We start from the raw sequence: 54,340 nt of genomic DNA, 5'->3' as shown, positions 1-54,340 counted from the left end.
CCTCATGCTCGCATCGCGGCAGTCTGTGCGCCTACGGCCTCGGCGGGGCCTTTGTCGTGACCGCGCTTAACCAACCCACTCAGAGTGGGTCAGTCGACCTGCGCTTGCTTGCCCTACCGCTCTCCGAGGCCGAGCAGGAAGCGGACCGGGCCGCTGTGCTGGCCATCCTCCGCAGCGTCGCCTCTCAGCTCGAACAGAGCGCCGCCAGCGCCGGCAACATACGCCGCCGCCTGGGCGCCGTCATTGAGGGGCTGATAGCGGCTGCTGACGCGATCGACGGGGACGCCGATCTTGAGGAAACTTGCGAAGACGAGGGCTCGCAGTGCGAGGACGAGGGCGTCCCCGACGACAACGGGATGGCTGACGGCGACGGGGCTGCTGAGCAGGGCTTTATCGGCTGCGGTGCCTTTGCAGGGAGATCCATCGCATGAATGTCGGGGACATCACGCAAGCTATAGGAGCAGGCGACTTAAAGGCGATGCGGCACGGTTTCCGCGCCCTGGTCGATCCGAGCGAAGACAGGGTGCGAGCAACAGCGCCTGGCTTTCTCATCGTTGCTCTGAACCGGCTCTGCGCAGCGCTGAAGGATGATGCGTCCGTGATGCCTACCGAAACTTGCGCGGCGCTCGACCTTCCGGCCGGCGGCTCTTATGCCGAGGGTGTCGCCAAGGCGAAGCGAGACAGCGCGCGACTGGCACGTCGTCTATTAGAGATGACGTAATTCTTTGAGGGATTTTTTCAGGGACCCGAAACTGTTTTTGTCACCCGATATTTCGGCGCAAATCAATTATGGGCCGTCGGGCACCGTCTATGCTTAGACGCGAATTTGTACGAAATTGTACCGATGCCATGTTCATAGATGTCGAGCCAGGAACTCAATCTGCGACATCGCGTTGCGCAGCCAACGGCTAGCTAGACCGCGCGGAGAATTTCCATGGACAATGAACCCAACGGCTTCAAAAAACTTTCGGAAGCGGCCGATGATATGTCTGTCGGAGAAGGCAAGGGCAACATTGCCGATGGCGTTGAAGGCGCGGCTGAGCAGGTGGACCATCAGTTACGGTCTGTCGGGATCGATGCGGGTGACAGCATCGAGATTGCCAAACAGCGCGCGGATGATTTTCAGAAAATGGTGACCGACGAGATTCGCGAGCGTCCGTTACGGGCACTTGGCTGGGCAGCTGCCGCAGGCTTCGTTCTTGGCATCATGTCGGCTCGATAGGCGATGATTGGCGCCGCTTTTAGTTACCTGTTGGACCAGGTAAAGGCCTTCCTGCAAAGGCAGGCGGTCATCTACGGGTTGATGGCAGCTGCCGGGTTCATTTTTATTTTCGCGGCCGGATACGGACTCGATGCAGTTCGTGGCATGCTCATGATCCGCGTCGGAGGGGTTTATGCAAGCCTCATAGTTGGGGGCGGCCTGCTCGTGTGCGCGCTTATGTTACTTGGAACGGCGCTATATCTCCGCCGCGCCCCCAGCGCTGGTGCAATCGTCAGCAAGGCCTCGTCGAGCCTTCCCAGACTACCACAGATGCCACATGGCTCAGCAATGCTCGTAGGCGGCGCGGTTACGGGCCTCGTAGCCGGGATTCTTGTGGCGAAAAGGTCGCGACCATTAGCCGTCCGATCAAGGGCGCCGGACGACGAAAAGCGGTTTTACGAGAACCGCTTTGATGACAGCGAGAGATGACTATGAAGCGTCGGCATCAGTCATGCGACTGAAGACAATTGCACTCGACCTCGCCATGGCTTTCTCTGTCGGTATCGCATCCGTCCTAGCGGTCTCTGCCTTACAGCGTGGTTCTATAAGCCCGCGAGACGCCGATCAGAAGCAAAAATCTGCTCATCAAACTCAGCAGGGTGCAAGCGCAGAGAAGCCTCAGGATATCCCTGCTAGAGGATGGTGGGACATTGCCCGCCGTACTTATCATCAGGTCGATCAGGATCGAGTCCGCGCAGTTGCTGCGGGCGTTACATTCTATGCCTTGTTGGCGTTGTTTCCAGCATTGACGGCGCTCGTCTCGGTCTACGGCCTCATTGCCGAACCTGCCACCATCTCTGAGCATGTTGCCAGCGTGGAAGGCATGTTACCGTCAGGCGCAGGCAGTTTTCTTCAAGATCAGATTGGCCGCATTGTTCAAGGTGGTGAAAGCAAGCTCGGTATCGCATTTTTGATCAGTTTGGGTGTCGCGGTTTGGAGTGCCAACGCTGGCGTCAAAGCTGTCTTCGATGCGCTCAATGTGGCTTATGGCGAGAATGAAAAGCGGGGCTTCATCAAGCTCAACCTGATCTCGCTTGCTTTCACGGTCGGAATCTTATCGTTCGTCATTCTTGCCATCGTTAGCGTCGCAGCCGTCCCGGTTGTGCTGAATTACCTCTATTTGGGAAACGCAGCCGAGTGGCTGATCTGGATCGGTCGATGGCCGCTCTTGATCATCGTCCTGATGGGTGGCCTGTCGGCCCTTTACCGGTTTGGCCCTAGCCGGGATGAGGCGCAATGGAAATGGGTCAGCCCCGGCGCCATTTTCGCGAGCTTAGCTTGGTTAGTCGGATCTCTCTTATTCTCCTGGTACGTCGCTAATTTCGAAGATTACAACAAGACATATGGAACGATCGGAGCGGTGATCGGCCTTCTGTCTTGGATGTGGCTGTCGGCGACAATCGTGCTGATCGGTGCCGAACTGAATTCCGAGACCGAACGGCAGACCGACAAGGACACGACCAAAGGCCCGGCAATGCCGATGGGCATGCGCGGCGCAGACGCTGCCGATCGGAAGGAATAGGCTAAAACGGTGTGACGCGCGTCTTCAAGAATTAGGCGGTCACACGGTTTGAAAGCCAAGTCGCCTGAAAATCGGTAGAGGGCACTGGTTTGCCAAAAAGATAGCCCTGAACTTCGCGGCAGCCGTTTCGACGCAGAAACTGAAGTTGAGCTTCTGTCTCGACGCCTTCGGCTATGACATCCATGTCGAAGCTTTTGCCTAGATACAGGATTGCTTTCACAACAGCCGCGTCACCGTTGTCGCTGTTGATCTCCTGAATAAATGATCGATCGATTTTCAGCCGTGAAACGGGATAGTTCTTCAAAAGGCTGAGTGAGGCAAACCCAGTCCCATAGTCATCAAATGCAAGGCCGACCCCCATTTCTCTGATGCCATGCAGTAAGGGCAGGATGCTCCTATCATTCCGCAGGAGGATGTTTTCAACAATTTCAAGTTCAAGCGCTTCTGGCGGAAGTTCACTTTCCTCGAGCGCATCACGAACGACAGTCAGAAACTGATCAGACCTAAACTGTGCTTCGAATAGATTCACGCCCACTCTGAAATCGGGCACCAACGCCCGCCATTGCGCAGCCTGAGCGCAAGCGGCACGCAAGGTCCACTCTCCCACCGCTGCAGCTGAGGGCTTTTCGCTGAGGACTTCGATAAACGAAGCGGGTGATAGCAAGCCCCGCTCTGGATGTTTCCAGCGGATAAGGGCTTCCGCGCCTTTAATGACCCGGGACGACGTATCGACCTGGGGCTGATAAAACATTTCGAACTGATTGGTTTCAAAGGCCGCGCGAAGTTCTTGGGCCAACGCCCGCCGGGCTATTGCCATTTGCCGTAATGCGGGCGCGAACATCTCAACTCGTCCGTGCCCCTTTGATTTAGCGCGATACATCGCCAGATCGGCAGCGCCTAAAATGTCCTCTGCCCGCGTGCCGTGGCCGGGGGATAATGCAATTCCGACGCTAAGATCGACGTCAAAGACATGGTCTGCGACCACGTAAGAACCAGCCACGCTTGCCTTGACGGCATCTCCTGCCGCCTTAGCCCTGACTGCGTCGTCGCCACTGATAAGCGCGACGAACTCATCGCCGCCAAGACGCGCGATGCAAACGGCGTCGGGGCACGCGAGCCGGAATCGCTCGGCGACCATTTTTAGCACCGTGTCACCTGCGAAATGGCCCGAAGTATCATTGATGTCCTTGAAACCATCCAGATCGAGCAAGAGAACGGTAGCTGGATGTCTGGCGAACAGCATTTCATTCAGACGCGCACGCCAAGCGCTCCGGTTTGGCAGCTGCGTTAGTGCATCAAGGGAAGCCAGGCGAAACAGCCGCTCCTCGTTGGCGCGCCGATCGGAAACATCCCGAACGATGGCGCCGACATTTTTGATTCCCCCTTGAGACCACGTCGAGAGAGAGAATTCGGCCGGGAACTCTGTGCCATCTTTACGGCGAGCCGGGAGTTCGAGCGTGCGCTTGGCAAGCTCCATTGGCTCGCCTCTATCGAGGCGGCGAAGCTCGGCGTTATATCGATCAAGCCAACTATCCGCCACGATGGCGTCGCCACATAGGTGGGAAACTTCTTCTACAGAATAGCCAAACAGCTTATGCGCAGCCGCGTTCCAAAACGTGATCTGCCCGCGAGTATCGGAGCAAATGATTGCATCTGGCGACGTAGCAGCGATGTTTTCAAAACGGGCTTGATTGCTCTTGCGAAGTGATTCCAGGCGCCGAAGTTCAAGCCGGTCCATCACAAGCGCGGCGATGTCAGCTAAAGCGGCCCGTTCCTGGGAGGTCAAGATGCCCCGAGGCTTGGTATCTATTAGGCATAGCGTTCCGAGTCGCTCTCCTGTCGGAGTGATGAGCGGCTTGCCCGCGTAGAAGCGGATATGAGGCTCACCTGTCACAAGGCGGTTCGCCCAAAATCGCGGATCAAGGGACGCATCAGGTATGAAAAGAATGTCTTCGCTAGCAATTGCATGAGCACAGAACGAGACGTCACGGCTGGTTTGGCATACGTCCAGACCTATGTTCGCTTTGAAGAACTGTCGGTCCCGATCGACTAAGGAGACGAGCACGATCGGCACGCTGAACAGCTTAGCCGCCAATCCCACCAATCGATCGAATTCCACCTCCGGCGACGTGTCCAGAATCCCGTATTCGGCCAGGATTTGGAGGCGCCGAGACTCCAGTTGGTTTGCAGCAGCTCCAGTTTGGAGTTCGGCCTGAGCGAGTAAAACGTCGGTAGTATCTTTCCGCATGTTCTTGATCCGGTTACTGTAATCCCCATCCACAGCATGCGATATGTTCCGATTGAAACCCTAAATGAGGAGTTTGAGATTGATAAATTGGTTTATGTTTTTCTAATTTCCGGCAGGGTTTTCGCCTCAGTTAGCCACTTGGCGCCGTTGCTGTGGCCATAACTGCACTCAGCGCATAATCCGTGATCTGTCTGAGAACCAGGCGCGTATATCCCCAGTGCGAAGGATCAGATTCCGGCGATCATGTCGCTTATCAAAAAATTTCAAGTAGTTGAAATATAAGCGCTTTATTTGGGAACTTACTCCCGTTCAGCTTGGTTCATCGATTTCCTATAACAAAGGAGATGTCCGATGAAGCAGGTTGCCAGAAGCGAAGATGCGTGTACCGCCCGTCGAAATTTTCTGAAGTGGTCCGGCGCCGCAGCTGTGGCGGCAGTGGCGTTCGGCGTCGATGTGCCGGGTCTCAAGCTTGGTGAGGCATTTGCTCAGTCCCGCGCTGTCGATCTCGGCGGCGGCGACCTCGGCGTCCTCAACTACGCCTATGCTCTGGAGCAGTTGGAAGCGGCCTTTTACACCCAGGTTATCGCGACGCCGTATGCGGGAATGAGTGCCTACGAGCGGACGCTACTGACCGATATCCGCAATCACGAAATCGCTCACCGTGCGTTCTTCAAGAAAGCGCTTGGCACCAATAGGATTCCTGATTTGCAGGTCAACTTTTCGGCCGTCAATTTCGGTGACCGCAGCAGCGTTTTGAAGACGGCGATGACCTTCGAGGATCTGGGCGTGTCCGCCTACAATGGCGGCGGAGCGGCCATCCAGACTCCGGCCTATCTGGCGGCGGCTGGATCGATCGTCTCAGTTGAAGCTCGCCACGCCGCCACGATCCGCGACATGCTGGCGCCCTTCACGTCCTCTTTCGCAGGCGACGATGTGGTGACGCGCGGCGGCGTCGATGTCGCCAATCCGCCTTCGACGGTGCTGCGCGCGGCTGCCCCTTTCATCGCGACACCGGTCAGCGCTTCGCAGCTCCCATGAGCCGAAGCGCGTCTGACTCTCATTTCAAGGACATAACCATGACAGACCATAATCATCTGCTCTCGACGATCGATGCTGATCTCGCCGGAGTCATTGCCTCCCGACGGGACCTGTTTCGCTCTGCAGGCCTCAAGCTGGGAGCTGCTGCGTCCGCGCCTGTCGTATTGGCTGCCGTCTCAAGCCAAGCCTTCGGTCAAGGCATGCCGAGCCAAGTGTCCGAGGTGCTGAACTTCGCGCTGACGCTCGAATATCTGGAAGACGAATTTTATCGCGAGGGCCTAAAAGCCGGCATCGTGCCTGATCAGTTTTCTGCTATTTTCCGGCAGATCAGCCAGCACGAGACCGCTCACGTGACCTTACTGCAATCGACATTGGGATTTGGCGCTGTTGCGAAGCCCCGCTTCGATTTCACGGCTGGCGGCAAGTACGCGAATGTGTTCCGTGACTTCAAGACGTTCGCAACGGTGGCGCAAACGTTCGAAGACACGGGCGTCGCCGCGTATGCGGGCCAGGCCCCAGCCTTGATGGGATCCGGGGCCGCGTTGACCACCGCGCTTCGCATCCATTCCGTCGAGGCGCGACATGCTGCTGAGGTTCGCATTGTTCGAGGCGTGCGGCCATGGAAGGGCGCGACCGATAAGCCGATGACAAAAGCGCAGGTGCTGGCAGCTGTCAGGCCGTTTATCATCGGATGATAGATTCGCATGAGGCGTCCGTCGGGGCGCCTCATGCCCTCTTACGCGGCAACGTCTATCGTGCGAGCCAGCTAGCGTAAATGTGCCGATTTTCGCTGATCGCGTAACTCAGCTCTGTTGCCAGGAAGGGTCTGAGAGCACTGCGATGTCCGCGCGTAGCAAACGTGCTTCTCCGCATTGCTAATGTTGGCAGAACCATGTGTACCAGGATGAAAAAGGGACGCGCGTCATTTAGGGGGCGCTTTATTCCGCCTTCCTCGTGCATGATAGACGGTGGATCCCACGTGGAACCCCGAGGCGTATCCCATGGGTATATAGGACCTGTTCGTCATGCTGGATTTCGGCCCGGTTCAGCAATTTCCTTGATCAGGGCAACGACGTCTGCTGGTCGGATACGGCCAATATCGCCATCGAGGATGCCATACCTTTTCAAGATGTCTTGCTCACGTTGTCGTCCCAGGTGGCCTTCCATACTCCAATCAGGAAAGTCGCGTTCGATCGTGATGCGTGTCGCGAGAATATTGACGTCGCGATGGCGGGGATCTCGGCCGATGCGTGCGTAAGTTGCCCGTACGTTTTCTTCCGACCCTTCTAACGTCTGAAGGAAGCTTATCCCATCGAACAGCATGAAGCCTGTCACTCCGGCTTGCTCGTTTCGAATGCGCGATTCCTTGACAATTTCGCGCAGCATCGCGAGAGGGCTGTCAATACGACCGCGTTGAAACGTCGATCGGTAAATGAGCTGGAAAATGCGCGGCCGGGCCAAATACGTTTCTCCTCAGCCGCTCACAGCGACAAGCAAGTCCTGTGTTCGGACGATCAGATGCGCAATGTCTTTTGATCTATGGCCCAGGCAAAATGCCTATCGGCTGACGCCGCTGTCCGGCGCGTCATTTGGCGTCCTTAGACCACGTCGCCTCGCTGGAACCCCAGCCATGCCGTCAGGATAGTTTTGCGTTACTGAGCGCTCCAGCGCATAGTTGCAGCAGGGGATATAAATGCCGTTTACATCACTGACCGGCCCGTTGGCGCGGGCACGAGCCCAAAGAGCGCTCGATAAAGCCTGGATTGAGGTCGGCCCAGGCGTGGATATCGACCGCCAAGACGCAGAGAGATCAAGATTGGCATCCATCGTCGCAGTGATGGCGAGTATGCCTTGCACCGAAGAGACGTTAGTCATGCAGACTATAGAGCGCTTTCAATTAAATCGGTGAGCGTCACGGAAAAAAATTCGATCCGTTCACGCAAACGCCTGCACTTATTAGAAATATAGCGGCGACCATTAGCCACAACCAAAATTCAACAGGGGACGATTTCCGCTGGTCCATTACCCAGCAACCTTAGGGCTCCGACTGTGTTCCATTCTAAAGTCAGCGATAATTGATCAACGGCCAAATCCTGTGGCGTTAAACGATAATGTCGGAGGACAGGCCGATTTTAGTTTCCATTAACCGCACAGCAGCTCCCACCACCATTTAGGGAACAACAATGCTTGATACTGGTTCGTCTGATCAGCAACCCCACTGAAATGGCGATATCAATGGAAGCTTTGTTTGTTACGGTAGGGATGAAGACAATAGCGGGCGCCGCCTGGGTGATCTCAATTATTTACGAGATCTAACATGACTGGGGGCATGGAGCGCCGCGCATGCACCGATGAGGTGATTGCTCAAATTGCGCAGGTGATTTTCACCGGTCTAGAAACCCTCCCATCCTATGAGGCTTTCATGAGCGCAATCATGAAGCGGCAGCATAAACGGCACCGTATGGTGGAGCCGGTGAAACTATGGCTTGCATCGAGCACCGACGCTATTCACTGCATGTTGATGGACATATCGCAGGGCGGAGCGCATCTGCGAACCCCGGTTGGATTCCAAGAGCATGGAGAGGTATTGCTATCGTCGCATGCCCTCGGTCATAAGCAACCCGCCCGAATTGTATGGCGCGATGCGACTTCCATAGGCGTATCGTTCACCTGACGGTGACACCACGGCAAATCTCATATTACAGATTCGCTCGTGCGGAGCTTTTTTGTCTAGTCGGACAGGTAGGCAAATAACTCGCGGATATAGGGCGATAGCGATAATCATACCGCGCTCGATCGTTAAAGGTTCTGCAGGTCTACTCCCTCTGAAGGTGCCGCACTTCCCTACGACGAGAAATTCTCGGGGAGGCAAATGACCTTTCCGGTACGGCCGCAAGTCGGACACCGCACGTTCGCAAGATCCCAGTTGTCAACCGTCCCACTGAACCCTTCTAGCTTATGAGTAACCCAATGGCTGCTGAAGGGGTGATCATTCTCGGCGGACCGCAAAACGCCATCGTGACCACATTCGCATCTCAGCATATCAGTGGTCCGCAAGGTCACCGTTTTCTCCCTTATCTGAGACCCATCTCGCTTTTACGAAGCGGGGGATTCCAACGTGAGCGATGCACGCGTAGGATGGGATAAATAAGCGCAGCGAGGCCACTAATCGGCCGAGCAAGCTGGATATTGCGTACGTATGTCGTCACTGATCAGGAGCACGAGCAGTCTAAAACAATCCTTGTGAACAGCATGTCTTATTGCGCTGATCCACTGTAGGATTATCCCCCCTGGGGAGGCGAGCCATGAACCTATTACTAAGTTTTGCTCCGTTCATCGTCTTCGCATTGATCGACCGAACGATCGGGCATTTAGAGGCGTTGATCGCCGGTGCCTTGGTTGCAGCCGCTCTTATGATACGCGAGGCGCTCGCCGGCCGCAGCCTAAAAAGCCTAGAGGTCGGAACCGCTATTCTGTTCGGCATAATGGCTATCTATTCGGTTGCGGCTAAGCCAAGTTGGTCGATCATGGACGTCCGACTTCGGGTCGATGCTGGCCTTATGACCATTGTGGTAGTTTCCCTCCTAATGGGGAAGCCGTTCACAGGCCAGTACGCTCGCGAAGCAGTCGATGCAACTCTCTGGGAAACGCCGGCATTTCAAAAAACAAATAATGTCATAACCGCCGTCTGGGCATTGGCTTTTGCCATCCTAGTCGTGGCCGATCTAATTCTTATCTATCGCCCTGATATACCTCAGCATGTTGGCATTTGGGCCACTATTGCTGCTCTCGTAGGGGCTTTCAAATTCACCAAATGGTATCCGCAACGGGTACAATCCCAAAGCCGATTTTGACTGCTCGGCAGCTGGCGTGTTGGCGTAAACACCACCTCTCTGCTGACTGCTGACTGGCTCGCCATCGTCCGTGTGAGCGCTTTTCCGGTCCTCGCCGACTGTAGCGCCCTGGCCACGCGGTTTGAGGTCTGCACCAGCCGTTTGTCTTGGTGGGCAGTGTCGGGACCGGGTTGTGGGAAGTCACCGCGACCGCGTTGCAGAAGTGGATGGACACCCTCGTAGTCGACAAGCCGGCAATCGCTACGCCTGAGCGCAAGCGCAGCCTTCGCTGGCTTACCCCTGCTCTTGTCGCTGAGGTCGCATTTCGCGCGTGGACAGATGACGGCAGCCTGCGACATGCGTCATTCAAAGGGCTGCGCGAAGACGCGGACGAGGCGTCGGTTTTTCAATTGAACCAGGCGTGACCTCAAGCCGTTGAGGCTTTCAGGAGGAACGCCGATGACTAGATGGCTCTGTACCGGTTTGGTCTTTCTCGGGCTGTGCAGCTCTGCGCAAGCTCAGGTTTCGCCAAGCGGCCCACCTCAGAACGCTCCGATGCCGGACAGTGCGCAGCCCCAGCCAACTCAGTCAGAAAATGAAGCAAGACAAAAGTTCGCGGGAGGCGGCTACCCCAACGTGCGCGAGCTCAAGTCCACTTCGGATGGCGGCTGGACGGCCACAGCCGATGTAAATGGGCGGAACGTCAAAATCCGCATCACGCCTGCCGGCGAGATTGATAAAGGCGGGTGAGCTGCCCGTCAGATCCCAATGCCAGCGGCTCTCCGCCGTCTACGGCCGCTGCAGGAACCTGATAGCCGGCTGCCCGCCGTTATCGCGCTTCTCAGATCTATGCGAAGCTTTTCCTGGCCCTCGGCAAGTTCTGGCGCACCCACCGCGACGGACTCCGATGTACAGTTAGTCGTTGGGGGCGAACCGCATACTCGGCCGAGTTGATCCCAGCCGACGCATCGACCGTTCGGGCCTCGGTAGCCAGGGCCGCCACGAGAGCCACAGCCTGAAGCGGCTTCGGCGGAATACCCTGACAGGGTAAGGACGCTGGCGAGAAGTCCTAGCCGCGCCAGCCAGCACATTTGCCGTTGGCTTTCCGATAACCAGGGCCGCCTTTGAAACCGCATCGGCTCATTCCAGCCCGAACCGAACTGCGCCACAAGTTGGGGAAGAAGTTGGGGAACAACCCTATTGCCCGGGAGAAAAGGCAAGCAGTTCAACAACGTATGAAAAGGCCTTGGTGGAGCTGAGGGGAATCGAACCCCTGACCTCTGCAGTGCGATTGCAGCGCTCTCCCATCTGAGCTACAGCCCCAAGGCGCTGGCCTTCTAGGCCGTGCGTCGCGTGGATGTCAATCGGGTCCGTCGCCTCTTTCGACGCGAGCCGCGATATTGCGCGTCCCTGGCGACCGGCCCAAAAGGAAATCCGATGCGTTCCGTTCTCGACGTAGTTCTGCTCGCCTTGCAGATCTATGTGTGGATCCTGATCGTTTCGGCGATTCTGAGCTGGCTGATCGCCTTCAACGTCATCAACACGCGCAACCAGTTCGTCTCCACGGTCTGGGACATGATCTACCGGCTGACCGAGCCGGCCCTGCGGCCCATCCGACAGCGGCTCCCCAATCTCGGCGGCATCGACATCTCGCCGATCATTCTGCTGCTGATCATTTATTTCATCCAGAGCGTGATCCTCCGCTACATCTACCCCAACGTTTTCTAAAACAGACGCGCCCTGCGCGGGAAGCGCGCCGGGCAGCGTCCGCGCGCATTCGACCTTGCCGGACACGACAGGCAGTATGGCCTCCGAAACCTCTCGGAGACGCCGTTCATGTTCGCGCCCACCACGCCCTATCGCAGCCAGAACTGGGCCCTGACCAAGCCGGCCGCGCGCGGTCGCCGCGGCATCGTCGTGTCGCAAAGCCGCGAGGCGGCTGAGGCCGGAACGGCGATCCTCGAAGCCGGCGGCAACGCGGCGGACGCAGCCGTCGCCGCCTGCTTCGCGCTGGCCGCGCTAGAGCCCTGGAACAGCGGGCTTGGCGGCATCGGCTTTGCTATCGTGCTGAAGGCCGGCGAAACACAGGCGCAGGTCTTGGATTTCGGACCCATCGCTCCGCACCGGGCCGACCCCGCCGACTACCCCTTGACCGGGGAGATGAAAAACGACCTCTTCACCTGGCCGGAGGTCGTCGGCGATCGCAACATCCACGGCCCGCTCTCCTTCGTGACGCCCTCCTCCGTCGCCGGCTATGCCAAGCTGAAGGAGGCGTTCGGATCGAACCTGCCGCTGAGGGATTTGATGGCGCCAGCCATCGCCCTGGCCAAGCGAGGCCTACCGGCCGACTGGTACACGACGCTGAAGATCGCATCCTCAGCCGCCGTGCTGCGGCTTTATCAAGAGAGCGCGCGGATTTATCTGCCTAACGGCTTACCGCCGGTACCGCCCTATCAGGGCTCGCCCGGGTTCATGGTGCTCGGCCAACTCGGGGGCACGCTGGAACGGCTGGCTCAGGCCGGGCTGGACGATTTCTATCGCGGCGACATCGCCCGGCAGCTCGCGGCAGATATCGCGGCAGTCGGCGGGGTCGTCGATGCGCAGGATCTGGCGAATTGCCGGGCGGAGCTTCGGCCGGCACCGACCATCGACTGGCGCGGCACCCACCTGATACACACCGCCGGCGGGTTGACGGCCGCGCCGACGCTTGAAGCTGTCGTCGACGGCATGGCTGAGGCGCCGGTCGACGGGGATGGGCCTTCGCCCGCCTGGTTCGCACAATTGTCGCGCGTGATGCGGCAGGCCTATCGCGACCGGCTCGAAGGACTGGGTGCCGCGACCGCAGCCAAGGAGCCCGGCGACACCTGCACGACCCATCTCACCGTGGTCGATGGCGAAGGCACGCTCGTCACGGTCACCACGACCCTGCTCTCCTCGATGGGCAGCCGCGTCGTGCTGCCCTCGACCGGCGTCCTGATGAACAACGGCATGATGTGGTTCGATCCGCGCCCCGGCAGCGCCAACGCGATCGCGCCCGGCGCTCGCCCGCTCTGCAACATGTGCCCGGTCATCGCGACGCCGAAGGATGGCGGCTGGCCGCGTCTCGCGGCGGGAGCGTCGGGCGGCCGGCGCATCCTCGCCAGCGTTTACCAGACCCTGGCCTGGCAGCTGGATTTCGGCATGGACACAGAAAAGACCGCGCACCAGCCGCGCATCGACGTCTCCGGACCGGACAGCGCCAGCGCCAACCTGACGCTGCCGCCCGAAACCATCGCCGCCTTGCAGGATGCCGGCCCGACGACGCTGGTCGAGCATTCCGTCCTGCCGATCAATTTCGCCTGCCCGAACTTCATCCGCGTCGATCGCGAGGGCGCGGAGGGCTCCAGCGATGCCGCCTCGCCTTGGTCGGCGGCGGTGGCGGCGACGCGTTGACCGATGTCGAACGGCCCGGCTGATCGCCGGGCCGTCATTCTCGGGCTTGTCGCCGGGGCGAAGCAGGGGCAGAGGGTCTGCGATCAGCCGCGCTTCACGCCCCATGGGTAGGGTACCGATCCCGCCAGCATCCCCGTGATGCTCTTGCGATAGGCGGTGCGGCTCAGGAACTGGCCGAGCGGGATCGTCGCCACCTCTTCCATCGCCAGGCGATTGAGCTCCTTGGCCTTCTCCTTCTGCGTCGCCTCGTCGGGAGCGTAGAGCCAGGCCTCGGCCAGCTCCTCCGCCTTGTCGCTCTTCCACCAGCCGAACCAGCCCTTTTCGCCCTGGCCGCGGATGATCGTCGACTGGGCCGGGTCCCCCCAGCTGATCGCGGAGCCGGTGGTGTGGAAGATGCTCCAGCCGCCCTTCTCGACGGATTCGCGGCTGCTGCGACGCTGCACGACTGTGCCCCAATCGCTCGCCGCCATCTCGACATTCATGCCGAGCTGCTTGAGCAATTCGAACGTCACCTCGCCGAGCGGGCCGATATCCGGGAAGTCGGTCGGGCTGATGATGACGACCTTCTCGCCCTTGTAGCCGGACTCCTTCAACGCTGCCTTCGCCTTGTCGAGGCTCTGCGGCATCAGATCTTCCATCTCGCCGCTATAATAGGGCGTTCCCCGGAACCACAGGCTGCGGCAGGTCTGCCAGAGCGAGGTGTCGTCGCCCTGCGTCGCGCGCATGTAGTCTTCCTGCTTCACCGCCATCCGAACGGCCGCACGCACCTTCGGATTGTTGAACGGGGCCTGGAGATGGTTGAGGCGCATGATCGCGCCCCGCCCCGACTTGTCGATGACCTCCTGCTTGATGTCCTGGCTGCCGGCCAGCATCGGCTGCAGATCGGCGAGCGGACGCTCCCACCAGTCGATCTCGCCCGTCGTCAGGGCGGCGGCGGCAGTTGCGGGGTCAGGCAGAATGGTCCATTCGATACGCCTGAAATGCGCGACCTTGCCGCCGGCATTCCGGCTAGGCGGCTCGGCACGCGGCTTGTAGCCGTCGAATTTCTCGTAGGCGACGCGGCTGCCGGAGACATAATCGGCTGCGACGAATTTATACGGTCCCGAGCCCATCATCTCGGTGACCTGCGTGTTGGCGTCGGTCTTGGCGAGACGCTCGGGCATCATCACCGGCGGCTGATCGGTCTTGGCCAGGCACTCCAGCAGCCGCGGGAAGGGCTGCTTGAGCTTGATCTCGATGGTGCGGTCGTCGGCCGCGCCGAAGCTCTCGGTGGCCCGGCCCAGAAGCTGCCCGTAAGAGTCGCGCTGGGTCCAGCGCTTGATGCTGGCCGCGCAATCGGCCGCCTTCACCGGCGTGCCGTCATGGAAGGTCAGCCCCTCGCGCAGCTTGATGCGCCAGGTCTTGCCGTCGGCCGAAACCTCGTGCCCCTCGGCCATCTGCGGCTGGGGTTTCAGGTTCTCGTCAGCCCCGTAGAGCATATCGAAGATGTAATAGGCGTGGTTGTTGGTCACCGTCGCGGTCGTCCAGATCGGATCGAGCGCGGAGAGGTTGGCCTGCGGCGCGAACTTCATCAGCGTGGCCGAGGCCTGCTGCGCGGCCGCCATCTGCGGCAGCAGCGGGCCTGCGGCACCGAGCGCGGCCGCCCCCATCAGGAATTCACGACGTCTCATCTGGCTTCTCCCCGTTATCGTTGGTCGTTGGTGGTTTTCAGCAGCTTCGCAGATCGATCAGTCGAAGCCCAGGAAGTTCGGGCTTTCGCTGATCGGCCGCGCCTTCATCAGCCCGGCGATGTCCGGCACCGGCCGGGCCGTCAGCGGGTCGCCCGCGAGAACAGCCTCCAGCGCCGCCGCGACCGCCAGCACCTTGGCGTCGCCGCCGCGCGGCCCGACGATCTGAAGCCCGAAGGGCATCCCGTTGCGATCCAGCCCGACCGGCAGCGAGATCGCCGGATGCCCGACGATCGTCACCGCATAGGCCATGGCGAGCCAGTGAAAGTAAGTCCGCGTCGGCTTGCCGTCGATCTGCGCCGGATAAAGTTCGCTCCAGGGACGCGGGCTCAACGTGATCGCCGGCGCGAGGATGACATCGTAACCGGCTGCGAAGAAATCCTGCCAGTGCTGATAGATCACCGTCTGCTTCTTCATCGCCCGCGTCACGTCGAGGGCGGAGTAGCCGAGCCCTTCCTCGACGTTGGCGCGGACGTTCGGGCCGACCTGCTCGGGCGTGTCACGGACCCGCTCGTGATGTCCGGCGAGGAACGCCACCGCGCGCAGGATCTCGAAGACCTCATCGGTCCCTTCGCAATTAGGCGTCGCCTCCTCGGCCGCATGGAACAGTTGCGAAAACGCGCCGACCTTGTCGGAGAAGGTCTCGCGGATCAGTTTTTCGGTCGGCGCGAAGCCGAAATCGGGCGTGATCGCCACCTTGAGCGAAGCGAGATCGATCGCCTCCGGCCTCGCGAAATCCTCCGCCCGGCGCACCGTCTTTCCGTGGATGGTCGTCGCCAGCGGGTCCGACGCATCGTCGGAGACCATGGTCGAGAGCAGCAGGCAGAGATCCGGCACATTGCGCGCCATCGGCCCCAGCACGGGAAGAGGCGACCAGCCGATCGCGCGCTTGTCGCTCGGCACCAGCCCCGGGCTCGGCCGGAAGCCGACGATTCCGTTGAACGCAGCCGGGTTGCGCAGGGAACCGCCGGTGTCGGAACCGGTCGCCAGCGGCACCATATTGGTCGCCAGCACCACGCCAGAGCCGCCCGACGAGCCGGCCGCGCTCTTGCTCGGGTCGAACGGATTTCCCGTGACGCCGTAGACGGAGTTGCGGGTGTTGGCGCCGGCGCCCCATTCCGGCGTATTGGTCTTGCCGGCGATGATCGCGCCGGCCTTGCGCACGGAGGCGACAATGAGCTGGTCTTCCGTTGGCACGAAATCGCGATAAAGCGGGCTGCCATAGGTGGTGCGCAGGCCCTTGACGTTCTCCAGATCCTTGATGCCGATCGGCAGGCCGTGCAGGGCACCGAGCGCGTCGCCCCGGGCCGTCGCCTCGTCGGCCGCGGCCGCAGCCTTGCGGGCCGCCTCATCGTCGCGGGCCACCATGGCGTTCACCGCCGGATCGACCGCATCCATCCGGCGGATGCAGCTTTCGAGCAGTTCGCGGGCCGAGAGTTTCTTCGTGCCGATCAGGGCGCGGGCGGTCGTGGCGGTGAGATCGCAGGGTTCGGTCAAGGCTTCGCTCCATTGCGCCCGTGCCCCAGCAAACGCTATGCCGGGCCGGCCGAACCGCAGCCTAGGAAAAAGGCGGGCGCCATGTCCATGACAGATGAACGCATGGCCGATCCCCGAAGCGGCATGGCGCGATGACGCTCCCCGCAAATGCGTTCTGGCGCGAGACCGGCGACGGGGTGCTGATCGCGGTGCGCCTGACCCCGCGCGGCGGCCGTGATAGCCTCGAAGGCAGTGAGACGCTCGCCGATGGTCGTATCGTCTTGAAAGCTCGCGTGCGCGTCGCACCGACGGAGGGCGAGGCGAATACGGCCCTGATCGCCCTGCTGGCGGCGACGCTTGCGCTGCCCCGCTCCCGGCTCCGCATCGCTTCGGGCGCAACAATGCGGCTGAAAACCATCGCCGTGCAGGGCGAGCCCGCCGATATCGTTCCTCGCCTGATGGCTCTTCAACCGAAGCGCGCTTGACGACATCCGCCGTTTCCTGTTCGAGAAGCACATGGACAAGCTTGCGCACACGTTTCCGCAGCGCCTGACGGAGGGCTACAGCTCCTTCCTCGACGATCGTTTCGTCCGCGAAAAGGACCGTTACGAAGAACTCGGCGAGAACGGCCAGACCCCGAAGATCATGCTGATCGGCTGTTGCGATTCACGCGTCTCGCCGGAGGTCATCTTCGATGCGCGGCCGGGCGAGATGTTCGTCGCCCGCAACATCGCCAATCTGATCCCGATCTATCAGCCAGACGACCAGCTCCACGGCACCTCGGCGGCGCTGGAATATGCCGTGCAGGCGCTCAAGGTCGAACACATCGTCATCCTCGGCCATGGCCGCTGCGGCGGCATTCGCGCCTTTGCCGACGACAGCCAGACCGCGCTCTCGCCAGGCGACTTCATCGGCAAGTGGATCACGCTGATCGGCCCGGCCGCCCAGCGTACCGGCGGGCGCGGGCGCAACGAGAGCTTCGACGACTACCTGCACCGGCTGGAGCTGGCCTCGATCCAGCAATCGCTGGACAACCTGCGCACCTTCCCATGCGTGAAGATTCTCGAGGACAAGGGCCGGCTCCATCTGCACGGTGCCTTCTTCGCCGTGCACACCGGCGTGCTGATGATCCTCGACCCCGTAACGGGCCAGTTCATCCCCGCCGTCGGCGACATGCCCAAGCGCGTCCAGCAGATCCGCTGCGTCGAAGGCTGAGCGCTCCCGTCATTGCGAGCGCAGCGAAGCAATCCAGGAAGACTGGGTAAAACGCTGTGTCCGGTCTTCCTGGATTGCTTCGTCGCTGATGCTCCTCGCAATGACGGGGCAGGCGTATCACTCCCCGTCCGACAGCGGGTGCAGGTCGCGCACCATGCTCTTCAGCCGTTCGTCGAGGATGTGGGTGTAGATCTGCGTCGTCGCGATGTCGGCATGCCCCAGCAGCTCCTGCACCACCCTGAGATCGGCGCCGTTCTGCAGCAGATGGCTGGCGAAGGCGTGGCGCAGCACATGCGGGCTGAGTGAGGCCGCCGACATCCCGGCCGCTCCGCCCAGCACTTTGAGGTCGCGAGCGAAAGCCTGACGGGTGAGATGCCCGCTTTCGCCATCGGACGGGAACAGCCAGCGGCTCTCCGCCTGCCCGGCTTCGCGCAAGGCCTCCAGCCAATCCCGTGCCGCGCTCCGCGCGGCCTCGTTCAAGGGCACGAGCCGCTCCTTGTCGCCCTTGCCGCGCACGATCAGGAAGCGCTCCCGCGTCGTCGCGGCCGAAAGCGGCAGAGCGATCAGCTCGGAAACGCGAAGGCCCGTCGCGTAGAGCATCTCGACAAGGCAGCGCATCCGCAGCGCCTTCAGCCGTGCGGCCGGAGTCAGGCCATCGCGCTCGCAGCCCTCCCGCGCCACCGCCAACAGGCGGTCGACCGAGCCGACCGAAACCACCTTCGGCAACGGGCGGCCCTGTCGCGGCCCCTGGATCGCGGCGGCTGGATCGTTCGGGCTCAAGCCCTCGGTGTAGAGGAAACGGTGGAACTGCCGAACGGCCGATAGTCGCCGCGCCGCCGACGAAGCCTTGAGCCCACGCGCGGCAACATCGGCGAGCCAACCGCGGATGTCGTTGGCGCTCACCGCCTCGAGCGCCGTCCCCGCGATGAAGCCGAGATAGTCGTCAATGTCGCGCTCATAGGCATCGAGCGTGTTGCGGGCTGCGCCGCGCTCGGCGGCCAGCATGTCGAGAAAGGCATTGAGCCTTTGCCGCGATAGCCGGCTCATTTCGGCAGCAGTTTGGCCGGCGGTACGATCTCGATGATCTCGCGCGGCTCGGGCTTCACGAAGGCGACGAGCGCCAGCATCCCGCCGAAGACGAGCCCCGCGATGACGGCGATGACGAACAGGAAGCGGAACAGCGTCGGCACGTCTGGCGAGTATCCCCTGCCGCCGCTGCACTCTGCGGCACGCTGCCTTTTATCCCGGCGTCCGGAGGGCGCGGCAAGGGCCGCAGCGACACAGCCTCCCCCAAACCGCGTCCCGCGCCGAAATCCGGTGATGACGAAGGCATGACGGCAGGGCAGGCGCATGCTACATCGCCGCGAAACACGAAACGCCACGATGACCGCTGCCGCCCTCTCAGTTCCTGACACCGCCGATCTGCGCGGCGCGCTTGGCCGGCGCGCGCTCGTGCTCGTCGGCATGATGGGGTCGGGTAAGAGTTCGGTCGGGCGCCGGCTCGCCACCCGCCTCGGCCTGACCTTCATCGATGCCGATGTCGAGATCGAGACCGCCGCCGGCATGTCGATCCCGGAGATCTTCGCTCAGCGCGGCGAGGCCGAGTTCCGCGATGGCGAGCGCCGCGTCATCGCCCGCATCCTGGCGACGCAGCCCACATTGGTGCTGGCGACCGGCGGCGGCGCCTTCATGAACGCCGAAACCCGCCAGCGCGTGAAGGACCTCGCCGTCTCGATCTGGCTGAAGGCCGAGCCGGACGTACTGATGCGCCGCGTGCGCAAGCGCTCGAACCGCCCGCTGCTGCAGACAGCGGACCCGGAAGGCACGCTGCGCGCGATGCTGGCCCAGCGCGAACCGGTCTACGCACTGGCCGATCTCACCATCGAGTCGCGTGACGTGCCGCATGATTCGGTCGTCGACGACATCGTCTCGGCACTGGAGCGCCACCTCGGCGATGGCGGAGTGACCTTCTGATGAACACCGGTTCCGCTGGCGCCTCGCCGGAACGCATCACCGTGCCCGTGGCTCTGGAGGGTCGCGCCTACGACATCCATATCGGGCGCGATCGGCTGGACGAGGCCGCGCAGCTCGTCGCAAGCATTGCGCCGGGCGCGCGCGCCGCCATCGTCACCGACGACACGGTGGCTGGCCTTTATGCTGGCCGGCTCGAAGCCCGTCTCGCGGAAGCGGGCATCGCCGCCACCCGCATCACCATCCCGCCGGGCGAAGCCTCGAAATCCTACGCCCGCTTCGCCATGCTTTGCGACGCGCTGCTGGACGCCAAGATCGAGCGCAACGATCTCGTCATCGCGCTCGGCGGTGGCGTCGTAGGCGATCTCGCGGGCTTTGCCGCTTCGGTGCTGCGGCGCGGCGTCCGCCTCGTTCAGATTCCGACGACGCTGCTGGCTCAGGTCGATTCGTCGGTCGGCGGCAAGACCGGCATCAACTCGCCCCACGGCAAGAACCTCGTCGGCGCCTTCCATCAGCCGGTGCTGGTCGTCGCCGACACTGCCTTGCTCGACACGCTGAGCCAGCGCGAGTTCAAGGCCGGCTATGCCGAAGTGGTGAAATACGGCCTGATCGACGACCCCGCCTTCTTCGACTGGTGCGAGGCGAATTGGAGCCGGGTGATCGCGGGGGGGCCGGAGCGAGACCATGCGGTCGCCGTCGCCTGCCGGGCCAAGGCCGCGATCGTGACACGCGACGAGCGCGAGGACGGCGACCGCGCGTTGCTCAACCTCGGCCATACCTTTGCCCACGCGCTGGAACGGCTGACCCGGTACGATTCGAGCCGGCTGGTGCATGGCGAGGCGGTCGCGATCGGGCTGGCACTCGCCTTCCGCTTCTCGCAGCGGCTCGGGCTTTGCTCCGGTCAGGATGCGCTGCGCGTCACGCGCCATCTCGACCATGTCGGTCTGCCGACCCGCATTCAACAGGTGCCCGGTGGCGTTGGCCCTGCAGCCGAAATCGTCGCCGCCATGGCGCAGGATAAAAAGGTGAAGCGCGGCGCGCTCACCTTCATCCTCGCGCGTGGGATCGGGCAGAGTTTCATCGCCCACGGGGTCGCGACCGAGGAGGTGACGGCGTTCATCGAGGCGGAGTTGGCGGAGGAGGCCCCGGCGCGCTGACCGGACGGCGCCGGTCTGCTTCAGGACGCCGAGCCCGAACCCTGCCGATAGGCTGCGGACGGCGTGGCCAACGCTTCGAATGCGGGCCGCGCCAGGAAATAGCCCTGCATCAGATTCACGCCGATATCGCGCAGCGCTTCGAATTCGCCGGCTGTCTCGATCCCCTCGCAGAGCGGGGTGACGCCCAGATCGTCGAGCATCACGACCAGATGTTTCACGATCTTGCGTTTGGCTTCATCGGTGTCGATGCCGCGGATCAGAGCCATGTCGATCTTGACGATATCCGGCTGAAAGGCGGCCAGCAGAGCCAAACCGGCATGTCCCGCCCCGAAATCGTCGATCGCCGTTCGAAACCCGATCTCGCGATAGGCTCGCAGGATGTTGAACAGATGGGCGGTGTCGAGTTCCTCGCCTTCGGTGAACTCGAAGATGATTTTCGCGGCAGGGAACTGGGCGCGGCTCGCCGCCGCCAGCGTTTGGCGAATGCAGGCGCGCGGTTCGTAGACGGCGTTGGGCATGAAATTGATGGAAAGACCGACATCGCTGACCGGATCGAAGAGCTCCGAGGCCAGCTCGATAGCCTTGACCCGACATTGCTGGTCAAAGGCATAGCGGTTGTCGGCATCGACCGACGCCAGCACGGAAGCGGCGCCCTCGCCAGCCGTTCCCCGCACCAGTGCCTCATGCGCGAACACCCGGTTCGTGGAGACATCGATGATCGGCTGAAAGGCCATGGTGAACGGCAGCGCGAAATGCTCGCCGTTTCGGCACTGAAGACAGGTCTTGACCATACGCTGCTTTCCAAAGCCCCCCAATCGGCAATACCCGCGATTGATAAAAAGACCTTGCTCGTTTGCGGTACGGTAGCGGACCCTGGTGGATATCCTTCAGGGGCTGAACACCAGCACCACGAAGACGAAGAAGACCGCCAGATGCACGGCGCCTTCCAGCATCGTGGTGCGCGTGCCCGTGAAGGTCAGCGTCGAGAGCAGCAGCGTCATCGCCGCGATCACCATGTTGGTCGCCGAAAGGCCCAACACCACCGCTTGCCCGGTAAACACTCCGATCAGCAGGATCGCAGGCACGGTCATGCCGAGCGTCGAGGCCGCCGCGCCCAGGCACAGATTGACGGCGCGCTGCAGCTGGTTGCCGTTGATCGCGCGCAGCGCCGCGATGCATTCCGGCGTGAACACCACCATCGCGATCAGGATGCCGCCAAGCGCCGGCGGTGCGCCAAGCTTGGCAATGCCGAAATCGAGCACCGCGGCGAGGCTCTTGGACAGGATCACGATCGGCAGGATGTTGGCCAGCAGCAGGCCGAGATGCGGCAGCATCGAGCCGGTGGAAGACGGCTTGTCAGTGTTATCGTGCGGGGCAGCGGCGACCTTCCCGCCCTCCGGCTCCGGCTCGTGGAAGAAGGCGCGATGGCGCCCGGTCTGGAGGATGAGGAAGGCGCCATACAATGCGACGGTGAAGATCGAAAAGGCGATGGCCTGGAAGGGCGTCAGCGTGCCGTCGGTGGTCGAGGTCGTGAAGTTCGGCAAAAACAGCGGGATCACGGTCAGCGGAATGATCACCGCCAGATAGGACGACGCACCCTTGAGGTTGTAGCGCTGCTGGAAATGCCGCAGGCCGCCCAGCAGCAGGCCGATGCCGACCACGCCGTTGAGCACGATCATCAGCACCGCGAACATCGTATCACGGCCGAGCGTCGGCGCTCCCTTGGCACCCAGCATCACCGCGCCGACCAGCGCGACCTCGATGATCACGATCGACAGCGTCAGGATCAGCGTGCCGTAGGGCTCCCCCAACCGTTCCGCCAGATCCTCCGCCTCGTGCACGACGCCGAAGGCGGCCCAGATGATGACGCCGAGCAGCCAGCCGAAGACCAGCAGCGACGGCAACGGCGCGCCCAATTGGCCGAGCAGCGTGTCGCCGAACATCAGGAAAATGGCAACGGAAGCCCATGCACAGGCAAGGCGGAGTATCATCATCACGCGGTCAGACTCGTTATTTTGGCGGACGGTAAAAGCGAAACCTCCATAAGCGGGAAAGGTGCCCGCAGCGCAACGCCGAGATCGCGTAACGCCGGAGATCGCCCAACCCCGGAGATCACCTCTCCCTGCGACCGTCCGCCGCTCAGGCCGGGCTGATCTTCTGCGCCAGCGGGCTGGCCTCGGCCGCCGCAAGCGGTGCCGGCTTGTCGCTGACGAGATACTGCGCCCGCGCCAGCGCTTCGAAACGCCCGCCCTTGGCCACCAGTTCGTCGAAAGTGCCCATCTCCTCGACCTGGCCCTGCTCGAACACCAGAATGCGGTCGGCGTTGCGGATCGTGGCGAGCCGATGGGCGATGACGAAGGTGGTGCGATCCTTCATCACCTCATCCAGTGCCTTTTGCAGCTTGACCTCGGTGGCGGCATCGAGCGCCGATGTCGCCTCGTCCAGGATCAGGATCGGCGGGTTCTTGAGCAGCGCGCGCGCGATCGAGAGCCGCTGGCGCTCGCCGCCCGACAGCGTCCGCCCGCGCTCGCCGACGAGCGTGTCGAGGCCGTCGGTCTGGCGCGCCATGACTTCGCTCGCCTGCGCACGCTCGAGCGCCGCCATCATCTCCGCATCCGTCGCGTCCGGCTTGCCGACGAGCAGGTTCTCGCGGATCGAACGCGCGAACAGCATCGGCTCCTGAAAGACGACGCCGATATTGCGCCGAAGCGACAGCAGCGAGATCTCGCGGATGTCGCTGCCATCGACGGTAATCCGACCCGATTGCGGATCGAAGGCGCGGTGTAGCAGGCCGAGCGTCGTCGATTTGCCGGAGCCGGTCGAGCCGACGACGGCGATGGTCTCGCCCGGCTTGACCGCGAAGGAGACGTCCCGCACCGCCGAGCGCTTGCCGTCATAGGAGAACGTCACGTCCTCGAACGCCACGGCGCCTTCGAGGCGCCCGGCATCGCGGGCATCGGCCGGGTCGCGCACGGTCGGCAACGTATCGAGCACCTCGAAGAAATCTCGCATCTTCGGGCCCTGCATGAAGATGAAGTTCACGAAGGAGACGATCTGCTCGAGACGCCCGACCAGCATGGTGGCAAAGCCCATGAAGGTGACGATCTCGCCGACGGTGGTCTGGCCCTGCATCAAAAGCCAGGTGCCGACGACGAAGATCGAGAGGACCGTCAGCGTCGCCGAGGCCCGCGTCGCCACCGTCGCCACCGCCCACCAGAACAGCACCGGCAGTTGCGCGTCGAGCAGGCTCCGGATCGTGCTGTGCAGCCCGCGCACCTCGGCCTCGATGCGGGTGAAGCTCTGGATCACCGGCACGTTGCCGAGCGCGTCCGACGCCCGTTCGGCCAGGTTCGAATGATAGGCCTCGACATTGCCCTGCAACTGGTCGGTCTTGCGCAGCACAAAGGCCGTCAGCGTGCCAAAAAGCAGCACGAGGAAGATCAGCAGCAAGCCGAGCTGCCAGTTCTTCCACAGCGTGAACGGCAACAGCACGAACAGCGCGACGATCGAGGCGCAATGCTCGCGGAAGAACGAGAGCCACAGCGCCCACATCGCATTCGTGCCGTCGAGCATCACCTTGAGCACGCGCCCGGAATGGGTCTGCGTGTGATAGGCCAGCGGCAACGTCAGCGCGTGCTCGAAATACCGCGCCATCATCGCCAGCCGCGAGCGATGCGCGAGCTTGTCGGCCTGCAGCGCGACGAAGACGCCGACGATGATATTGGCAAGACCGAAGCAGACCCAGGCGAAGATCAGCAGGTTGACGCTGCTCCACGTCAAAGGGCCGCCGGATGACTGGATCGTCGTCAGGCGGTCGATCAGCGTGCCGAACAGCAGCGGCTCGGCAAAGGCCACGCCCGCGAGGACGACGTTGGCGAGACCGAGCACGACGCCGAGGCAACGCTCGGGACCGAGTTCCGACAAGACGCGGGTATAGAGCGAGAACAGCGACATCGCCGATGAGCTTTAGCCGAATGGAAGCGCCCCGCAAGCGGCAGCGTTCGACAGGCCTGGATTGCGTTGCTGCGCTCGTAATGACGATAAATATCCGCACGCGATCGAAGCCGCGTTCAGCGTTCGCCGAGCACCTCCGCCAACCCCGTCTCGGTCACGTCGGCCATCGCCATCGCCAGCTTGTAGGCTTTCGTCTTCTCGCCGGGCTTCATCACGAGAATGACCGTTTCGCTGCCGGGGCAGGCCGGATCGGCGCAGATGATCTCGTTGACGGCCACGGCAGCCTGCTCCGGCAAGTCGAGCAGCCGCCTTGTACCGGCTTTCAAGCGTTCCGCGGCCGCTTTAAGGGCGGCTTTCGCTTCGGACTGGGCGTCATCGCCCGCTCGCGCCTCGTTCCGGCCAAAGAGCCCGAGGCGCATCGCCGCTCAGGCCGCCGGCAGCGTCAGCACGCCGGCCGCGCCATCCTCAGCGCCGAAAGCAAGCCGCTTGCCGGTCTTGTCCCAGGCGAAGGCGGTGATGCCGCTGCCGCGCAGCGCCGGCCGCACCAGCAGCTCCGATCCGTCCGTCAGCCGCACCATCAAAATGCAGCCATCGTCGTAGCCGATCGCCAGCACCAGAGCCCGGGGATGGAACGCGACGCGGGTGACGCGGGCATGGCGCACGCCGCATTCGCGTGGCGCCTTGCCCTGCGGCCCGTCCCCCTGGAACGGCCAGACGATCGCGCCGTCTGCTCCGCTCGAGGCCAGCCACAACCCGTCATGCGACCATGACAGCGAGCGCGGCTTGGCCGGGTAGCCGGTCATCCGCATATGAGCGGCCTTGTCGCCAAGCTTCCAGCCATGCAGGGCGTTTTCCTGCATCGAGGTGACGACGAAGCGGCCGTCCGGCGACCAGGCGGCGTCGAGATGCGAGCCCTTCCAGTCCAGGAATTCCGGCTTGGCCTCGGTGTTGGGATACCAGAGCGAGACGCCGTTCATCTGCGCGATGGCGAGACGGTAGCCCTTTGGCGCGAAGACCAGGCCCTGCGGCGTGCTGGCGGTCTCCAGCGTACGGACGCGCCCCTTGTCGTCGCGAGCCTGCACAGTCTTGCCTGTATTCCAGGCGAGGTTGCCGGCGGGCGAAAGGGTAATCGCGTCGATCCAGCGTCGCTTCGGGTCCTTGGCCAGTTCCTCCGGCGCGCCCTCCATCCGGGTCGCGACGACGCGGCCATCGTCACCGCCGGTGATCAACCGCTCGCCGTCGCCCGTCGCGCAGAGAATACCGCCGGCATGGGCCTCGAGCGTCTCGGTCTCGCCGTCGCGCCAGCGCAGCACCTGGCCCTCGGCCAGCGCCATGACGAGCCCCTGCTGCAGCCAGCGTGCGGCGACGACATGCGTCCCGGCTTCGATCGGGACGACATGTTCGCGCAGCGAGACGGAAGGTGCTGGGGTGGTGTTCATGCAGGGCGGTCTAGCGCAGGTTGGAGAACGAGGGAACGCTGGCTGCCGTCATTCTCGAGGCGGCGCGCCGTGCCGACCCGAGAATCTCGTCGTACGGAGGGTTGCCGAGCCTCATCCGGCTGGAGATGCTCGGGCCAGGCGCGAGCATGACGGCTGGAGATCAGGCCGCGCAGGCCTCGAAGCCCCGGCGCAACTCGGGCTCGTTCAGGTCGCGCCCGATGAAGACCAACCGGCTGGAGCGCGTTTCGTCCGCCTTCCAGTCGCGCTGAAGATCGCCATCCAGGATCATGTGCACGCCCTGGAAGACGAAGCGGCGCGGCTCGTTCTTGAAGGCCAGAATGCCCTTGGAGCGCAGGATGCTCGGCCCCTGAACCTGGGTGATCTCGTTGATCCAGGGCATGAACTTCTCCGGATCGACATCACCGGGGATGGTGAAAGACACCGAGCGCACATCGTCGGAATGGTGATGATGATGGCCCGATTCGAGGAAATCCGGCTCGATATCGAGGATGCGGTCGAGATCGAAGGCGTTGCGGTCGAGCAGCGTCGCGATGTCGACATTGCAGCGCTGCGCCTTCTGCAGCTTGGCATAGGGGTTGATCGCGCGGATCGCGGCCTCGACCTCGGCAAGCTCCTCGGCCGAAACGAGATCGGTCTTGTTGAGGATGATCACGTCGGCGAAGGCGATCTGGTTTTTCGCCTCCGGCGCGTCCTTCAGCCGGTCCTTGAGCCATTTCGCGTCAGTCACGGTGACGACAGCGTCGAGGCGGGTGGCATCGCCGACATCCTGATCGACAAAGAAGGTCTGCGCGACGGGCGCCGGATCAGCCAGACCAGTGGTCTCGACGATGATCGCGTCGAACTTGCCCTTTCGCTTCATCAGCCCGTCGAGAATGCGGATCAGGTCCCCGCGCACGGTGCAGCAGATGCAACCGTTGTTCATTTCGAAGACCTCTTCGTCGGCTCCGACGACGAGGTCCCCGTCGATTCCCGCCTCGCCGAACTCGTTGACGATGACGGCGAACTTCTTGCCGTGCTTTTCGGTGAGGATGCGGTTCAGCAGCGTGGTCTTGCCGGCGCCCAGATAACCGGTGAGCACCGTGACGGGAATCTTGTCGGACATAGCGACTACCTTGGGGTCTACCTGATGACGGATGGCGAGGACGAAACCGGCGGTCAGGCCGGGCCGGCGGCGAGCGCCTTCTCGATCTCGCTTATATTGTGCTTCATCATGTCGATGTAAGTCCCCGCCGGACCCGAGGCCTCGGAGAGCGCGTCGGAATAGAGCGTGCCGCCGATCTTCGCGCCGCCTTCCTTGGCGATCTGCTCGATCAGGCGCGGATTGGTGACGTTCTCGAGGAACACCGCCGGGACCTTCTGCGCCTTGATCTGGCGAATGATGCGCGCGACGTCCTTCGCCGAGGCTTCCGACTCGGTCGAGACGCCCTGCGGCGCGATGAATTCGACGCCATAGGCCTTCATGAAATACCCGAAGGCGTCATGGGTGGTGATGGCCTTGCGCCGATCGGCGGGAATGCGCGCGACAGCGGCCTTCACCTCTCCCTCGACCACGTCGAGCCTGGCGAGATAGGCCGTGGCGTTGGCATCATAAATCGCCTTGCCGGCAGGGTCGGCCTCCGAGAGCGCGTCGCGGATGTCGGCGACATAGACGCGGGCGTTGGCGATGCTCTGCCAGGCATGCGGGTCGTCATGGCCATGATCATGACCATGCCCGCCCTGCTCTTCCGCAGCCTCGATCGGCTTGATGCCCTTGGTTGCGGTGACGAGCGGCGCCTTGGTACCGGAGGACTTGATCAGGCGCGGCAACCAGCCTTCGAGATGCAGCCCGTTGATGACCACGAGCTTGGCCGCGGCGAGCGCTTTCGCATCGGTAGGTGTCGGCGAATAAACATGCGCGTCGCCGTTGGGCCCGACGAGCGAGGTCACGCTGACGCGGTCGCCGCCGACCTGCTTCACGAAATCGGCCAGAACCGAAAAGCTTGCCACCACCGGGAGCTTCTCCTGCGCGAAGCTTGCGCCCGGGATGGCGGCGACAACGAGCCCGGCCAGCATCGAGGCGGCCACGGTACGACGGTTAAACATGCAGAAGCTCCGCGCGAAATGAAACGATATAACGTTTCTATCTCTGGAGATGTGTCCGGATCAAGGCGCGTCGTGCAAGTCCGCCCTGCGAACCGAACATCAGCGACAAAATGTAGAGCGCGCCGGCAGCCAGGATGACAGCCGGCCCCGCCGGCAGGCTGTTACCGGCGGCATAGGACACCACCAGCCCGGCATAACCGGACACGATGCCGAAGCCGGTGGCGAGCAGGAGCAGCCGCGTGATGTCCGCCGTCCAGAACCGGGCCGCCGCCGCCGGCAGCATCATCATGCCCACCGCCAGCAGCGTCCCCAGCGCGTTGAACCCGGCGACGAGGTTGAGCACGACCAGCGCCAGAAAGGTCAGGTGGACGAAGCCGCCCGAACGGCTGACGGAGCGCAGGAACCCGGGATCGACGCATTCCATCACCAGCGGGCGGTAGAGCGCGGCGAGCGTCGTGAGCGAGATCGTCGTGACGCCGGCCAGCAGGACCAGCACATCGTCGTCGAGCGCCAGCACATTGCCGAAGAGAACATGCAGCAGGTCGATCGCCGAGCCACGCAGCGAAACGATGGTCACGCCGAGCGCCAGCGAGATCAGGTAGAACGCCGCGAGCGAGGCATCCTCCTTCAGGACGGTGGCGCGCGCGACGGCGCCGGCAAGCAGCGCGACAGTAAACCCGGCCACAAGCCCGCCAAAGGTCATGGCCGGCAACGAGAACCCCGCGACGAGATACCCCAAAGCCGCGCCTGGCAGGATGGCATGCGCCATGGCATCGCCGGTCAGGCTCATGCGCCGCAGCATCAGGAACACCCCGATCGGGCCGCCGCCCACGGCCAACGCGACGACGCCGACCAGCGCACGCCGCATGAAATCGAACTCGGCGAAGGGGCCGACGAAGGTGTCGTAGAGCATGGACCCAGCTATCCGGCGGTCGACCGCAAGGCCGTCATTGCGAGAAGCGAAGCGACGAAGCAATCCAGAAAGACTGGGCTGAACCTCACACCCAGTTCCTCTGGATTGCTTCGCTGCGCTCGCAATGACGAGTGACGGGGCCAATGAACATTCACGCCGCGTCGCGGTGGCAGGGCTCGGCATGGCGGTCGAAGGTCTCGACCATGCGCCGCGCCTTGAGCAGATTTTCCGCTGTGAGCACCTCGGCCGTCTGGCCCCAGGCGACGGCTTCGCGCGCCAGCAGCAACGTTCGCGGAAAGGCCTGACGCACGGTCTCGATGTCGTGGAGCACGGCGACGACGGTACGGCGCTCGCCATGCCAGCGCTGCACCAGCGCCAGAAGATCGGCCGTGGTGCGCGCATCTATCGCGGTGAAGGGCTCGTCGAGCAGAATGATCTCTGCGTCCTGCAGCAGAAGTCGCGCGAACAGCACGCGCTGCATCTGGCCGCCGGATAGCGTCCCGATCGGCCGCCGCTCGAAGCCGGTCAGCCCGACCGCAGCGATGGCCTCGGCGATGCGGCGGGCGGCGTCGCGCCCGATGCGCCCGAAAATGCCGGCTCGGTTCCACAGCCCCATCGCAACGAGGTCGTAGACATGGATCGGGAAGGAGCGGTCGAGATCGGCCGATTGCGGCAGATAGGCGAAGCGCTTGCCCTTGCCGAGCGCGACCTTGCCGGACAAGGGCGCAAGCGTGCCGGTGATGCCCTTGAGCAGCGTCGACTTGCCGGCACCGTTGGGCCCGACGATCGCGGTGAGGCTCCCCTCCTCGATTGTGCCGGACAGGTGATGGACGGCCGGATGCCGGTCATATCCAAGCGTCACATCGGAAAAGAGGATCGACATCTCAGCGGAACCTCAGGCGATCACGGCAAGAGTCGCCGCCCAGACGAGCGCGATCACGACCGCCGCAAGCCCGATCCGCGCCACGGCCGACAAGCGCAGCAGCGACCAGCCCGCTGTGTCCGGAACGGCATGATGGTGGTCGTGAGGGGCTACGATCATTGCTGGATGATATAGTGTTACAGCGGGCCTGACAACACCGGAGCAGGTTTACAATGCTGTCCGATGTACCTTATTTGTTCTCGCGGATCCCGGGGGAGCTTGTTGATGTCGTTACCGGTCTTGGCCATCACCGTCGCGACCTTGAGGGTGGTGCCTCGCATTTTCCGGCGCCACACCTGGGCGACCCTTGCGGCCTTCGCCTGCAGCTTTCCGTTCGAATATCGAGACTCCCTCGCCCAGCTCGCCGGTGAGGAAGGCACCTTCGGTGAAATTCTTGAAAACTGGCTCGCGACGATGGCAAGCCTCGCCATCCAGCTGCCGCTGACGCTGATCGCGATCAGAGAAGCCGCAACCCATCAGATCGCGAGCCTCGACCTTCGCTGGCCACCCTCGGAAGCGACGTTGCGCTATGCGGCCTGCTCGGCTCTTGTCCTGACCGCATCGATGCTGATCGGCAAGATCGATGGCGCCTCGGGCGCGACCGTCCTGGCCAGGTTTGCCTTGCAACTGTTGCTGGGCTGGTTCGTTCTGCGATCGACGCTCGCCTTCACCGCCCTGGCACTGGGTCGCCACGACCTGGGTTTCGCGCTCTCGATCAGGTGGCTGTCCGGGCAGACCCTGCGGCTATTCGGAATCCTGGCATTACCAGTCGCCGCCATCTGGCTTCCGGCCGCAGTAGTCGGATGTCTGGCGATATCCTTACTGAATATCGGTGATGCCCGAATAACCGCCGCTGCCTTGGTGACGGTCCAATTCGTGATAAACCTGACCATCGTCATCGCTGGCGCCCATATCTATCGCTCGGTCGAAGGCGGTTCGCTTTAGAACGACTGGTACTGGTACATCCAGGTTTCGGTCAGCACCGTCTCGGCCGCCTTGAGATAGCAGCGCATCTCGACAGGCTCGCCACCCTCGACCGAGAGGTCGAACTGTGCCCGCCAATGGCCCGCCACATCGTCAGGCACGGCCTCCGCGAAGACGTAGGAAAACGTACCCCGCGAACTCCACAGCACCACCTCCGGCTTCACGCCGAACGGGATTTTCTCAAGGGCGGGCCCGAGGAACTCGACCATGAACTTGCGCACGCCGCGCGGGCGCACCGTGCCGGGCTGGCCGCCATTGCCGAGCCGTGTCGCGACGACACGGCCGAGTTGGGTAGGGTAGGGTTCGTCGGCGAGCCAGTGCAGCTTGTAGGCGAACTCATAGGCGTTGCCGGCCTTCGCAGGCGCCTGCGGCACCCATGTCGCGACGATATTGTCGTGGATCTCGTCGTCGGTCGGGATCTCGATCAGCTGGACCGCGCCCTTGCCCCAGTCGCCAACCGGCTCGACCCAGGCGCTCGGCCGGCGCTCATAGAACACGCCGTCGAGATAGTGGTCGACCTGCCGGTCGCGCTGCATCAGTCCGAAGCCGCGCGGGTTCTCGTCGCCGAAGGCCGACGCCGTGGTACGCGGCGGATTGTTGAGCGGTCGCCAGGCGCGCTCGCCGGCCCCGGTCCAGAGCGCGAGACCATCGGAATCATGCACCTCGGGGCGCCAGTCGACCGCGGTCGGCTTCGCCGTCTCGGAATACCAGTACATCGAGGTCAGCGGCGCGATGCAGAGCCGGTCGACATCCCGGCGCAGATGCAGCGCGGTCTCGATCTCCATAGTGACGCCCTTGCCGCGATGCATCCGGAAGCGATAAGCGCCAGCGACGCTCGGCCCCGACAACAGCGCGTTGACCACCACATATTCCGCGCCGGGCTCGGGCGTCTCGAGCCAGACATGGGTGAAGTCGGGGAATTCTTCGGGCTTGCCGGCGACGGCGGGATCGATCGCGAGCCCGCGCGCCGAGAGCCCGTATTGATAAAGCTCCCCGATCGCCCGGAAATACGATGCGCCGAGGAAGGCAACCCAGTCGTTCTTCTTCCAGTCGAGCGTTTCGCCCTTGCGGCCGGGATGCCCCGTGCGGCTCTCCTGAAAGCGGAAGCCGGCGAAGCCCGCCCCGGTCGGCAACTGCTTGGCGGGCGAATCCGCCGGCATTTCGAAATAGCTGTCGTCGTAGAGGATCTCTCGCGCCTGCCCGCCATCGACGACATGCATCCGCACCGGCTTCTGAAAGTAGCGTCCGAGATGGAAGAACGTCACCGGCCAGGCGGACGGGCCGTTCGCCCACAGCGCCATCTCCGGCTTGAACCTGATCTTGCCGTGAGCGTCGTAGTCGATCCGCTGCAGGATCTCGGGGCTCGGCGACTGTGGCGCCTCATAAGGTACCGCCGCCATCTGCTTGGCGCGGGCCTTCAAGGCCTCGAAGGTGAAGTCCTGCGCCTGGCCGAGCTTCAGCCCCTGCTGCGCCAGCGCCTGCGAGGAAAAACCCAATGCCGCAAGCGTCGCGGTCGCGCCGGCGCTCGCCAGCAAGGTGCGGCGGTCGAGAAGAGGCTGAATGTGGCTGTCCGGCCCGGTGCTGTCTGGCATGTCGATCCCGGTTCGCAGGTGGAAAGTCGAAGCTCGCGCCAGCCCAGCCGGACGGCAAGGGTCCGCATGAGCCTGTCCCCAGATAGTCAGGCGATCATGGCGAAACCAGCCCATCCATCGGGCGCGGGCAAGACGCCTGCGTCGTCGCCCGCTTCCAGACGGGGCCTCAGTCGACGGTGGTCAGATGCTCGATCTTCAAGACGCGGCGCATCAGGTTGACCATGCCGTAGGCAGCAAAGACCGAGAACACCGCCATCGTAATGTATTCGAAGATCGTGCCGAGCTCCAACCAGCCAGCGAGTGCCCAGCCGGCCGCGAGCGCGACCCCAAACAGCTCGACGGCGATCAGGATGCCGAGCGAGATCACGATGGTCAGGCTGCGCCAATTGGTGTGCCGTCCGGCCATGTTCGTCCTTCTTTCGATTGTCCGTGCGCCCATGCCGCGCACGGGATGCATGCCAGCCACCTAGCGGAGGCCGCCGCTCCATGCAACAAAATCGCGGCTTTCGCTGGTCTGCCGACCAGATGGGGCGCCATCCTGAGATTGCAAAGATCCGATGCTCGATACGCCTGTCTTCGGCGCGGCCGCCGTCGCTGCCCCTCACTCCCTTGCCTCCGAGGCCGGCCGGGCGATCCTGGCGGAGGGCGGCAATGCGATCGAGGCCATGGTCGCGATGGCGGCGACGATCGCGGTCGTCTACCCGCATATGAACGGCATCGGCGGCGATGGTTTCTGGCTGGTGCAGGAACCCGGCGGCAAGATGCACGGCATTTCGGCGTGCGGCCCGGCCGGCTCGCTCGCCACCATCGAGCGCTATCGCCGGCAGGGCTACGACACCATTCCCGAACGCGGGCCGGATGCGGCGCTCACGGTCGCCGGTGCGGTCGGCGGCTGGAGCCTCGCTCTGGAGCTGTCCAGATCGCTCGGTGGCCGGATGCCTTTGCGCGAATTGCTGCTCGATGCGATCCATCAGGCACGAGACGGCTACGCGGTATCGGCTTCCGAATTGCGCAACCGGCCGCACGAGCTGGAGGCTCTGAAAGCCGCGCCAGGGTTCCTCCAAACCTTCTGGACGGACGGAAAGCCGCCGCAACCCGGCACCCGCCGAAAGCCCATCGCGCTCTCGGACACGCTTCGGCAACTGGCCGATGCCGGGCTCGACGACTTCTACCGTGGCGATGTCGGCCGCGAGATCGCCGCCGATCTGGAGCGCATCGGCGCGCCCATCACCCGCACCGACCTGAGACGCTATGAAGCGCGCAGCGTCGTGCCGCTGTCGCTGAGCCTGCCGGGACTGACGGTGTTCAACCTGCCGCCCCCGACCCAGGGGCTGGCCTCGCTGCTGATCCTCGGACTATTCGAGCGACTGGGCGAGGCCAAGCTCGACTCATTCGCCCATCACCACGGGCTGATCGAGGCGACGAAGCGGGCGCTCGCGCTGCGCGACCTGCATGTCACGGACCCGGCCCATGCCGACATCACGCCGGCCGAACTGCTCAGCGAAACCGCGCTTGCCCGCGAAGCCGCGAAGATCGACCCGAAGCGCGCAGCGCGCTGGCCACTGAAGCAAAGCCATGGCGACACTGTCTGGATGGGTGCCATCGACGCAAAGGGCCTCGCTGTCTCCTATATCCAGTCGGTCTATTGGGAATACGGCTCCGGCTGCGTGCTGCCGGCGACGGGCATCCATTGGCAGAACCGCGGCGCCTCCTTCTCGCTGGACAAGGCTGCGACCAATCCCCTGCAGCCGGACCGCAAGCCCTTTCACACGCTGAACCCGGCCCTCGCCCGCTTCAAGGACGGGCGCGTGCTCGCCTATGGCGCGATGGGCGGGGATGGCCAGCCGCAGTTCCAGGCGCAGCTTTTGACGCGCTATCGCCTGGGGCAGAACCTCGCCACGGCGGTCGATGCGCCGCGCTGGCTTTTCGGCCGCACCTGGGGCTCGGCCTCGACCGCGTTGAAATTCGAGAATCGCTTCGATCCCGGCCTGCTGGAACGGCTCGACGCCGCGGGCCATCCTGTGGAAGAAGTCGGAGAAGCCTATTCGGAGGGTTTCGGCCATGCCGGCATGCTGGTGAAGCATCCGCGCGGCCAGGTCGAAGCCGTTCACGACCCGCGCTCAGACGGGGATTCGAGAGGGATCTGACACGATGACCTATGATGACCCGTTCCGTTGCTTCATTCCCTATCCGGATGCGACCGTGAAGCATGAGCCTGAAGGGCCGCTTGCCGGGCTGACCCTGGCGGTGAAGGACCTGTTCGATGTCAAGGGATACCCGACCGGGGCCGGCTCGCCGATCGTGCTGGCGCAATCCGGGATTAAGACCAAGACCGCGCCGATCGTGAAGGATCTGCTGAACGCAGGCGCCCGCTTCATCGGCAAGACACATACCGACGAGCTGGCCTTTTCACTGAACGGCAAGAACGCCCATTTCGGCTCGCCGATCAATCCGGCGGCGCCGTCGCGCATCACCGGCGGTTCCTCCTGCGGCTCGATGGCGGCGGTGGCCGGGCGCCTCGCCGACATCGCGCTTGGCTCCGACACCGGCGGCTCGGTGCGCGCGCCGGCGAGCTATGGCGGCCTCTTCGGCATTCGCCCGACCCATGACCGGCTCTCCTTGAAGCGGACCTGGCCATTGGCGGAAAGTCTGGACACGCCGGGCTGGTTCACCCGCGACGGCGAAACCTTCGCCCGCGTCGGCGATGTGCTGCTCGGCAAGGACCGGGTCTCGCTCCCTGAGACCCCGCGCCTGCTGCTGGCGGACGACATGTTCGCGCAGGCCGTGCCCGAAGCCGAGACGATCCTGCGCAACGTGGTGCAACGCGCGATGCCAAGCGTCGGCCAGCCGGAAAGCGTCAAGGTCGTGCGCGACATCGACGCGCTTTACTGGGCCTTTCGCTGGGTTCAGGGCCGCGAGGCCTGGGCTGCCGACGGCGCGATGATCGAGCGTTTCGCACCGCCGCTCGGGCCCGGCGTCAAGGAGCGCTTCGCTTTCTCCAAGGCGGTGACGGACGAGGAATACGCCAAGGGCGAGGCAACGCGGAAAACGTTCCGGGCCAGGTTCGCGCGCCTGCTCGGGCAGGATGGCGTGCTGATCCTGCCGACGGTGCCGGACATCGCGCCGCTGATCAGCGCCGAGGAGGCCGAGCTCGAGGATTTCCGCAACCGCGCCCTGCGTCTGCTCTGCCTGTCCGGCCTCTCTGGCTTTCCGCAGGTGACGATTCCGGTCGCGCAGCGGGACGGCGCGCCGCTCGGCCTCTCCCTGATCGGGCCGAAAGGCTCGGACAAGTCGCTCGTCGCGTTCGCCGTCGCGTATGAGCGCGCGGCAAGGGTCAGGATCGCTTGATCCTTGCCGTCTCAGCCCTCATCCTGAGAAGCCCGCAAAGCGGGCGTCTCGAAGGATGAGGGCTGAGTTTCCAAGAAGCAGGTATTGAGGACAAGGGCATGAGCGGGCATCACCACGATCACGACCATACCCACGACAATCGGTTCTCCGCGATCGAGGCGCGGGTCAAGGCGCTCGAGACGCTGATGGTCGAGAAGGGTTATGTCGACCCTGCGGCGCTCGACGCCATCGTCGAGACCTACGAGACCAGGGTCGGGCCCCGCAACGGCGCCCGCATCGTCGCCAAGGCCTGGACCGATCCGGACTTCGCAGAGCGGCTGAAAGCGGACGGCACGGCGGCGGCATCCGAGCTGGGCTATGGCGGTCGCGGCGGCGAGCATATCGTGGCTTGCTTCAACACTCCCCAAGAGCACCACCTGATCGTCTGCACGCTTTGCTCCTGCTATCCTTGGCCGGTGCTCGGCCTGCCCCCGGTCTGGTACAAATCCCCGCCCTATCGCGCCAAGGCAGTGATCGACCCGCGCGGTACGCTCGCCGATTTCGGCGTGACCCTGCCGGAAGGACAGCGCATCCGCGTGTGGGACTCCACCGCCGAGACACGCTTCCTCGTCATTCCGATGCGCCCGGCCGGCACCGAAGGCTGGAGCGAGGAGAAGCTCGCCGGCATCGTCAGCCGCGATTCGATGATCGGCACCGGCCTGCCCCAAGTAGAGGACGCGGCATAAACAGCGCCCACGACCTCGGCGGCCAGATGGCCTTCGGCCCGGTGGTCCCCGAGCCGAACGAGCCGATCTTCCACGCCAGCTGGGAAAAGCGCGTGCTGGCGATCAATGTCGCGGCCGGTGCCCTGGGCGCGTGGACGATCGACGAAATCCGCCACCATCGCGAGAGCCTGCCCCCCGCGCAGTATCTGTCCGCCAGCTATTACGAGATCTGGCTTGCCGCCTTGGACAAGGCGCTGGTGAAGCACGGCTTCCTTTCATCAGTCGAACTGCTCTCGGGCAAACCCGCACCGGAGCGCCGCGAGCCCAAGCGCGTGTTCAACGGCGAGGAAATCCCCGCCGTGCTGCGCCGGGGATTTCCCTATGATCGCGAGGCGAAGGCGCCGGCGCGTTTTGCGATCGGAGACAGTGTCCGCACCATCGTGATGCATCCCCGGCATCACACGCGCCTGCCTCGCTATGCCCGTGGCAAGCAAGGCCTGATCGAGCGCGTCACCGGCTGTCACGTTTTCCCGGATAGCTCGGCGCAAGGGGGTCACAGCGAGGCGCAGTGGCTCTACACCGTCGTCTTCGCGGGGACGGAACTGTGGGGCCGCGACGCCGACCCGACTTCCAGCGTCAGCATCGAGGCCTGGGAGAGCTATCTTGAGCCGGTCTGACATTGATCTGGCAGCCGGCACGCCGATCCCGCGCGATGCGGACGGGCCGGTCTTCGCCGAGCCTTGGCAGGCGCAGGCCTTCGCACTGGTCGTCGCGCTTCAAAACAAGGGCGTCTTCACCGCCGAGGAGTGGGCACAAGCGCTGGGCGCCGAAATCCGCGAGGCGCTGACTGAGGGCGGCTGTCGCGACGGCACCGATTACTACGCACGCTGGTGCGAGGCGCTGGAGCACCTGCTGATCGAGAAGGGCCTTGCTTCGCATGACGGCATCGATGCGCTGGCCGCGTCTTGGGGCCGGGCGGCGGAAGCGACGCCACACGGAACGCCGATCAGGCTGGAAAACGACCCGCTCAGAGCGGCCTGAGCGGTTTTCGTCATTGCGAGCGCAGCGAAGCAATCCAAGGGGACGGGGTCGAGCTGCTTGCCCAGTCTCCCTGGATTGCTTCGTCGCTGACGCTCCTCGCAATGACGGAGCTTAGCTTCCCATCCCGCCGATCCACAACCCCAACGAAAGCGCGGCACCCAGCACCGCGATAAACGCTGCCGCCAGCAATTCGAGGCCCGCAAGCAGCCGCACGGCCCGAAGGCTGCCGCCGCTCGCCATCTTCAGCGCCGCGAATTTGAAGAACACCGCGAAAGCCGCCAGAGCGCTGGTGGTGAGCGCCGTGCCGAGCGCCATGGCGAAGGCCGCCGCGATGCCGGCCCAATAGAGCCCCTGCGACGCCGCGAAGACGAGGATGATCAAGGCGCCGGCGCAGGGCCGAAGGCCTGCCGCGAGAACCACGCCGGCCATGTCGCGCCAATCCTTCAGCCGCGAGACGGCCTCCGCATCCGGCATATGGGCATGGTCGCAGCAGGCGGGATCATGCGCGGCGCCGCCGCGCCATAGCGTCAGGAAACCGGCGCTCTTGCGCCAGAGCACCGCAAGCCCCACGACCGCGACGAGCAGGAAGCTGCCCTGTTCGATCAGATCGGTCGCAACGTTCATCTGCGCCGCCGTGGTGCGGAAGATCAGCGTTGCGACCGAGACGATGCCGATGGCCACGACCGCCTGCAGGAGCGCCGCCGCGAAGCTGAGCGACAGCCCGCGCCAGAGGCTGCGGTTGTCGGCGACGATATAGCCCGCGATCACCGCCTTGCCGTGGCCCGGGCCGGCCGCATGAAAGACGCCGTAGCCGAAGGAGAGGCCGAGCAGCCCCCAGACCGCAGCGGGTGTCTGCGCGATCGCTTTCAAGGTTGCGATCAGCTCCCGGTAGAAGCTCGACTGCCAGGCGATGAGGACCGCGCCGAATCCGGTCGTCGAAGGCAGCGCCTCGCGTGGCAGCGCCGTGCCGAAAGGATTGCGTGGCGGCGGTGGCGCAAGCGGGCTGTAAAACGAAACGAGCCAGGCCAGCAGGCCGACGACGGCAGCGACCAGCGCGAGGGCGGCCACGGCAACGGCGACACGCGCCAGCAAGGATGGCCCTGTCTGCGAGCCCTTGTTCGGAAAGGTGAGCAAAGCTTCCGTCCCGCTGCGCGGGTCCTCGGGATGAGGGCTCGCAGGGCTGATCAGGGACATGCCACGAGCGCCCGCGTCGTCACCTCGTAGCCGCTCATGTCGGGCGTCGCGGTGATGTCTTCCTGCGCCAGCTTCTGCGCCACATCGTCGGCGAGCTTCGGCGGGCGGTTGACGCGGACAACGCAGCCGGCCGGCGCATCGCGCGTGACAACGGCATCGGGCGCATCAACGATCTCGAAGGCAACGAAATAGGTGGGGTCCCCAACTTCGATCCCGAAGGAGCGACTTTTCGCCGGCGGGGCCTTCAGCGGCAGGGTGTAGTTCAGCGTCAGGATCTTGTTTTCGAAAACCAGCCCGGCATCCGTCGGTGTCCCGAATTCCTGTTTGCGACCGTTGACCTTGGCGATGGTGAAGAACTCCACGTCCGGGAGCGAATCCATGTTCACCTTGGCGAGGTCGGCGAGTTCGTCCGGCGTCAGCTTGCCGTCACCATTCTTGTCGAGGCCCTGGGTGATATAGGCCGAATAGGCTTCGTCGAAGCTCCAATGCTGGCGGATGCCGCGCACCATTCCGTCCGGCGAAAACAGGATCTCGGCCTTCGCCTTGACCCAGACATGCGGATGCGCGCTGGCCGGGCCGGCAAGGCAGGCGGCCAGCAAGGCCAGAAGAAGCGCACGTCCCGTCAAGAACGGTATCCTCCGCATGGATCGGCCAGCCATAGGCCCGGCACGCAACGCTCTTGCGACCGGCTTTCAGCCATCGCCGCGAATCGGGGCCAAATCGCGGCGCCTCTTCGAGCCTTATGGACCGGATCGGCAATATCCGGCATCGCCCTTGGAAATCGACATCGTTGACCGCCCTTCCCGGCCATGACAGCCTGACGGCTCAATGAAGCATCACGCGCTCGATCGTCCGTTGCCCGCAAGGCTGCCGTCTTGATCACAGCCGAGGAGTTGCGCGCCATCGCGGCCTGGTGCCGCGATCTCTCCGAGAGCGAATTCGAGGAAGCCCGGCGCGGCATCTCGCTGAAGAGCTATGGCAAGGGCGCCTCGATCTGCCATGTCGGGGACCGGCTGGAATCCTGGACCGGCGTCGCCGAAGGTCTGGTCAAGATGGCGACGACGTCGAAGACCGGCAAATCCGCCACGCTCGCGGGCATGCGCGCGGGCGCCTGGTTCGGCGAGGGCACGGTGATCAAATCGGAACCGCGCCGCTACGAGCTGGTGGCGGTGCGCGAAACCCGTCTCGCGCTGATGCGACGCTCGACCTTCATGACGTTGTTCGAGCACTCGGCGGCGTTCAACCGTTTCCTGGTGCACCAGTTCAACGAGCGGCTGGCCCAGTTCATCGCGCTGGCCGAAACCGAGCGCACGCTGGATTCGACCGGGCGGCTGGCACGCAATCTCGCCTGGCTGTTCAACCCGATCCTCTACCCCGATCTCGGCCGCACGCTGGCGATCTCGCAGGAGGAACTCGGGATGCTCGCCGGCATCTCGCGGCAGGTCGCCAATCAGGGATTGGCCAAGCTGGCCGATCTCGGCCTGGTCGAGATCGGCCATGGCGAAGTGACCATCCTCGATCTCGGTCGCCTCGCCGCCTATGGCGGCTGAGCCAAAACGAAAAAAGCCAGCCCTGAGGCTGGCTTGATGTTGCGCAATGCGTGTTGGATTTGGCGCGGCGCGCCCTGGGCTTACTCGGCCGGGGTCATCTCGGGGGTGAAGTGGCCGCACCAGTCGGACGAGCCGACCACCGGCCACAGGCCGAGCGAATCCGGGTTCGGCTGGCTGACGGGCGGGTTGTAGCGGCACAGGCCCTGGTCGCTGCCGGAAGCGCCGGCCTTGTGCTGATCGAAGAACCTGCAGCTATCGCAATGGGCAGTGGTGTTCATGTCAACCTCCTGGCCCCTTGGGCCGCATCCGGTTATTCTTAGTTAGAATAATTCGAAACTGAGGTCAAGGTTCCATTCGCGGTCGCCGGCGATTGAGTGACGGTCGGGCGCCAAGCGCGAACGCCATCGAACGCCGCCGACAAGGTCGGAGCGTTGGATCGGATCGGAAGAGGGCAGCGGGGCTAGGGTACGCAAGGAGCGGCGATAGGCCTCGATTGCACAAAGACGCAAAATCGAGCCGACGCAGACAACTCTGCGCGACCATAGTCGCCAAAAGGCGAATTGTCTGTCAAGCCCACCCTTGCAAAGCTGAGTGTGGCCTGCGAGCCTCGCATCAGAACAAGGCCGCAAAGGCTGAAACGACAGGCCGCCGCGATGTACGGCGACCGCTCAGGGTGGAGATCGAGAAACCGTGGCAAGCGCGCTCGCCGGCCAGGCGGATACTTTTCCGAAGTTGCTGATGCGCAACGCGCGGGAGCGCGGCGGGCGTATCGCTTTTCGGCACAAGGACCTCGGCATCTGGCAGTCGTGGAACTGGGCTGAGGTCGCCGAGCAGGTGCGATTTTTCGCGCAGGGACTGCAGCAGCTCGGCCTGAAGCGTGGCGAGAAAATCGCGATCGTCGGGTATAATCGCCCGCGTCTCTACTGGTCGATGTGCGCCGCCCAATGGCTCGGCGCGATCCCCGTCCCGGTCTATGCCGACAGCGTCGCCGAGGAGATGGCCTATGTTCTGGATCATGCCGAGGCGGTCTTCGCCGTCGTGCAGGATCAGGAGCAGGTCGACAAGATTCTCTCGATTACAGAGCGCCTGCCGCATCTGCGCCAGATGCTCTACGACGAGCCGCGCGGCCTGCGCGATTACGACCATGCCAAGCTTCACGCCATCGGGCAGGTGATCGCGGATGGTGCCGCCGCCCTTCGCGACCCTGCCGCAGCCACAATGCTCGACGAGGAGATGGCGGCAGGACAGGGATCCGACCTCGGCATCATCCTCTATACCTCGGGCACGACCGGGCGGCCCAAGGGCGTCATGCTCAGCCATACCAACGTCATCGTCGCGGCCGAGATCGGCTGCAGCTTCGACGGCCTGAACGAGAGCGACGAGGTCATCGCCTATCTGCCGATCGCCTGGGTCGGCGACCATGTCTTTTCCTACGCGCAGGCGATGCTGGCAGGGTTCTGCGTCAATTGCCCGGAGGGGCCGGAAACGGTGATCGACGACCGGCGCGAGGTCGGCACCACCTATGCGTTTGCCCCGCCGCGCGTCTTCGAGACGATGCTGACGCTGACGATGGTGCGGATGGAAGATGCCGGCGCCCTGAAGCGCCGGATGTTCCATTACTTCCTCGATGTCGCGAAGCGTTACGGTGAACAGATCCTCAACGGCGAGAGCGTGCCGCTGAAAGGCCGGCTGCTCTACAAGCTCGGCGACTGGCTGGTCTACGGCCCCCTGCGCAACCGCTTCGGCCTGACCAGCATCAAGGTCGGCTATACCGCCGGCGAGGCGATCGGCCCTGAACTCTTCCGCTTCTATCGCTCCATCGGCGTCAATCTGAAGCAGCTCTACGGACAGACCGAAGCCGGCGTCTACATCACCATGCAGCCCAATGGCGAGATCAAGGCCGACACGGTTGGCCGCCCCGCCCCGCTGGTCGAGATCCGCATCGATGACAATGGCGAGGTGCTCTACCGCTCGCCCTCGATCTTCGGCGGTTATTACAAGGACCCCGAGAAGACCGCCGAGACGATGACCGCCGACGGCTATGTCCGTTCAGGCGATGCCGGCTTCTTCGACGACACCGGCCACCTCAAGATCATCGACCGGGCCAAGGATGTCGGCAAACTCAACAGCGGCGAGCTGTTCCCGCCGAAATACATCGAGAACAAGCTTAAGTTCTATCCCAACATCAAGGAGGTCGTCGCCTTCGGCCAGGGCCGCGACTACGCGACCGTGGCGCTCAACATCGACCTGACCGCCGTCGGCAACTGGGCCGAACGCAACAACGTCGTCTATGCTTCCTATCAAGAGCTCGCCGGCCACGATCTCGTCTACGACATGATCGCGAACCATATCGACGAGGTGAACCGCTCGCTCGCCGCCGAGCCGATGATGGGCGGCGCCCAGATCAGGCGCTTCCTGATCCTCCACAAGGAACTCGACGCCGACGATGGCGAGCTGACGCGCACCCAGAAAGTCCGACGCGGCTTCATCGCCGAGCGCTACGCGCCCCTGGTAGAGGCGCTCTATGACGGCTCGGACGCGGCCGACATCTCCACGGAAGTCACCTTCGAGGACGGCCGCAAGGGCGTGATCTCGGCCCGCGTCAAGGTGCGCGACGCCAAGACCTATCCGGTGACGTCCGAGGGGGCGCCCGTTCCGGCGCGCGCGGCAAAGGCTGAAGCGGCATGAACGCGGAACCGCTGAGCATGACCGGCACGCCGATCCGCGAGAAAGCCGAGACGCTGCTATCCGTCGAGAACATCTCGCTGCGCTTCGGCGGGGTGAAGGCGATCAGCGACGTGTCCTTCGACATTCGCAAGGGCGAGATCCGCGCCATCATCGGCCCCAACGGGGCCGGCAAAACCTCGATGCTGAACTGCATCAACGGGTTCTACCAGCCGCAGGAAGGCCGCATCGTCTTCAAGGGCGAGCGCCGCGCCAAGATACGTCCGCACCGCGCCGCCGCCGGCGGCATCGCTCGCACCTTCCAGAACGTCGCGCTGTTCAAGGGCATGTCGACGCTCGACAACATCATGACCGGCCGCACCCTCAAGATGAAACGCGGCTTTGTCTGGCAGGCGCTGCGCTACGGCCCGGCGATGCGCGAGGAGATCGAGCACCGCCGCGTCGTCGAGGACATCATCGATTTCCTGCAGATCGAGCACATCCGGAAAGCGCCGGTCGGCAAGCTGCCTTACGGCCTGCAGAAGCGCGTCGAACTCGGCCGTGCGCTGGCGATGGAGCCGGAGCTGCTGCTGCTCGACGAGCCGATGGCCGGCATGAACCTCGAGGAGAAAGAGGACATGTGCCGCTTCATCCTCGACGTAAACCAGCAATTCGGCACCACCATCGCCCTGATCGAGCACGATATGGGCGTGGTGATGGACCTCTCCGACCGCGTCGTGGTGCTCGAATACGGCCGCAAGATCGCCGACGGGACGCCGGACGAGGTCAAGGCGAACCAGAAGGTCATCGATGCCTATCTGGGAGTGGCGCATTGATGGACCATCCTCATCTCACCCTCAGCCCTCATCCTGAGGAGCGCCGCAAGGCGCGTCTCGAAGGATGCTCCAGCCATCTCCGGAGTCTCCTGAAGCATCCTTCGAGACGCCGCTTCGCGGCTCCTCAGGATGAGGGCTCCTATAGGACAGCCGGCCGGGGGAGAGATCGATCATGAGCGACGTCGCCACCCGCCCCGCGCCGAACCTTTTCGCCAGCCCGCTCGTCAAGTTCGGCCTGATCCTCGTCGCCATCGTCGCGGCGATTGCCATCGGCATCAAACTCGACCCGACCAACACGCTCTACGCCATCTTCGTCGACCCCTTTCAGCAGATGGCGCAGGCGCCGGACCTGCTGGCGCAGACCGTCTGGGAAGGCTTGGTGTCCGGAGTGCTCTACGCCCTGATCGCGCTCGGCTTCGTGCTGATCTTCAAGGCCTCGGGCGTGTTCAACTTCGCCCAGGGCATCATGGTGGTGTTCGCCGCGCTGACGCTGGTCGGGCTTTATGAAAAGGGCGTGCCGGCCTTCCTCGCCGTCATCATCACGCTCGGCGTCATGTTCGCGCTGGCCGTCACCATCGAGCGCGTCGTGTTGCGGCCGCTGGTCAACCAGCCCGACATCATCCTGTTCATGGCGACCTTCGGGATCACCTATTTCTTGATCGGCTTCGGCGAGGCGCTGTTCGGCGGCAATCCCAAGCAGATGATCGCCGACCAGCTCTGGCTGCCGCGCGGCGCGATCGACTTGCAAATACTCGGCGGGCTGGTGACGCTGCAGAAGATCGACATCGCGGCCGCCCTCATCGCCTCGCTGATGATCCTGCTGCTGGCGCTGTTCTTCCAGTACACCCGCATCGGCCGCGCCTTGCGGGCGGTCGCCGACAGCCACAAGGCGGCGCTTTCGGTCGGCATTTCGCTGAACCAGATCTGGGTCATCGTCTGGTTCACCGCCGGCATCGTCGCGCTGATCACCGGCATCATGTGGGGCGCGCGCTCCGACGTCTCCTTCGCACTGGAAATCGTGGCGCTGAAGGCGCTGCCGGTGCTGATCCTCGGCGGGTTCACCTCGATCCCGGGCGCCATCGTCGGCGGGCTGATCATCGGCATCGGCGAGAAGCTCGGCGAGTTTTACTGGGGGCCGCTGGTCGGCGGCGGCATCGAGAGCTGGCTGGCCTATTTCATCGCGCTCGCCTTCCTGCTGTTCCGGCCGCAGGGCCTGTTCGGCGACAAGATCATCGAGCGAATCTGAGGAGCCGGAGACATGCTTTACCGCGAGGCCGGCCAGTACAAATCGACCTACGCCGCCGATATGGGCGTCTTCCCGCTGCGGGAGGACCGGATCGGCCTCGGCGTCATCATCGCCATCGCGCTCGTCGCGATCCCGTTCTTCGGCAGCGACTTCTTCATCGCTTCGGTGATGATCCCCTTCCTGATCTTCTCGCTGGCGGCGATCGGGCTGAACATCCTCACCGGCTATACCGGGCTGATCTCGCTCGGCACCGCCGCCTTCATGGGGGTCGGCGCCTATGCGGCCTACAAGCTGACGACGCTGTTTCCCGGCGTGAACATCATCGTGCTGATCCTCGTCTCCGGCTTCTTCTCAGCGGGGATCGGCGTGCTCTTCGGCCTGCCCTCGCTGCGGATCAAGGGCTTCTATCTCGCCGTCGCGACGCTGGCCGCGCAGTTCTTCCTGCAATGGTGCTTCGTGCGCGTGCCCTGGCTGTTCAACTACAACGCCTCGGGCTCGATCGAGGTGCCGCAGCGCACGCTGTTCGACATTCCGCTGACCGGGGCCTCGGCCACTCCGGAGACGCGCTATTTCGTCTGTCTCGGTCTCGTCGTGATGCTGACCTGGTTTGCCTCGAACTTGGTCCACGGCAAGCTCGGCCGCTCCTGGATGGCGGTACGCGACATGGATATCGCCGCCGAGCTGATGGGCATCAAGCTACTCAATGCCAAGCTGATGGCCTTTGCCGTGTCGTCCTATTTCGCCGGGGTCGCCGGCGCGATGATGATCTTCCTCTGGTATGGCGGCGGCGAGGCTGCGGACGTGTTCTCGATCCGCCTCTCCTTCAACATCCTCTTCATGGTCATCATCGGGGGCCTGGGCTCGCTGATCGGCTCCTTCATGGGCGCCGCCTTCCTCTCCATTCTGCCGACCGCGCTGAAATTCGGCCTGCCGGCGCTCGGCGTCCCGATCGGCGGCGCCACCGCCGAGCACGTCACCTTCATGCTGGTCGGCGCGCTGATCATCATCTTCCTGATTGCCGAACCGCATGGCCTCGCCAGGCTTTGGCAGATCGGCAAGCAGAAACTACGGACCTGGCCTTTCCCGTACTGATCGGGACGGGCTGTAGAACGACCGGCGACGTTGAAGCGCCGGCGAAAACGAAGCCGCAGCGGCATGAGCAGCACGGCGAGGAAACGACGGCAAGAAACAACGGAGGGTCATGATGAAGACGAGCACCTTGATGAAGGGCACTGCCTTGGCGGCCCTGCTGTCCTCCGCCGCGATGGTTCCGGCCATGGCGCAGGACAGCGTCTATTTCGCCAACAACGCCTATCGCACCGGGCCGTTCTCGGGCTCCGGTATCCCGATCGGCGACGGCATGCGCGACTACATCACGATGATCAACGAGCGCGACGGCGGCGTGAACGGCGTCAAGGTCATCTATGAGGAATGCGAGACCGGCTACGACACCAAGAAGTCGATCGAGTGCTACGAGCAGGCGAAGTCGAAGAACACCATCGTCTACTCGCCCTGGTCGACCGGCGCGACGCTGGCCGCGATTCCACGCGCCCATGTCGACAAGATCCCGATCCTGTCGATGGCCTACGGGCTTTCGGCCTCCGCCGACGGCACCGCCTTCCCTTGGGTCTTCATTCCGCCTTTCACCTATTGGGACGGCGCTTCCATCATGGTGAAGCATATGGCGGCCGAACTCGGCGGTCTCGACAAGCTCAAGGGCAAGAAGCTCGGCCTCATCCATCTCGACGCTCCCTTCGGCAAGGAGCCGGTGCCGGTCCTGGAGAGCCTCGCCAAGAAATACGGCTTCGAGCTCAAGCTCTACCCGGTCGCGGCCGCCGACATGCAGAACCAGGGCTCGCTTTGGCTCCAGATCCGGCGTGACCGGCCCGACTACCTCTACAACCAGGGCTGGGGCGCAATGAACCCGACCGCGGTCAAGGAAGCCGCGAAGAACAACTTCCCGATGAACAAGTTCGTCGGCGTGTGGTGGGCCGGCGGCGACGACGATGCGCGAGCCGGCGGCGAGCAGGCCAAGGGCTATTCTTCCCTGAGCTGGACGATGTCGGGCACCGACGCCCCGGCGATGCAGGACATCGTCAAATACGTGGTCGACAAGGGCAAGAGCACGACCCCGAAGGAAAAGGTCGGCGAGGCCCTCTACAACCGCGGCGTCTACAACGCGATGCTGGTCGTCGAGGGCGTGCGCAACGCCCAGAAGCTCACCGGCAAGAAGGTCATCGACGCGCAAGATATGCGCCGCGGGCTGGAATCGCTGAACCTGACCGATGCGCGCCTGAAGGAGATCGGGCTCGGCGGGTTCGTGACGCCGACCGCGATCTCCTGCACCGACCATTCCGGCCACAGCAAGATGTTCATCGCGCGCTGGGACGGCACGAAATGGACCAAGGGCGGCGACTGGATCGAGCCGATGAAGGATGAAGTCCGGCCGCTGATCGAAAGCAGTGCCAAGGAATACACCGAAAAGGCCGGCAACTGGCCCAAGCGCACCGAGCCCTGCGAGAAGTCGTCCTAATGTGACGGGCGGCCCGGCTTGGCCGGGCCGCCCTCCTCGGGGAACAAGGATCCGCAATGTCCACCGCCACACTCGAAAAGCCCGCAACGACAGCGACGAGCGACACCATCCTCGCTCTCAACAACATCGAGGTGATCTACGATCACGTCGTGCTTGTTCTGAAGGGCGTCTCGCTCACCGTGCCACGCAAGGGCATCGTCGCGATCCTCGGCGCCAACGGCGCCGGCAAGACCACGACTTTGAAGGCGATCTCCAATTTGCTCAAAGCCGAGCGCGGCGAGGTCACCAAGGGTTCGATCGTCTTCGACGGGGAGCGCGTCGACAAGATGTCGCCCAACGAGTTGGTCAGGCGTGGCTGCATCCAGGTGATGGAAGGCCGCCACTGCTTCGGCCATCTCTCGATCGAGGAAAACCTGCTGACCGGGGCCTTCACCCGCCGCGACGGCAATGCCGCGATCAAGCGCGATCTCGAAAAAATCTACGAGCTCTTTCCGCGGCTGAAGCAGCGCCGCACCTCGCAGGCCGGCTACACCTCCGGTGGCGAGCAGCAGATGTGCGCCGTCGGCCGGGCGATGATGTCGAAGCCCAAGATGATCCTGCTCGACGAGCCCTCGATGGGGCTGGCCCCGCAGATCGTCGAGGAAATCTTCGAGATCGTCCGGCGCCTCAACGCCGAGGATGACGTCTCCTTCCTCGTCGCCGAGCAGAACACCAACATGGCCCTGCGCTACGCAACCTATGGCTACATCATGGAAACCGGCCGCGTCGTCATGGACGGCGAGGCCGCTATGCTCCGCGAGAACGAGGACGTGAAGGAATTCTACCTCGGCGTGGCCGAGGGCAACAAGAAGTCCTTCCGCGAGGTCAAGAGCTACAAGCGCCGGAAGAGATGGCTGTCGTGAACCTATCCCCTGTTTTGAGCCCTCATCCTGAGGAGCAGCCGACAGGCTGCGTCTCGAAGGATGCTTCAGGAAGCTCCGAAACCATCTGGAACATCCTTCGAGACGCGCCTGCGGCGCTCCTCAGGATGAGGGCTGTTTCCTTTATCGACGAGACCCCGCCATGACCGAGCATCACGACCCGCTCGAAACCCGCTCGCCTGCCGAGCGCGAGGCGGATTTGTTTGCACGGCTGCCTGCCGTGATCGAGGCCGCGATGCTGGCGCCCGCTTATGCCGCGCATCTTGCCGGCATCGACGCCAAAACCGTCACCGACCGCGCGGCGCTCGCAAAGCTACCGATCCTGCGCAAGGCCGATCTTCCGGCGCTGCAAAAGGCAGCCCTCCCCTTTGGCGGGTTCGTCCCTGGAGCGCCCGGCTCCTTCGGCCGCCTTTTCACCTCGCCAGGGCCGATCTTCGAGCCGGAGGGCACCGCGACCGATGCCTGGGGCGCCGCGCGCGGCCTTTATGCAGCCGGATTCCGGCCCGGCGACATCGTACTCAACACCTTGAGCTACCACCTGACGCCAGGCGGCTTCATCATGGATTCCGCCGCCCGCGCGCTCGGCTGTGCCGTGATCCCGGCAGGCCCCGGCAATACCGAGCAGCAGATGGAGGTGATCGCGGCCTACAAGCCCACCGCCTATGCCGGCACGCCGGACTTCCTCAAAATTCTGATCGAGGCGGCCGAAATGCGCGGCGTCGATATCTCCTCGATCAAGCGCGCGGTGGTGTCCGGTGCTGCCTTCCCGCCCTCGCTGCAAGCCTGGGTCAAGGAACGCGGTATCGATGCCTATCAGCTCTATGCCACCGCCGATCTCGGCGTCATTGCCTACGAGACCTCGGCCCGCGAGGGCATGGTGCTGAACGAGAACCTGATCGTCGAAATCGTCCGCCCCGGCACAGGCGATCCCGTGCCCGAGGGCGAGGTCGGCGAAGTCGTCGTGACCAATCTCGATCCACACCATCCGCAGATCCGGCTGGCGGTCGGAGACCTCACCGCTGTCCTGCCGGGCGTCAGCGCCTGCGGGCGCACCAACACACGCATTAAGGGTTGGCTCGGCCGCGCCGACCAGACCGCCAAGATCAAGGGGATGTTCGTGCGCCCCGAGCAGGTCGCCGAGATCGCCAAACGCCATGCCGAAATCGCGAAACTTCGCCTTGTCGTCGCACGAGCCGATGAGACCGACACGATGACGCTCAGGGCCGAGGTCCATGCCGAGCCGGCCGGCCTGATCGACGCGGTGTCGTCGACGCTCCAGCAGGTGACCAAGCTCAAGGGCCGGGTCGAGATGCTGCCGCTGGGCGCCCTGCCCAACGACGGCAAGGTCATCGCCGACGAGAGGCCGGTGGGGTGAATTCAAAGCGCGTCATGCTCGGGCCAGACCCGAGCATCTTATGACGGAAGAGGCACGGGGAACCCCTCTCCTGTAAGGCGAAGGGCAGGGGTGAGGTGTAGGTTGTTTGACCGGTAGGGCGACCACCTTACCGCGGCAGTGGTCAGGTCGCGGCTACAACGTCCAATGGCCGACCCCTCACCCTGCCCTCTCCCTACGGGAGAGGGTTCCTCGCGCCTCATTCACCACGCAACCGCCGTTTCGCCTTGCTCTTCCAACCATTTATTCGCCCGGCTGAATGGCTTCGACCCGAAGAACCCCCGTCGCGCCGACAAGGGCGAGGGATGCGCGCTGGCGATGACCAGATGCTTCGCCTCTTCAATCAGCGCCCGCTTCGCCTGAGCTGGAGCGCCCCACAACAGAAACACCACATGCGGCCGCCGCCGCGACACCTCCGAGATGATCTCGTCCGTGACCTCGCGCCAGCCGATAGCCAGATGCGAACCGGCCTTGCTCGCGCCTTCGCGCACCGTCAGCGCCGTGTTGAGCAGCAGCACGCCTTGTTCGGCCCAGCGGGTCAGGTCGCCGTCGAGGGGGGCCAATCCGCCGATATCCTCGGCCCGCTCCCTATAAATGTTGACCAGAGAGCGCGGCAGAGGCGTTGGCCCGACATAGGAAAAAGCCAGACCATTGGCATGGCCCGGCGTAGGATACGGATCCTGCCCCAGAATGACCGCCCGGACCTTGTCCAGCGGCGTCAGCGCCAGCGCCGCGAAGACGCGCTCAGGCGACGGCGCCACGACATAGCCGGCAAGTCGTTCGGTATCGACGGCGGCGCAGGCCCGCATGGCGGCGGCTCCGGGCGCGAAAGCCGGCAGGCTACGCCAGCCCCTCGATTCATCGCTCGCCAGAAAATCGACAAGCGCCGCGACGCAGCTCACTTCAGGACCGCCCGCCCCTCGACCTTGGCATCGATCGTACCCAGCCTGCGCAGATAGACCATCACCTCATTGGCCATCAGCTTGCCGTCGGTGACGCCGATCAAGGTCTTGCCGCGGCCGAGCGCAGTGTAGCCGTCGCCGCCTTCCAGCATGAAGTTGTTGGTCGCGACGGTGTAGCGGCCGGCGGGGTCGATCGGTTTGCCATCGACGGTGATGGCGGTGACGCGCGAGCCCGGCGGCTGCTTCACGTCGGCGACGAAGCTTAAGCCCGAGACGACCGGGAACTTGCCTGAGCCTTGCGGCGCCGGCGAAAGTCCGTTCTCCAGCGCGTCCTTCACATCCTTGCCGGTTATCTCGACCATCGAGGTGGCATTGCCGAAAGGCAGTTCGCTGAGAACATCGCGCCGCGTCAGGCTGTAACCCGCCGGATATTGCTTGTTGGCGCGGATGCCGCCGGCATTGCTGATCGCGAGTTGAGCGCCGGTCGCATCGCGGATGGCGTCGGCGATCAGATTGCCGATCGCGGTCTCCTGCGTGCGGATGACGCCGGTGCGGGAATCGAGCGGAGCGGCGAGCTTGGCGACATCGACGTCGAGTTCCTTCGAAAGCTCCGACTCATAGCCCTTCACGATCGCCGCGACCTCGGGGTCCGGCGTCGCCGAGCGGGAATCATTGACGCGGAACGTCGGCGTCCAGGCGACCTGCCGCGCTGCGCCCTCGCCCTTCACCGAGACGGCGATGTCGATCGCGGTGACGTAATTGCCCTCCTCATTGGACTCCACCATCACCACCTTGCCGTCATAGGCGATGGCAAGGTCGTGGTCGTGGCCGCTAAGCACGATGTCGACGACGCGCGAGCGCACGATCTCGTAATCCATCGGCCGGTCGGCATGGACGACGGCGACGAGGATATCGGCGCCCTGCTCCTTCAGCGCCTTGGCCTCACGCCGCAGCGCTTCCATCGTAGAGGAGAATTTCAGGTCGCCGGGATGCGAAATCTGCGGCGTCGGGTCATAGGCCGTACCGACGACACCGACCTTGATGCCGCCAAGCTCGAAGATCCGGCTATCCTCGTGACCCGGCAGCTTCTCGCCCTTGGCATCGCGCAGATTGGCGGCAAAGGTCGGATAGGTCTGCGCGGCGACGAGCTTGAGATAATTCTCCTTGCCGAAGTCGAATTCGTGATTGCCGGGCACGAACACGTCGAGCCCCATCTTGTTCTGCATCGCGACGATATGCGCGCCCTGGTCGAAGCCCGACATCAGCGAAGGCGAATAGCAATCTCCGGCATGGCAGAACAGCAACGGCACGCCCCGGGCGCGCTCCGCCTTGGCGATGCCGGCCGCGCGCGCAAAACCGCCCCGACCCTTGTCATCGCTCATCTTGTAGATGTCGTTGACCAGCAGCAGCGTAAAGGTCGGGGCAGGCTGCTGCGCCTGCGCGACAGGCGCGGTCGCGGCCAGTGTCGCCGGCGCAGCCAGAACGCCAAAAGCCTTGCGGCGGGTGAGCTTGGTCATGACGGACGCCCCGATCTTGAGAACCGATCCAGACTAGCAAGGTTCGAGCCCGCAAGACCAGCGCCGTCGCGCATCCGCTGCCGATGTCGCACCCGGCTGTTGGAACGCTGTTGAAGCTGGACGAAAGCGCGAACTCGTCTAAATCAGCGAACGAGGAGAGCCCGCGTTCATGACCCCAGACATCGCCATGCTCGGCCAGACGGCACCGATGCCGCCGGACCATCCGAAAATCCGCAGCGGTCGCATCGGCGTCCTACTGATGAACCTCGGCACGCCGGAGGGCACGACCTATTGGCCGATGCGCGCCTATCTGAAGGAATTCCTGTCGGATGAGCGCGTGATCGAGGAGCCGCGCTGGAAATGGTGGCCGATCCTCAATCTGATCATCCTGTCGGTCAGGCCCAGCCGGAAGGGCAAGGACTACGCGACGATCTGGAACAACGAGCGCAATGAGGGGCCGCTCAAGACGATCACGCGGGCGCAGACCGAAGGCGTGGCCGAGCGCCTGAAGTCGCTTGCGGGCGACCGCGTCGTCTTCGACTGGGCGATGCGCTACGGTTTTCCGGATACCAAAAGCCGGATCAAGGCGCTGCTGGAGCAGGGCTGCGATCGCATCCTGCTGGTGCCGCTCTATCCGCAATATGCCGCCGCGACCTCAGCCACCGCCTGCGACCAGGCCTTTCGCGCGCTGATGGAGATGCGCTGGCAGCCGGCCGTCCGCGTGGCTCCGCCCTATTACGAGGACCCCGCCTATATCGGCGCGCTGGCACGCTCTATGCGCGCCTCGCTGGCCAAGCTCGATTTCGACCCGGAGGTGATCCTCTGCTCCTTCCACGGCATGCCGAAGGAATATCTCCTCAAGGGCGATCCCTATTACTGCCAATGCGCCAAGACCTGGCGCCTGCTGCGCGAGGAGCTGGGCTTCTCGACCGAGCGCTTCCGGCTCACCTTCCAGTCGCGCTTCGGCCCCGACGAGTGGCTGCAGCCCTACACCGACGAGACGGTGAAGGCGCTGGCCCAGGCCGGCAAGAAGTCGATGGCGATCGTTGCGCCGGGCTTCTCCTCCGACTGCCTGGAGACGCTGGAGGAACTCGACGGCGAGAACCGCGAAATCTTCCTGCACAATGGCGGCGAAACATTCGCCTATCTGCCTTGCCTGAACGCGTCCGAGGAGGGCGTCGATGCGCTGACCGCGGTGGTTCAACGCGAGCTGATGGGCTGGCTCTGATCCGAAACTGACGCGAAGCCCCCACGAAAAAGGCCGCCCGAAGGCGGCCTTTTTGCGTTGTCTCGAGCGGTCAAACGCTCGATCAGCCTAGGCTATTTCGGAGCGAAGATACCGATGCTGCTCGCCGTGATGTCGAAGGACAGCGTGCCGATGACAGCCGGACCGCACCATTTCGAAGTACCGGAGCCGTTCAGGATGCCGCGCGGGTCGGAGGTGTTGGCGAAGCATTCGCGCTTCGACAGATTGGTGTCGTGATAGCGGACATCGGCGGTCAGGTTCTTCCAGGTGTAGGAGACGCCGGCGTTCCAGTAATAGTAATCAGGCAGATTGGTCGGCGGATTGGTCGACCAGATCGCGAGATTGGTGCGGCCGAGCCAGTAATGGCCGAACTCGCCCGAGACCGAGAGACCTTCCAGGAAAGGCAGGGCGTATTTGGCCGTGACCGAGGCATAAGTGCCGGTCGCGCCGGTGCCGAGC

General features: G+C 63.7%; 56 protein-coding genes and 1 tRNA gene (2 of these 57 running past the window's edge). 32 read left to right on the top strand and 25 right to left on the bottom strand.

Going from position 1 to position 54,340, the window contains the following annotated elements:
• The 5 genes from AC1DR6_RS00565 to AC1DR6_RS00545 form a co-directional block, all read left to right on the top strand.
• A protein-coding gene (locus AC1DR6_RS00565) for a hypothetical protein (RefSeq protein WP_476827230.1) crosses the window boundary here: on the top strand, nucleotides 1–60 show its end. Its footprint begins 423 nt before the window's first position; only the last 60 of its 483 coding nucleotides appear in the window; its start codon lies beyond the left edge, outside the window; it ends in the stop codon at nucleotides 58–60.
• Nucleotides 57–431 (top strand): hypothetical protein, encoded by a 375-nt coding sequence (locus AC1DR6_RS00560; protein ID WP_476827229.1) that lies wholly within the window; start codon nucleotides 57–59, stop codon nucleotides 429–431. The genes AC1DR6_RS00565 and AC1DR6_RS00560 overlap by 4 nt, the downstream gene beginning before the upstream one ends.
• On the top strand, nucleotides 428–721 hold the full coding sequence (locus AC1DR6_RS00555) for a hypothetical protein (protein WP_476827228.1): 294 nt from the start codon (nucleotides 428–430) through the stop codon (nucleotides 719–721). The genes AC1DR6_RS00560 and AC1DR6_RS00555 overlap by 4 nt, the downstream gene beginning before the upstream one ends.
• A 213-nt stretch (nucleotides 722–934) precedes the next feature.
• Nucleotides 935–1,222 carry a hypothetical protein gene (locus AC1DR6_RS00550; RefSeq protein ID WP_476827227.1) on the top strand — a complete coding sequence of 96 codons (288 nt, stop codon included), beginning with the start codon at nucleotides 935–937 and terminating at the stop codon, nucleotides 1,220–1,222.
• A 490-nt stretch (nucleotides 1,223–1,712) separates the two neighbouring features.
• Complete coding sequence (locus AC1DR6_RS00545; protein WP_476827226.1) at nucleotides 1,713–2,783, top strand: YihY/virulence factor BrkB family protein; 1,071 nt, start codon at nucleotides 1,713–1,715, stop codon at nucleotides 2,781–2,783.
• Nucleotides 2,784–2,814: 31 nt separating this feature from the next.
• On the opposite strand, the gene AC1DR6_RS00540 is transcribed toward AC1DR6_RS00545, so the two are convergent.
• Nucleotides 2,815–5,031 carry a putative bifunctional diguanylate cyclase/phosphodiesterase gene (locus AC1DR6_RS00540; protein WP_476827225.1) on the bottom strand — a complete coding sequence of 739 codons (2,217 nt, stop codon included), beginning with the start codon at nucleotides 5,029–5,031 and terminating at the stop codon, nucleotides 2,815–2,817.
• Nucleotides 5,032–5,382: 351 nt separating this feature from the next.
• Between AC1DR6_RS00540 and AC1DR6_RS00535 the strand changes: the two genes are divergently transcribed.
• Nucleotides 5,383–6,069 carry a ferritin-like domain-containing protein gene (locus AC1DR6_RS00535; RefSeq protein ID WP_476827224.1) on the top strand — a complete coding sequence of 229 codons (687 nt, stop codon included), beginning with the start codon at nucleotides 5,383–5,385 and terminating at the stop codon, nucleotides 6,067–6,069.
• A gap of 38 nt (nucleotides 6,070–6,107) precedes the next feature.
• Entirely contained in the window at nucleotides 6,108–6,764 is a 657-nt protein-coding gene (locus tag AC1DR6_RS00530) for a ferritin-like domain-containing protein (RefSeq protein WP_476827223.1), read from the top strand.
• A 328-nt stretch (nucleotides 6,765–7,092) separates the two neighbouring features.
• Here AC1DR6_RS00530 and AC1DR6_RS00525 read toward each other — a convergent pair whose 3' ends face one another.
• Complete coding sequence (locus AC1DR6_RS00525) at nucleotides 7,093–7,530, bottom strand: BLUF domain-containing protein (RefSeq protein ID WP_476827222.1); 438 nt, start codon at nucleotides 7,528–7,530, stop codon at nucleotides 7,093–7,095.
• Nucleotides 7,531–8,386: 856 nt separating this feature from the next.
• On the opposite strand from AC1DR6_RS00525, the gene AC1DR6_RS00520 reads away from it, so the two are divergent.
• The 4 genes from AC1DR6_RS00520 to AC1DR6_RS00505 all read left to right on the top strand — a co-directional run bounded on the left by AC1DR6_RS00520 (nucleotide 8,387) and on the right by AC1DR6_RS00505 (nucleotide 10,652).
• The gene (locus AC1DR6_RS00520; RefSeq protein WP_476827221.1) at nucleotides 8,387–8,743 is read left to right on the top strand and encodes a PilZ domain-containing protein; all 357 of its coding nucleotides are present in this window, start codon (nucleotides 8,387–8,389) and stop codon (nucleotides 8,741–8,743) included.
• 631 nt (nucleotides 8,744–9,374) lie between these two features.
• A complete protein-coding gene (locus tag AC1DR6_RS00515) occupies nucleotides 9,375–9,923 on the top strand; it encodes a DUF3159 domain-containing protein (RefSeq protein ID WP_476827220.1) in 549 nt (182 codons plus the stop codon).
• Between the two features lie 149 nt (nucleotides 9,924–10,072).
• Nucleotides 10,073–10,327 carry an ATP dependent DNA ligase gene (locus tag AC1DR6_RS00510; RefSeq protein ID WP_476827782.1) on the top strand — a complete coding sequence of 85 codons (255 nt, stop codon included), beginning with the start codon at nucleotides 10,073–10,075 and terminating at the stop codon, nucleotides 10,325–10,327.
• A 34-nt stretch (nucleotides 10,328–10,361) separates the two neighbouring features.
• A complete protein-coding gene (locus tag AC1DR6_RS00505; protein WP_476827219.1) occupies nucleotides 10,362–10,652 on the top strand; it encodes a hypothetical protein in 291 nt (96 codons plus the stop codon).
• 497 nt (nucleotides 10,653–11,149) lie between these two features.
• Here AC1DR6_RS00505 and AC1DR6_RS00500 read toward each other — a convergent pair.
• Nucleotides 11,150–11,225 (bottom strand) — tRNA-Ala (locus AC1DR6_RS00500).
• Nucleotides 11,226–11,339: 114 nt separating this feature from the next.
• On the opposite strand from AC1DR6_RS00500, the gene AC1DR6_RS00495 reads away from it, so the two are divergent.
• Nucleotides 11,340–11,630, top strand: coding sequence for a YggT family protein (locus AC1DR6_RS00495; RefSeq protein WP_476827218.1), 291 nt, complete (start codon nucleotides 11,340–11,342; stop codon nucleotides 11,628–11,630).
• A 108-nt stretch (nucleotides 11,631–11,738) separates the two neighbouring features.
• A complete protein-coding gene (locus tag AC1DR6_RS00490; protein WP_476827217.1) occupies nucleotides 11,739–13,334 on the top strand; it encodes a gamma-glutamyltransferase in 1,596 nt (531 codons plus the stop codon).
• A gap of 83 nt (nucleotides 13,335–13,417) precedes the next feature.
• Here AC1DR6_RS00490 and AC1DR6_RS00485 read toward each other — a convergent pair whose 3' ends face one another.
• Both AC1DR6_RS00485 and AC1DR6_RS00480 read right to left on the bottom strand, forming a co-directional pair.
• Nucleotides 13,418–15,004 carry an ABC transporter substrate-binding protein gene (locus AC1DR6_RS00485; RefSeq protein ID WP_476827216.1) on the bottom strand — a complete coding sequence of 529 codons (1,587 nt, stop codon included), beginning with the start codon at nucleotides 15,002–15,004 and terminating at the stop codon, nucleotides 13,418–13,420.
• A gap of 57 nt (nucleotides 15,005–15,061) precedes the next feature.
• Nucleotides 15,062–16,558 carry an amidase gene (locus AC1DR6_RS00480; RefSeq protein ID WP_476827215.1) on the bottom strand — a complete coding sequence of 499 codons (1,497 nt, stop codon included), beginning with the start codon at nucleotides 16,556–16,558 and terminating at the stop codon, nucleotides 15,062–15,064.
• 131 nt (nucleotides 16,559–16,689) lie between these two features.
• Between AC1DR6_RS00480 and AC1DR6_RS00475 the strand changes: the two genes are divergently transcribed.
• The gene (locus AC1DR6_RS00475; RefSeq protein ID WP_476827214.1) at nucleotides 16,690–17,022 is read left to right on the top strand and encodes a DUF167 family protein; all 333 of its coding nucleotides are present in this window, start codon (nucleotides 16,690–16,692) and stop codon (nucleotides 17,020–17,022) included.
• A gap of 31 nt (nucleotides 17,023–17,053) precedes the next feature.
• On the top strand, nucleotides 17,054–17,752 hold the full coding sequence (locus AC1DR6_RS00470) for a carbonic anhydrase (RefSeq protein ID WP_476827213.1): 699 nt from the start codon (nucleotides 17,054–17,056) through the stop codon (nucleotides 17,750–17,752).
• A gap of 117 nt (nucleotides 17,753–17,869) precedes the next feature.
• Here the strand turns inward: AC1DR6_RS00470 and AC1DR6_RS00465 are convergent, their stop codons facing one another.
• Nucleotides 17,870–18,799 carry a site-specific tyrosine recombinase XerD gene (locus AC1DR6_RS00465; protein ID WP_476827212.1) on the bottom strand — a complete coding sequence of 310 codons (930 nt, stop codon included), beginning with the start codon at nucleotides 18,797–18,799 and terminating at the stop codon, nucleotides 17,870–17,872.
• Nucleotides 18,796–18,942, bottom strand: a complete 147-nt coding sequence (locus AC1DR6_RS00460; protein WP_476827211.1) for a histidine kinase — start codon at nucleotides 18,940–18,942, stop codon at nucleotides 18,796–18,798. Before AC1DR6_RS00460 ends, AC1DR6_RS00465 begins: the two co-directional genes overlap by 4 nt.
• 193 nt (nucleotides 18,943–19,135) lie before the next feature.
• Here AC1DR6_RS00460 and AC1DR6_RS00455 point away from each other — a divergent pair, with 193 nt between their 5' ends.
• Both AC1DR6_RS00455 and aroB read left to right on the top strand, forming a co-directional pair.
• Nucleotides 19,136–19,726, top strand: a complete 591-nt coding sequence (locus tag AC1DR6_RS00455) for a shikimate kinase (protein ID WP_476827210.1) — start codon at nucleotides 19,136–19,138, stop codon at nucleotides 19,724–19,726.
• Complete coding sequence (gene aroB, locus AC1DR6_RS00450) at nucleotides 19,726–20,880, top strand: 3-dehydroquinate synthase (protein ID WP_476827209.1); 1,155 nt, start codon at nucleotides 19,726–19,728, stop codon at nucleotides 20,878–20,880. Before AC1DR6_RS00455 ends, aroB begins: the two co-directional genes overlap by 1 nt.
• A 20-nt stretch (nucleotides 20,881–20,900) precedes the next feature.
• Here aroB and AC1DR6_RS00445 read toward each other — a convergent pair whose 3' ends face one another.
• The 10 genes from AC1DR6_RS00445 to AC1DR6_RS00400 form a co-directional block, all read right to left on the bottom strand.
• Nucleotides 20,901–21,671, bottom strand: coding sequence for an EAL domain-containing protein (locus AC1DR6_RS00445; protein ID WP_476827208.1), 771 nt, complete (start codon nucleotides 21,669–21,671; stop codon nucleotides 20,901–20,903).
• Between the two features lie 96 nt (nucleotides 21,672–21,767).
• A complete protein-coding gene (locus AC1DR6_RS00440) occupies nucleotides 21,768–22,874 on the bottom strand; it encodes a calcium:cation antiporter (RefSeq protein ID WP_476827207.1) in 1,107 nt (368 codons plus the stop codon).
• 145 nt (nucleotides 22,875–23,019) lie between these two features.
• Nucleotides 23,020–24,834 carry a glucan ABC transporter ATP-binding protein/ permease gene (locus tag AC1DR6_RS00435; protein WP_476827206.1) on the bottom strand — a complete coding sequence of 605 codons (1,815 nt, stop codon included), beginning with the start codon at nucleotides 24,832–24,834 and terminating at the stop codon, nucleotides 23,020–23,022.
• Between the two features lie 116 nt (nucleotides 24,835–24,950).
• Nucleotides 24,951–25,160, bottom strand: a complete 210-nt coding sequence (locus AC1DR6_RS00430; RefSeq protein WP_476827205.1) for a hypothetical protein — start codon at nucleotides 25,158–25,160, stop codon at nucleotides 24,951–24,953.
• A gap of 99 nt (nucleotides 25,161–25,259) precedes the next feature.
• Nucleotides 25,260–26,273: a WD40 repeat domain-containing protein gene (locus AC1DR6_RS00425; protein ID WP_476827204.1), complete on the bottom strand. Its 1,014-nt coding sequence runs from the start codon at nucleotides 26,271–26,273 to the stop codon at nucleotides 25,260–25,262.
• A 160-nt stretch (nucleotides 26,274–26,433) separates the two neighbouring features.
• Nucleotides 26,434–27,396 carry a CobW family GTP-binding protein gene (locus AC1DR6_RS00420; RefSeq protein WP_476827203.1) on the bottom strand — a complete coding sequence of 321 codons (963 nt, stop codon included), beginning with the start codon at nucleotides 27,394–27,396 and terminating at the stop codon, nucleotides 26,434–26,436.
• Between the two features lie 53 nt (nucleotides 27,397–27,449).
• Nucleotides 27,450–28,376 (bottom strand): metal ABC transporter substrate-binding protein, encoded by a 927-nt coding sequence (locus tag AC1DR6_RS00415; RefSeq protein ID WP_476827202.1) that lies wholly within the window; start codon nucleotides 28,374–28,376, stop codon nucleotides 27,450–27,452.
• Nucleotides 28,377–28,413: 37 nt separating this feature from the next.
• Nucleotides 28,414–29,289 (bottom strand): metal ABC transporter permease, encoded by an 876-nt coding sequence (locus AC1DR6_RS00410; protein WP_476827201.1) that lies wholly within the window; start codon nucleotides 29,287–29,289, stop codon nucleotides 28,414–28,416.
• Nucleotides 29,290–29,440: 151 nt separating this feature from the next.
• On the bottom strand, nucleotides 29,441–30,172 hold the full coding sequence (gene aztA, locus AC1DR6_RS00405; RefSeq protein ID WP_476827200.1) for a zinc ABC transporter ATP-binding protein AztA: 732 nt from the start codon (nucleotides 30,170–30,172) through the stop codon (nucleotides 29,441–29,443).
• 12 nt (nucleotides 30,173–30,184) lie between these two features.
• A complete protein-coding gene (locus tag AC1DR6_RS00400; RefSeq protein WP_476827199.1) occupies nucleotides 30,185–30,331 on the bottom strand; it encodes a hypothetical protein in 147 nt (48 codons plus the stop codon).
• 105 nt (nucleotides 30,332–30,436) lie between these two features.
• Here AC1DR6_RS00400 and AC1DR6_RS00395 point away from each other — a divergent pair, with 105 nt between their 5' ends.
• Nucleotides 30,437–31,156, top strand: coding sequence for a hypothetical protein (locus AC1DR6_RS00395; protein WP_476827198.1), 720 nt, complete (start codon nucleotides 30,437–30,439; stop codon nucleotides 31,154–31,156).
• On the opposite strand, the gene AC1DR6_RS00390 is transcribed toward AC1DR6_RS00395, so the two are convergent.
• Nucleotides 31,153–32,787 (bottom strand): OpgD/OpgG family glucan biosynthesis protein, encoded by a 1,635-nt coding sequence (locus AC1DR6_RS00390; protein ID WP_476827197.1) that lies wholly within the window; start codon nucleotides 32,785–32,787, stop codon nucleotides 31,153–31,155. The genes AC1DR6_RS00395 and AC1DR6_RS00390 overlap by 4 nt on opposite strands.
• A gap of 166 nt (nucleotides 32,788–32,953) precedes the next feature.
• Nucleotides 32,954–33,193, bottom strand: coding sequence for a hypothetical protein (locus tag AC1DR6_RS00385; protein WP_476827196.1), 240 nt, complete (start codon nucleotides 33,191–33,193; stop codon nucleotides 32,954–32,956).
• A 151-nt stretch (nucleotides 33,194–33,344) separates the two neighbouring features.
• Here AC1DR6_RS00385 and AC1DR6_RS00380 point away from each other — a divergent pair, with 151 nt between their 5' ends.
• The 5 genes from AC1DR6_RS00380 to AC1DR6_RS00360 all read left to right on the top strand — a co-directional run bounded on the left by AC1DR6_RS00380 (nucleotide 33,345) and on the right by AC1DR6_RS00360 (nucleotide 37,880).
• Nucleotides 33,345–34,934 carry a gamma-glutamyltransferase family protein gene (locus AC1DR6_RS00380; protein ID WP_476827195.1) on the top strand — a complete coding sequence of 530 codons (1,590 nt, stop codon included), beginning with the start codon at nucleotides 33,345–33,347 and terminating at the stop codon, nucleotides 34,932–34,934.
• A 4-nt stretch (nucleotides 34,935–34,938) separates the two neighbouring features.
• On the top strand, nucleotides 34,939–36,135 hold the full coding sequence (locus tag AC1DR6_RS00375; RefSeq protein WP_476827194.1) for an amidase: 1,197 nt from the start codon (nucleotides 34,939–34,941) through the stop codon (nucleotides 36,133–36,135).
• A 98-nt stretch (nucleotides 36,136–36,233) separates the two neighbouring features.
• On the top strand, nucleotides 36,234–36,860 hold the full coding sequence (gene nthA / locus AC1DR6_RS00370; RefSeq protein ID WP_476827193.1) for a nitrile hydratase subunit alpha: 627 nt from the start codon (nucleotides 36,234–36,236) through the stop codon (nucleotides 36,858–36,860).
• Nucleotides 36,857–37,516, top strand: coding sequence for a nitrile hydratase subunit beta (gene nthB / locus AC1DR6_RS00365; RefSeq protein WP_476827781.1), 660 nt, complete (start codon nucleotides 36,857–36,859; stop codon nucleotides 37,514–37,516). Before nthA ends, nthB begins: the two co-directional genes overlap by 4 nt.
• Nucleotides 37,503–37,880, top strand: coding sequence for a nitrile hydratase accessory protein (locus AC1DR6_RS00360; RefSeq protein ID WP_476827192.1), 378 nt, complete (start codon nucleotides 37,503–37,505; stop codon nucleotides 37,878–37,880). The genes nthB and AC1DR6_RS00360 overlap by 14 nt, the downstream gene beginning before the upstream one ends.
• Nucleotides 37,881–37,991: 111 nt before the next feature.
• On the opposite strand, the gene AC1DR6_RS00355 is transcribed toward AC1DR6_RS00360, so the two are convergent.
• Nucleotides 37,992–39,074 carry a nickel/cobalt transporter gene (locus AC1DR6_RS00355; protein WP_476827191.1) on the bottom strand — a complete coding sequence of 361 codons (1,083 nt, stop codon included), beginning with the start codon at nucleotides 39,072–39,074 and terminating at the stop codon, nucleotides 37,992–37,994.
• Nucleotides 39,065–39,700: a DUF1007 family protein gene (locus AC1DR6_RS00350; RefSeq protein WP_476827190.1), complete on the bottom strand. Its 636-nt coding sequence runs from the start codon at nucleotides 39,698–39,700 to the stop codon at nucleotides 39,065–39,067. The genes AC1DR6_RS00355 and AC1DR6_RS00350 overlap by 10 nt, the downstream gene beginning before the upstream one ends.
• A 249-nt stretch (nucleotides 39,701–39,949) precedes the next feature.
• Between AC1DR6_RS00350 and AC1DR6_RS00345 the strand changes: the two genes are divergently transcribed.
• Complete coding sequence (locus AC1DR6_RS00345) at nucleotides 39,950–40,624, top strand: Crp/Fnr family transcriptional regulator (protein WP_476827189.1); 675 nt, start codon at nucleotides 39,950–39,952, stop codon at nucleotides 40,622–40,624.
• A gap of 80 nt (nucleotides 40,625–40,704) precedes the next feature.
• Here the strand turns inward: AC1DR6_RS00345 and AC1DR6_RS00340 are convergent, their stop codons facing one another.
• On the bottom strand, nucleotides 40,705–40,902 hold the full coding sequence (locus tag AC1DR6_RS00340) for a hypothetical protein (protein WP_476827188.1): 198 nt from the start codon (nucleotides 40,900–40,902) through the stop codon (nucleotides 40,705–40,707).
• Nucleotides 40,903–41,362: 460 nt separating this feature from the next.
• Here AC1DR6_RS00340 and AC1DR6_RS00335 point away from each other — a divergent pair, with 460 nt between their 5' ends.
• From AC1DR6_RS00335 to AC1DR6_RS00305, 7 genes are all read left to right on the top strand, one after another.
• The gene (locus tag AC1DR6_RS00335) at nucleotides 41,363–43,312 is read left to right on the top strand and encodes an AMP-dependent synthetase/ligase (protein ID WP_476827780.1); all 1,950 of its coding nucleotides are present in this window, start codon (nucleotides 41,363–41,365) and stop codon (nucleotides 43,310–43,312) included.
• A complete protein-coding gene (locus AC1DR6_RS00330) occupies nucleotides 43,309–44,124 on the top strand; it encodes an ABC transporter ATP-binding protein (protein ID WP_476827187.1) in 816 nt (271 codons plus the stop codon). Before AC1DR6_RS00335 ends, AC1DR6_RS00330 begins: the two co-directional genes overlap by 4 nt.
• Nucleotides 44,125–44,455: 331 nt before the next feature.
• Nucleotides 44,456–45,370: a branched-chain amino acid ABC transporter permease gene (locus AC1DR6_RS00325; RefSeq protein WP_476827779.1), complete on the top strand. Its 915-nt coding sequence runs from the start codon at nucleotides 44,456–44,458 to the stop codon at nucleotides 45,368–45,370.
• Nucleotides 45,371–45,382: 12 nt separating this feature from the next.
• The gene (locus AC1DR6_RS00320) at nucleotides 45,383–46,462 is read left to right on the top strand and encodes a branched-chain amino acid ABC transporter permease (protein WP_476827186.1); all 1,080 of its coding nucleotides are present in this window, start codon (nucleotides 45,383–45,385) and stop codon (nucleotides 46,460–46,462) included.
• A 112-nt stretch (nucleotides 46,463–46,574) separates the two neighbouring features.
• Entirely contained in the window at nucleotides 46,575–47,903 is a 1,329-nt protein-coding gene (locus AC1DR6_RS00315) for an ABC transporter substrate-binding protein (RefSeq protein ID WP_476827185.1), read from the top strand.
• 56 nt (nucleotides 47,904–47,959) lie between these two features.
• Nucleotides 47,960–48,805 carry an ABC transporter ATP-binding protein gene (locus tag AC1DR6_RS00310; protein WP_476827184.1) on the top strand — a complete coding sequence of 282 codons (846 nt, stop codon included), beginning with the start codon at nucleotides 47,960–47,962 and terminating at the stop codon, nucleotides 48,803–48,805.
• A gap of 160 nt (nucleotides 48,806–48,965) precedes the next feature.
• Nucleotides 48,966–50,198, top strand: coding sequence for a phenylacetate--CoA ligase family protein (locus AC1DR6_RS00305; RefSeq protein WP_476827183.1), 1,233 nt, complete (start codon nucleotides 48,966–48,968; stop codon nucleotides 50,196–50,198).
• Between the two features lie 221 nt (nucleotides 50,199–50,419).
• Here the strand turns inward: AC1DR6_RS00305 and ung are convergent, their stop codons facing one another.
• Together ung and AC1DR6_RS00295 are read right to left on the bottom strand one after the other, a co-directional pair.
• Complete coding sequence (ung, locus tag AC1DR6_RS00300) at nucleotides 50,420–51,118, bottom strand: uracil-DNA glycosylase (RefSeq protein ID WP_476827182.1); 699 nt, start codon at nucleotides 51,116–51,118, stop codon at nucleotides 50,420–50,422.
• On the bottom strand, nucleotides 51,115–52,635 hold the full coding sequence (locus AC1DR6_RS00295; protein ID WP_476827181.1) for a bifunctional metallophosphatase/5'-nucleotidase: 1,521 nt from the start codon (nucleotides 52,633–52,635) through the stop codon (nucleotides 51,115–51,117). Before AC1DR6_RS00295 ends, ung begins: the two co-directional genes overlap by 4 nt.
• 142 nt (nucleotides 52,636–52,777) lie before the next feature.
• Here AC1DR6_RS00295 and hemH point away from each other — a divergent pair, with 142 nt between their 5' ends.
• Nucleotides 52,778–53,863 carry a ferrochelatase gene (gene hemH, locus AC1DR6_RS00290; RefSeq protein WP_476827778.1) on the top strand — a complete coding sequence of 362 codons (1,086 nt, stop codon included), beginning with the start codon at nucleotides 52,778–52,780 and terminating at the stop codon, nucleotides 53,861–53,863.
• Nucleotides 53,864–53,955: 92 nt separating this feature from the next.
• On the opposite strand, the gene AC1DR6_RS00285 is transcribed toward hemH, so the two are convergent.
• Nucleotides 53,956–54,340: the end of a TorF family putative porin gene (locus tag AC1DR6_RS00285; RefSeq protein ID WP_476827180.1), read on the bottom strand. The gene runs 524 nt beyond the window's last position; 385 of the gene's 909 nt are visible here — the last part of the coding sequence; the start codon falls outside the window, past its right edge — the gene reads right to left on this strand; the stop codon is at nucleotides 53,956–53,958.

This window comes from Allobosea sp. P5_A5 (assembly GCF_056400625.1).
Note: the sequence above shows the minus strand (reverse complement) of the source record. Positions and strands in the feature narration are given on the sequence as shown.

What these genes read in the sequence shown, in the direction of transcription:
- AC1DR6_RS00445 (WP_476827208.1), bottom strand. Translation starts at nt 21,671, where the DNA reads ATGGTCAAGACCTGTCTTCAGTGCCGAAACGGCGAGCATTTCGCGCTG.
- AC1DR6_RS00415 (WP_476827202.1), bottom strand. Translation starts at nt 28,376, where the DNA reads ATGTTTAACCGTCGTACCGTGGCCGCCTCGATGCTGGCCGGGCTCGTT.
- AC1DR6_RS00320 (WP_476827186.1), top strand. Translation starts at nt 45,383, where the DNA reads ATGCTTTACCGCGAGGCCGGCCAGTACAAATCGACCTACGCCGCCGAT.
- AC1DR6_RS00380 (WP_476827195.1), top strand. Translation starts at nt 33,345, where the DNA reads ATGCTCGATACGCCTGTCTTCGGCGCGGCCGCCGTCGCTGCCCCTCAC.
- nthA (WP_476827193.1), top strand. Translation starts at nt 36,234, where the DNA reads ATGAGCGGGCATCACCACGATCACGACCATACCCACGACAATCGGTTC.
- AC1DR6_RS00545 (WP_476827226.1), top strand. Translation starts at nt 1,713, where the DNA reads ATGCGACTGAAGACAATTGCACTCGACCTCGCCATGGCTTTCTCTGTC.
- AC1DR6_RS00530 (WP_476827223.1), top strand. Translation starts at nt 6,108, where the DNA reads ATGACAGACCATAATCATCTGCTCTCGACGATCGATGCTGATCTCGCC.
- AC1DR6_RS00355 (WP_476827191.1), bottom strand. Translation starts at nt 39,074, where the DNA reads ATGTCCCTGATCAGCCCTGCGAGCCCTCATCCCGAGGACCCGCGCAGC.
- AC1DR6_RS00515 (WP_476827220.1), top strand. Translation starts at nt 9,375, where the DNA reads ATGAACCTATTACTAAGTTTTGCTCCGTTCATCGTCTTCGCATTGATC.
- AC1DR6_RS00375 (WP_476827194.1), top strand. Translation starts at nt 34,939, where the DNA reads ATGACCTATGATGACCCGTTCCGTTGCTTCATTCCCTATCCGGATGCG.
- AC1DR6_RS00390 (WP_476827197.1), bottom strand. Translation starts at nt 32,787, where the DNA reads ATGCCAGACAGCACCGGGCCGGACAGCCACATTCAGCCTCTTCTCGAC.
- AC1DR6_RS00550 (WP_476827227.1), top strand. Translation starts at nt 935, where the DNA reads ATGGACAATGAACCCAACGGCTTCAAAAAACTTTCGGAAGCGGCCGAT.
- AC1DR6_RS00315 (WP_476827185.1), top strand. Translation starts at nt 46,575, where the DNA reads ATGAAGACGAGCACCTTGATGAAGGGCACTGCCTTGGCGGCCCTGCTG.
- AC1DR6_RS00400 (WP_476827199.1), bottom strand. Translation starts at nt 30,331, where the DNA reads ATGATCGTAGCCCCTCACGACCACCATCATGCCGTTCCGGACACAGCG.
- AC1DR6_RS00435 (WP_476827206.1), bottom strand. Translation starts at nt 24,834, where the DNA reads ATGTCGCTGTTCTCGCTCTATACCCGCGTCTTGTCGGAACTCGGTCCC.
- AC1DR6_RS00485 (WP_476827216.1), bottom strand. Translation starts at nt 15,004, where the DNA reads ATGAGACGTCGTGAATTCCTGATGGGGGCGGCCGCGCTCGGTGCCGCA.
- AC1DR6_RS00305 (WP_476827183.1), top strand. Translation starts at nt 48,966, where the DNA reads ATGACCGAGCATCACGACCCGCTCGAAACCCGCTCGCCTGCCGAGCGC.
- AC1DR6_RS00490 (WP_476827217.1), top strand. Translation starts at nt 11,739, where the DNA reads ATGTTCGCGCCCACCACGCCCTATCGCAGCCAGAACTGGGCCCTGACC.
- AC1DR6_RS00330 (WP_476827187.1), top strand. Translation starts at nt 43,309, where the DNA reads ATGAACGCGGAACCGCTGAGCATGACCGGCACGCCGATCCGCGAGAAA.
- AC1DR6_RS00325 (WP_476827779.1), top strand. Translation starts at nt 44,456, where the DNA reads ATGGCGCAGGCGCCGGACCTGCTGGCGCAGACCGTCTGGGAAGGCTTG.
- AC1DR6_RS00425 (WP_476827204.1), bottom strand. Translation starts at nt 26,273, where the DNA reads ATGAACACCACCCCAGCACCTTCCGTCTCGCTGCGCGAACATGTCGTC.
- AC1DR6_RS00385 (WP_476827196.1), bottom strand. Translation starts at nt 33,193, where the DNA reads ATGGCCGGACGGCACACCAATTGGCGCAGCCTGACCATCGTGATCTCG.
- AC1DR6_RS00310 (WP_476827184.1), top strand. Translation starts at nt 47,960, where the DNA reads ATGTCCACCGCCACACTCGAAAAGCCCGCAACGACAGCGACGAGCGAC.
- AC1DR6_RS00505 (WP_476827219.1), top strand. Translation starts at nt 10,362, where the DNA reads ATGACTAGATGGCTCTGTACCGGTTTGGTCTTTCTCGGGCTGTGCAGC.
- AC1DR6_RS00465 (WP_476827212.1), bottom strand. Translation starts at nt 18,799, where the DNA reads ATGAGCCGGCTATCGCGGCAAAGGCTCAATGCCTTTCTCGACATGCTG.
- AC1DR6_RS00335 (WP_476827780.1), top strand. Translation starts at nt 41,363, where the DNA reads ATGCGCAACGCGCGGGAGCGCGGCGGGCGTATCGCTTTTCGGCACAAG.
- AC1DR6_RS00295 (WP_476827181.1), bottom strand. Translation starts at nt 52,635, where the DNA reads ATGACCAAGCTCACCCGCCGCAAGGCTTTTGGCGTTCTGGCTGCGCCG.
- AC1DR6_RS00395 (WP_476827198.1), top strand. Translation starts at nt 30,437, where the DNA reads ATGTCGTTACCGGTCTTGGCCATCACCGTCGCGACCTTGAGGGTGGTG.
- aroB (WP_476827209.1), top strand. Translation starts at nt 19,726, where the DNA reads ATGAACACCGGTTCCGCTGGCGCCTCGCCGGAACGCATCACCGTGCCC.
- AC1DR6_RS00420 (WP_476827203.1), bottom strand. Translation starts at nt 27,396, where the DNA reads ATGTCCGACAAGATTCCCGTCACGGTGCTCACCGGTTATCTGGGCGCC.
- AC1DR6_RS00535 (WP_476827224.1), top strand. Translation starts at nt 5,383, where the DNA reads ATGAAGCAGGTTGCCAGAAGCGAAGATGCGTGTACCGCCCGTCGAAAT.
- AC1DR6_RS00520 (WP_476827221.1), top strand. Translation starts at nt 8,387, where the DNA reads ATGACTGGGGGCATGGAGCGCCGCGCATGCACCGATGAGGTGATTGCT.
- AC1DR6_RS00455 (WP_476827210.1), top strand. Translation starts at nt 19,136, where the DNA reads ATGACCGCTGCCGCCCTCTCAGTTCCTGACACCGCCGATCTGCGCGGC.
- AC1DR6_RS00495 (WP_476827218.1), top strand. Translation starts at nt 11,340, where the DNA reads ATGCGTTCCGTTCTCGACGTAGTTCTGCTCGCCTTGCAGATCTATGTG.
- AC1DR6_RS00440 (WP_476827207.1), bottom strand. Translation starts at nt 22,874, where the DNA reads ATGATGATACTCCGCCTTGCCTGTGCATGGGCTTCCGTTGCCATTTTC.
- AC1DR6_RS00540 (WP_476827225.1), bottom strand. Translation starts at nt 5,031, where the DNA reads ATGCGGAAAGATACTACCGACGTTTTACTCGCTCAGGCCGAACTCCAA.
- aztA (WP_476827200.1), bottom strand. Translation starts at nt 30,172, where the DNA reads ATGTCGATCCTCTTTTCCGATGTGACGCTTGGATATGACCGGCATCCG.
- AC1DR6_RS00555 (WP_476827228.1), top strand. Translation starts at nt 428, where the DNA reads ATGAATGTCGGGGACATCACGCAAGCTATAGGAGCAGGCGACTTAAAG.
- AC1DR6_RS00340 (WP_476827188.1), bottom strand. Translation starts at nt 40,902, where the DNA reads ATGAACACCACTGCCCATTGCGATAGCTGCAGGTTCTTCGATCAGCAC.
- AC1DR6_RS00475 (WP_476827214.1), top strand. Translation starts at nt 16,690, where the DNA reads ATGACGCTCCCCGCAAATGCGTTCTGGCGCGAGACCGGCGACGGGGTG.
- AC1DR6_RS00470 (WP_476827213.1), top strand. Translation starts at nt 17,054, where the DNA reads ATGGACAAGCTTGCGCACACGTTTCCGCAGCGCCTGACGGAGGGCTAC.
- AC1DR6_RS00410 (WP_476827201.1), bottom strand. Translation starts at nt 29,289, where the DNA reads ATGCTCTACGACACCTTCGTCGGCCCCTTCGCCGAGTTCGATTTCATG.